This window comes from Pseudomonas sp. A39 (genome assembly GCF_058145955.1).
This window is the reverse complement of record NZ_JBYVMD010000016.1, coordinates 56590-111872: the sequence shown is the minus strand read 5'-3', so window position 1 is coordinate 111872 and position 55283 is coordinate 56590. Positions and strand designations below refer to the sequence as shown.

The 55283-nt window shown below is 61.4% G+C and carries 58 protein-coding genes (2 of these 58 only partly in view); 35 read left to right on the top strand and 23 right to left on the bottom strand.

Features of this window, described 5'->3' with window-relative positions:
- The 4 genes from AC3ZU9_RS15015 to glyQ form a co-directional block, all read right to left on the bottom strand.
- On the bottom strand, positions 1-602 hold the 5' portion of the coding sequence (locus AC3ZU9_RS15015) for a lysophospholipid acyltransferase family protein (protein WP_093544813.1). 169 nt of this gene lie to the left of the window's left edge; the window shows 602 of its 771 coding nt (coding positions 1-602); its start codon is at positions 600-602; its stop codon lies off the left edge, out of view.
- An 82-nt stretch (positions 603-684) separates the two neighbouring features.
- Complete coding sequence (gmhB, locus tag AC3ZU9_RS15010) at positions 685-1221, bottom strand: D-glycero-beta-D-manno-heptose 1,7-bisphosphate 7-phosphatase (protein WP_012721458.1); 537 nt, start codon at positions 1219-1221, stop codon at positions 685-687.
- Positions 1222-1223: 2 nt separating this feature from the next.
- Positions 1224-3278: a glycine--tRNA ligase subunit beta gene (glyS, locus tag AC3ZU9_RS15005; RefSeq protein ID WP_046035860.1), complete on the bottom strand. Its 2055-nt coding sequence runs from the start codon at positions 3276-3278 to the stop codon at positions 1224-1226.
- Positions 3275-4228: a glycine--tRNA ligase subunit alpha gene (gene glyQ / locus AC3ZU9_RS15000; protein ID WP_003187265.1), complete on the bottom strand. Its 954-nt coding sequence runs from the start codon at positions 4226-4228 to the stop codon at positions 3275-3277. Before glyQ ends, glyS begins: the two co-directional genes overlap by 4 nt.
- An 81-nt stretch (positions 4229-4309) precedes the next feature.
- On the opposite strand from glyQ, the gene AC3ZU9_RS14995 reads away from it, so the two are divergent.
- Entirely contained in the window at positions 4310-4867 is a 558-nt protein-coding gene (locus tag AC3ZU9_RS14995; protein ID WP_012721460.1) for a DNA-3-methyladenine glycosylase I, read from the top strand.
- Between the two features lie 42 nt (positions 4868-4909).
- Positions 4910-5797, top strand: coding sequence for a lysophospholipid acyltransferase (locus AC3ZU9_RS14990; protein WP_012721461.1), 888 nt, complete (start codon positions 4910-4912; stop codon positions 5795-5797).
- 123 nt (positions 5798-5920) lie between these two features.
- Here the strand turns inward: AC3ZU9_RS14990 and AC3ZU9_RS14985 are convergent, their stop codons facing one another.
- The 5 genes from AC3ZU9_RS14985 to def form a co-directional block, all read right to left on the bottom strand.
- Entirely contained in the window at positions 5921-6232 is a 312-nt protein-coding gene (locus AC3ZU9_RS14985) for a tetratricopeptide repeat protein (RefSeq protein WP_102061243.1), read from the bottom strand.
- Between the two features lie 140 nt (positions 6233-6372).
- Positions 6373-7746 (bottom strand): Trk system potassium transporter TrkA, encoded by a 1374-nt coding sequence (trkA, locus tag AC3ZU9_RS14980; RefSeq protein ID WP_012721463.1) that lies wholly within the window; start codon positions 7744-7746, stop codon positions 6373-6375.
- A gap of 22 nt (positions 7747-7768) precedes the next feature.
- A complete protein-coding gene (gene rsmB / locus AC3ZU9_RS14975; RefSeq protein ID WP_102061244.1) occupies positions 7769-9079 on the bottom strand; it encodes a 16S rRNA (cytosine(967)-C(5))-methyltransferase RsmB in 1311 nt (436 codons plus the stop codon).
- Positions 9076-10029: a methionyl-tRNA formyltransferase gene (gene fmt, locus AC3ZU9_RS14970; RefSeq protein ID WP_102061245.1), complete on the bottom strand. Its 954-nt coding sequence runs from the start codon at positions 10027-10029 to the stop codon at positions 9076-9078. Before fmt ends, rsmB begins: the two co-directional genes overlap by 4 nt.
- Before the next feature lie 68 nt (positions 10030-10097).
- A complete protein-coding gene (gene def / locus AC3ZU9_RS14965; RefSeq protein ID WP_005783383.1) occupies positions 10098-10604 on the bottom strand; it encodes a peptide deformylase in 507 nt (168 codons plus the stop codon).
- Between the two features lie 135 nt (positions 10605-10739).
- Between def and AC3ZU9_RS14960 the strand changes: the two genes are divergently transcribed.
- The 3 genes from AC3ZU9_RS14960 to tsaC all read left to right on the top strand — a co-directional run bounded on the left by AC3ZU9_RS14960 (position 10740) and on the right by tsaC (position 13301).
- Entirely contained in the window at positions 10740-11531 is a 792-nt protein-coding gene (locus AC3ZU9_RS14960) for a peptidoglycan-binding protein (protein WP_490090897.1), read from the top strand.
- A 63-nt stretch (positions 11532-11594) separates the two neighbouring features.
- Positions 11595-12689 (top strand): DNA-processing protein DprA, encoded by a 1095-nt coding sequence (gene dprA / locus AC3ZU9_RS14955; protein ID WP_102061247.1) that lies wholly within the window; start codon positions 11595-11597, stop codon positions 12687-12689.
- A 54-nt stretch (positions 12690-12743) separates the two neighbouring features.
- Complete coding sequence (gene tsaC, locus AC3ZU9_RS14950; protein ID WP_012721468.1) at positions 12744-13301, top strand: L-threonylcarbamoyladenylate synthase type 1 TsaC; 558 nt, start codon at positions 12744-12746, stop codon at positions 13299-13301.
- A 147-nt stretch (positions 13302-13448) separates the two neighbouring features.
- Here the strand turns inward: tsaC and AC3ZU9_RS14945 are convergent, their stop codons facing one another.
- Positions 13449-14426: an NADPH:quinone reductase gene (locus AC3ZU9_RS14945; RefSeq protein ID WP_046035865.1), complete on the bottom strand. Its 978-nt coding sequence runs from the start codon at positions 14424-14426 to the stop codon at positions 13449-13451.
- Positions 14427-14585: 159 nt separating this feature from the next.
- Between AC3ZU9_RS14945 and hemF the strand changes: the two genes are divergently transcribed.
- Together hemF and aroE are read left to right on the top strand one after the other, a co-directional pair.
- Entirely contained in the window at positions 14586-15518 is a 933-nt protein-coding gene (hemF, locus tag AC3ZU9_RS14940; protein WP_122811693.1) for an oxygen-dependent coproporphyrinogen oxidase, read from the top strand.
- Complete coding sequence (aroE, locus tag AC3ZU9_RS14935) at positions 15518-16336, top strand: shikimate dehydrogenase (RefSeq protein WP_122811692.1); 819 nt, start codon at positions 15518-15520, stop codon at positions 16334-16336. Before hemF ends, aroE begins: the two co-directional genes overlap by 1 nt.
- A gap of 52 nt (positions 16337-16388) precedes the next feature.
- Here aroE and AC3ZU9_RS14930 read toward each other — a convergent pair whose 3' ends face one another.
- The 3 genes from AC3ZU9_RS14930 to betC form a co-directional block, all read right to left on the bottom strand.
- Complete coding sequence (locus AC3ZU9_RS14930; protein WP_046035866.1) at positions 16389-17957, bottom strand: SulP family inorganic anion transporter; 1569 nt, start codon at positions 17955-17957, stop codon at positions 16389-16391.
- 97 nt (positions 17958-18054) lie between these two features.
- The gene (gene choX / locus AC3ZU9_RS14925) at positions 18055-18969 is read right to left on the bottom strand and encodes a choline ABC transporter substrate-binding protein (RefSeq protein ID WP_102061249.1); all 915 of its coding nucleotides are present in this window, start codon (positions 18967-18969) and stop codon (positions 18055-18057) included.
- An 18-nt stretch (positions 18970-18987) separates the two neighbouring features.
- Positions 18988-20502, bottom strand: coding sequence for a choline-sulfatase (gene betC / locus AC3ZU9_RS14920; protein WP_012721474.1), 1515 nt, complete (start codon positions 20500-20502; stop codon positions 18988-18990).
- Between the two features lie 103 nt (positions 20503-20605).
- Here betC and AC3ZU9_RS14915 point away from each other — a divergent pair, with 103 nt between their 5' ends.
- The 6 genes from AC3ZU9_RS14915 (at position 20606) to AC3ZU9_RS14890 (ending at position 26232) form a co-directional block, all read left to right on the top strand.
- On the top strand, positions 20606-21556 hold the full coding sequence (locus tag AC3ZU9_RS14915; protein WP_490090896.1) for a choline sulfate utilization transcriptional regulator: 951 nt from the start codon (positions 20606-20608) through the stop codon (positions 21554-21556).
- 31 nt (positions 21557-21587) lie between these two features.
- Positions 21588-21917 carry a DOPA 4,5-dioxygenase family protein gene (locus AC3ZU9_RS14910; RefSeq protein ID WP_043204594.1) on the top strand — a complete coding sequence of 110 codons (330 nt, stop codon included), beginning with the start codon at positions 21588-21590 and terminating at the stop codon, positions 21915-21917.
- 110 nt (positions 21918-22027) lie between these two features.
- Entirely contained in the window at positions 22028-22987 is a 960-nt protein-coding gene (locus AC3ZU9_RS14905; RefSeq protein ID WP_012721477.1) for a 2-dehydro-3-deoxygalactonokinase, read from the top strand.
- 1 nt (position 22988) lies between these two features.
- Positions 22989-23609, top strand: coding sequence for a 2-dehydro-3-deoxy-6-phosphogalactonate aldolase (locus tag AC3ZU9_RS14900; RefSeq protein ID WP_046035868.1), 621 nt, complete (start codon positions 22989-22991; stop codon positions 23607-23609).
- Positions 23610-23657: 48 nt separating this feature from the next.
- Complete coding sequence (gene dgoD / locus AC3ZU9_RS14895) at positions 23658-24806, top strand: galactonate dehydratase (protein ID WP_012721479.1); 1149 nt, start codon at positions 23658-23660, stop codon at positions 24804-24806.
- A 115-nt stretch (positions 24807-24921) separates the two neighbouring features.
- The gene (locus AC3ZU9_RS14890) at positions 24922-26232 is read left to right on the top strand and encodes an MFS transporter (protein WP_012721480.1); all 1311 of its coding nucleotides are present in this window, start codon (positions 24922-24924) and stop codon (positions 26230-26232) included.
- A 182-nt stretch (positions 26233-26414) separates the two neighbouring features.
- On the opposite strand, the gene AC3ZU9_RS14885 is transcribed toward AC3ZU9_RS14890, so the two are convergent.
- The 3 genes from AC3ZU9_RS14885 to trpB form a co-directional block, all read right to left on the bottom strand.
- Entirely contained in the window at positions 26415-26855 is a 441-nt protein-coding gene (locus AC3ZU9_RS14885; protein WP_012721481.1) for an anti-virulence regulator CigR family protein, read from the bottom strand.
- A gap of 136 nt (positions 26856-26991) precedes the next feature.
- On the bottom strand, positions 26992-27801 hold the full coding sequence (gene trpA / locus AC3ZU9_RS14880; protein ID WP_012721482.1) for a tryptophan synthase subunit alpha: 810 nt from the start codon (positions 27799-27801) through the stop codon (positions 26992-26994).
- A complete protein-coding gene (gene trpB, locus AC3ZU9_RS14875; RefSeq protein WP_012721483.1) occupies positions 27801-29027 on the bottom strand; it encodes a tryptophan synthase subunit beta in 1227 nt (408 codons plus the stop codon). Before trpB ends, trpA begins: the two co-directional genes overlap by 1 nt.
- A gap of 110 nt (positions 29028-29137) precedes the next feature.
- Here trpB and AC3ZU9_RS14870 point away from each other — a divergent pair, with 110 nt between their 5' ends.
- Complete coding sequence (locus tag AC3ZU9_RS14870; RefSeq protein ID WP_012721484.1) at positions 29138-30034, top strand: LysR family transcriptional regulator; 897 nt, start codon at positions 29138-29140, stop codon at positions 30032-30034.
- A gap of 11 nt (positions 30035-30045) precedes the next feature.
- Here the strand turns inward: AC3ZU9_RS14870 and AC3ZU9_RS14865 are convergent, their stop codons facing one another.
- On the bottom strand, positions 30046-30372 hold the full coding sequence (locus tag AC3ZU9_RS14865; RefSeq protein ID WP_003170746.1) for an ElaB/YgaM/YqjD family protein: 327 nt from the start codon (positions 30370-30372) through the stop codon (positions 30046-30048).
- A gap of 154 nt (positions 30373-30526) precedes the next feature.
- Between AC3ZU9_RS14865 and AC3ZU9_RS14860 the strand changes: the two genes are divergently transcribed.
- Both AC3ZU9_RS14860 and AC3ZU9_RS14855 read left to right on the top strand, forming a co-directional pair.
- Positions 30527-30742, top strand: a complete 216-nt coding sequence (locus AC3ZU9_RS14860; protein ID WP_012721485.1) for a dodecin — start codon at positions 30527-30529, stop codon at positions 30740-30742.
- A gap of 115 nt (positions 30743-30857) precedes the next feature.
- Positions 30858-31085, top strand: coding sequence for a DUF1161 domain-containing protein (locus AC3ZU9_RS14855; protein WP_012721486.1), 228 nt, complete (start codon positions 30858-30860; stop codon positions 31083-31085).
- A gap of 150 nt (positions 31086-31235) precedes the next feature.
- On the opposite strand, the gene AC3ZU9_RS14850 is transcribed toward AC3ZU9_RS14855, so the two are convergent.
- Positions 31236-32237, bottom strand: a complete 1002-nt coding sequence (locus tag AC3ZU9_RS14850; RefSeq protein ID WP_490090895.1) for an LLM class flavin-dependent oxidoreductase — start codon at positions 32235-32237, stop codon at positions 31236-31238.
- 218 nt (positions 32238-32455) lie between these two features.
- Here AC3ZU9_RS14850 and AC3ZU9_RS14845 point away from each other — a divergent pair, with 218 nt between their 5' ends.
- On the top strand, positions 32456-32887 hold the full coding sequence (locus AC3ZU9_RS14845; RefSeq protein ID WP_012721488.1) for an OsmC family protein: 432 nt from the start codon (positions 32456-32458) through the stop codon (positions 32885-32887).
- Between the two features lie 207 nt (positions 32888-33094).
- On the top strand, positions 33095-33334 hold the full coding sequence (locus tag AC3ZU9_RS14840; RefSeq protein WP_010207769.1) for a DUF1161 domain-containing protein: 240 nt from the start codon (positions 33095-33097) through the stop codon (positions 33332-33334).
- On the opposite strand, the gene AC3ZU9_RS14835 is transcribed toward AC3ZU9_RS14840, so the two are convergent.
- On the bottom strand, positions 33335-33757 hold the full coding sequence (locus AC3ZU9_RS14835; protein WP_046035872.1) for a PA0061/PA0062 family lipoprotein: 423 nt from the start codon (positions 33755-33757) through the stop codon (positions 33335-33337). It abuts the gene before it with no gap.
- A gap of 142 nt (positions 33758-33899) precedes the next feature.
- On the opposite strand from AC3ZU9_RS14835, the gene AC3ZU9_RS14830 reads away from it, so the two are divergent.
- Positions 33900-34943: an aminopeptidase gene (locus AC3ZU9_RS14830; RefSeq protein WP_046035873.1), complete on the top strand. Its 1044-nt coding sequence runs from the start codon at positions 33900-33902 to the stop codon at positions 34941-34943.
- An 85-nt stretch (positions 34944-35028) separates the two neighbouring features.
- Here the strand turns inward: AC3ZU9_RS14830 and AC3ZU9_RS14825 are convergent, their stop codons facing one another.
- Both AC3ZU9_RS14825 and AC3ZU9_RS14820 read right to left on the bottom strand, forming a co-directional pair.
- Positions 35029-35688 carry an HAD family hydrolase gene (locus AC3ZU9_RS14825; RefSeq protein ID WP_046035874.1) on the bottom strand — a complete coding sequence of 220 codons (660 nt, stop codon included), beginning with the start codon at positions 35686-35688 and terminating at the stop codon, positions 35029-35031.
- Complete coding sequence (locus AC3ZU9_RS14820; protein WP_064053154.1) at positions 35685-36227, bottom strand: gamma carbonic anhydrase family protein; 543 nt, start codon at positions 36225-36227, stop codon at positions 35685-35687. The genes AC3ZU9_RS14825 and AC3ZU9_RS14820 overlap by 4 nt, the downstream gene beginning before the upstream one ends.
- A gap of 102 nt (positions 36228-36329) precedes the next feature.
- On the opposite strand from AC3ZU9_RS14820, the gene prlC reads away from it, so the two are divergent.
- The 8 genes from prlC to AC3ZU9_RS14780 all read left to right on the top strand — a co-directional run bounded on the left by prlC (position 36330) and on the right by AC3ZU9_RS14780 (position 46539).
- Positions 36330-38381 carry an oligopeptidase A gene (gene prlC, locus AC3ZU9_RS14815; protein ID WP_043204597.1) on the top strand — a complete coding sequence of 684 codons (2052 nt, stop codon included), beginning with the start codon at positions 36330-36332 and terminating at the stop codon, positions 38379-38381.
- On the top strand, positions 38378-38653 hold the full coding sequence (locus AC3ZU9_RS14810) for a YheV family putative zinc ribbon protein (RefSeq protein WP_010207776.1): 276 nt from the start codon (positions 38378-38380) through the stop codon (positions 38651-38653). Before prlC ends, AC3ZU9_RS14810 begins: the two co-directional genes overlap by 4 nt.
- A gap of 303 nt (positions 38654-38956) precedes the next feature.
- Complete coding sequence (locus AC3ZU9_RS14805; RefSeq protein ID WP_012721496.1) at positions 38957-39709, top strand: gluconate 2-dehydrogenase subunit 3 family protein; 753 nt, start codon at positions 38957-38959, stop codon at positions 39707-39709.
- 2 nt (positions 39710-39711) lie between these two features.
- Entirely contained in the window at positions 39712-41496 is a 1785-nt protein-coding gene (locus AC3ZU9_RS14800; RefSeq protein ID WP_012721497.1) for a GMC family oxidoreductase, read from the top strand.
- Between the two features lie 12 nt (positions 41497-41508).
- Positions 41509-42807, top strand: a complete 1299-nt coding sequence (locus tag AC3ZU9_RS14795) for a c-type cytochrome (RefSeq protein ID WP_490090894.1) — start codon at positions 41509-41511, stop codon at positions 42805-42807.
- Positions 42808-42888: 81 nt separating this feature from the next.
- On the top strand, positions 42889-43947 hold the full coding sequence (locus tag AC3ZU9_RS14790) for a PA0069 family radical SAM protein (protein WP_093544855.1): 1059 nt from the start codon (positions 42889-42891) through the stop codon (positions 43945-43947).
- Between the two features lie 227 nt (positions 43948-44174).
- Positions 44175-44906, top strand: coding sequence for a carbonic anhydrase (locus AC3ZU9_RS14785; protein WP_043204601.1), 732 nt, complete (start codon positions 44175-44177; stop codon positions 44904-44906).
- Positions 44907-44991: 85 nt separating this feature from the next.
- The gene (locus AC3ZU9_RS14780) at positions 44992-46539 is read left to right on the top strand and encodes a SulP family inorganic anion transporter (RefSeq protein WP_122811684.1); all 1548 of its coding nucleotides are present in this window, start codon (positions 44992-44994) and stop codon (positions 46537-46539) included.
- A 68-nt stretch (positions 46540-46607) separates the two neighbouring features.
- Here AC3ZU9_RS14780 and AC3ZU9_RS14775 read toward each other — a convergent pair whose 3' ends face one another.
- Positions 46608-47255 (bottom strand): hypothetical protein, encoded by a 648-nt coding sequence (locus AC3ZU9_RS14775; RefSeq protein ID WP_012721502.1) that lies wholly within the window; start codon positions 47253-47255, stop codon positions 46608-46610.
- A gap of 368 nt (positions 47256-47623) precedes the next feature.
- Here AC3ZU9_RS14775 and coxB point away from each other — a divergent pair, with 368 nt between their 5' ends.
- The 4 genes from coxB (at position 47624) to AC3ZU9_RS14755 (ending at position 52018) form a co-directional block, all read left to right on the top strand.
- A complete protein-coding gene (gene coxB, locus AC3ZU9_RS14770; protein ID WP_012721503.1) occupies positions 47624-48751 on the top strand; it encodes a cytochrome c oxidase subunit II in 1128 nt (375 codons plus the stop codon).
- 58 nt (positions 48752-48809) lie between these two features.
- Complete coding sequence (gene ctaD, locus AC3ZU9_RS14765) at positions 48810-50396, top strand: cytochrome c oxidase subunit I (protein ID WP_012721504.1); 1587 nt, start codon at positions 48810-48812, stop codon at positions 50394-50396.
- Between the two features lie 147 nt (positions 50397-50543).
- Positions 50544-51095 carry a cytochrome c oxidase assembly protein gene (locus AC3ZU9_RS14760; RefSeq protein WP_043204603.1) on the top strand — a complete coding sequence of 184 codons (552 nt, stop codon included), beginning with the start codon at positions 50544-50546 and terminating at the stop codon, positions 51093-51095.
- Between the two features lie 35 nt (positions 51096-51130).
- Entirely contained in the window at positions 51131-52018 is an 888-nt protein-coding gene (locus AC3ZU9_RS14755; protein ID WP_012721506.1) for a cytochrome c oxidase subunit 3, read from the top strand.
- 6 nt (positions 52019-52024) lie between these two features.
- On the opposite strand, the gene AC3ZU9_RS14750 is transcribed toward AC3ZU9_RS14755, so the two are convergent.
- Positions 52025-52228, bottom strand: coding sequence for a twin transmembrane helix small protein (locus AC3ZU9_RS14750; protein ID WP_012721507.1), 204 nt, complete (start codon positions 52226-52228; stop codon positions 52025-52027).
- Positions 52229-52256: 28 nt separating this feature from the next.
- Here AC3ZU9_RS14750 and AC3ZU9_RS14745 point away from each other — a divergent pair, with 28 nt between their 5' ends.
- The 4 genes in view from AC3ZU9_RS14745 to cyoE are tightly spaced (at most 10 nt apart) and all read left to right on the top strand, a layout consistent with a single transcriptional unit that may run on beyond the window.
- A complete protein-coding gene (locus tag AC3ZU9_RS14745; RefSeq protein ID WP_490090893.1) occupies positions 52257-53021 on the top strand; it encodes an SURF1 family protein in 765 nt (254 codons plus the stop codon).
- Positions 52987-53571, top strand: a complete 585-nt coding sequence (locus AC3ZU9_RS14740; RefSeq protein ID WP_012721509.1) for a PA_0111/PP_0108 family protein — start codon at positions 52987-52989, stop codon at positions 53569-53571. The genes AC3ZU9_RS14745 and AC3ZU9_RS14740 overlap by 35 nt, the downstream gene beginning before the upstream one ends.
- Positions 53572-53581: 10 nt before the next feature.
- Positions 53582-54661: a COX15/CtaA family protein gene (locus AC3ZU9_RS14735; RefSeq protein ID WP_490090892.1), complete on the top strand. Its 1080-nt coding sequence runs from the start codon at positions 53582-53584 to the stop codon at positions 54659-54661.
- On the top strand, positions 54649-55283 hold the 5' portion of the coding sequence (gene cyoE / locus AC3ZU9_RS14730) for a heme o synthase (RefSeq protein WP_012721511.1). The gene runs 265 nt beyond the window's last position; only the first 635 of its 900 coding nucleotides appear in the window; its start codon is at positions 54649-54651; the stop codon falls past the right edge of the window. The genes AC3ZU9_RS14735 and cyoE overlap by 13 nt, the downstream gene beginning before the upstream one ends.

The following is a 55283-nucleotide window of genomic DNA, read 5'->3' as shown; positions in this document are numbered from 1 at the left end:
CGTTTGGCCCAGCCAGTCTTTGGCCAAAACTTGCCGGCGTTATGAGCAATCGGCAACACGGGCAGGTTAGCGTTGACCGCCAACGCGGTACCGCCGCGTGAGAACTTGCCTACGGTGCCGTAGGGCACTCGAGTACCTTCGGGGAAGATCAGCACCCATACGCCATCCTTGAGCAGCTCGTCGCCCTTCTTGGCCACGTGTTTCAGGGCCGCCTTGGGGTTGTCACGGTCGATGGCGATCGGACGCAGCATGGCCATGGCCCAGCCGAAGAACGGCACGTACAGCAATTCACGCTTGAGCACTTGGCTCAGCGGAGAAAAGTACGCCGAGAGAAAGAACGTCTCCCAGGTGCTCTGGTGGTTCGACAGAATCACGCAGGGTTGGTCCGGGACGTTTTCCGCGCCTTTGATCTCGAAGCGAATGTTCAGGAACACCTTGGTCAGCCACAACGCACAGCGGCACCAATAGACGTTGATAAAACGATAGCGCGCCTTGAACGGCAGGAACGGCGCGATAAAAAAGCTCAGGGTGCACCAGAGAAACGAACTGGTGCCCAACAGCAGGTAAAAGAAAAAGGTTCTGATGGCCTGCAAAATCGACATGGCGGCATTTACCGTTGCGGGACGCGGCCCGCCTGTTAAAAGCGCACTCCCGAACAGTCCTTGGTCAGGAAGTCGAGGGCGGCTAGTTGTTGATAAGTTCTGCGGCAACGGCCGCCAGATCGTCAAAAATCAAGGTGCCTACCGGCAGGTTTTTCGCCTGGGTCTTTTCGCCTTTCCCGGTCTTAACCAAAACTGGCTGAGAGTCGACGGCTTTGGCCGCCTCCAGGTCACCGAGGCTATCCCCGACGAACCATATCCCAGCCAAAGGCACCTTGTAATGTTCTGCAATGGTTTTCAACATGCCAGGCTTGGGTTTGCGGCAATCGCAGCCCTCATCCGGTCCGTGGGGGCAGTACACCACCAGCCCCACCTCACCGCCCTGCTCGGCCACCAACGTGCGCAAGCGCGCGTGCATGGCGTCCAGGGTGGCGATGTCGTAATAACCGCGGGCGATACCGGACTGGTTGGTGGCAATGGCCACCGTCCAGCCGGCTTTGCTCAACTGCGCGATGGCCTCGATCGAACCGGGAAGTGGAATCCACTCCGCCACCGACTTGATGTAAGCGTCGGAGTCGTAGTTGATCACCCCGTCCCGATCGAGAATCAGCAGTTTCAGCATGGTCAGCTCAGCGTCGAAATGTCAGCGATATTGACGAACAAGCCACGCAGGCGCGCCAGCATCGCGTAACGGTTTTTTCGCACGCCGGCATCTTCGGCATTGATCATTACCGCTTCAAAGAACGCATCCACCGGCTCACGCAAGGTCGCCAGGCGCGCCAACGCTTCGGCATAGTTGCGTTCGGCGATCAGCGGCTTCACAGCGTTTTCAGCTTTGGCGATGGCCGAGTTGAGCGAGAACTCCTTGGCATCGGCGAACAGGCCAGGGTCGACGTCGGCGTTGCCCAGGCCTTCGGCCTTGCTCAGCAGGTTCGACACACGCTTGTTCACGGCGGCCAGGGCATCGGCTTCCGGCAGTTTGCGGAAGGCCTGCACGGCTTGTACGCGTTGGTCGAAGTCCAACGCCGAACCCGGCTGCAGGGCACGTACCGACAGGTATACCGACACATCCACGCCTTCGTCTTCGTAACGCGCACGCAGGCGGTCGAACACGAACTCCAGCACTTGCTCGGCCAGGCCGGCCTGCTTGACCTTGGCACCGAACTGGCCGACGGCGAACACCACGGCCTGGGTCAGGTCGAGGTCGAGCTTCTTGTCGATCAGGATGCGCAGTACACCCAGCGCCGCACGACGTAAGGCATACGGGTCTTTGCTGCCGGTTGGCAGCATGCCGATACCGAAGATACCCACGAGGGTGTCCAGCTTATCGGCGATTGCCACGGCTGCACCGGTCAGGGTGGTCGGCAGTTCAGCACCGGCACCGCGCGGCATGTACTGCTCGTTCAACGCCAGGGCGACATCGTCCGGCTCGCCGTCGTTGAGGGCGTAGTAGTAGCCGGCAACGCCTTGCATTTCCGGGAACTCGCCGACCATCTCGGTGGCCAGGTCGCACTTGGACAGCAGGCCTGCACGCGCAGCCCAGGCCGCGTCGCCACCAATACGTTGTGCAATATAGGCGGCCAGCTTGGAAACCCGCACAGCCTTGTCGTAGACGCTGCCCAGTTTTTCCTGGAACACCACGTTCTGCAGGCGCAGGTTGAAGTCTTCCAGCTTCTGCTTCTTGTCTTGCTTGAAGAAGAACTCGGCGTCGGTCAGGCGCGGGCGAACGACTTTCTCGTTACCGGCGATGATCTGCTGCGGGTCCTTGCTCTCGATGTTGGCCACGGTGATAAAGCGCGGCAGCAATTTGCCGTCCACGTCCAGCAGGCAGAAGTACTTCTGGTTGTCCTGCATGGTGGTGATCAGGGCTTCCTGCGGCACGTCGAGGAAACGTTCCTCGAACGAGCACACCAGCGGCACCGGCCATTCAACCAGCGCGGTCACTTCGTCGAGCAGGCTTGGCGGCACGATGGCGGTGCCTTCCTGCAGGCGGGCCAGCTCTTCGGTGCGCTTGCTGATCAGCTCGCGACGCTCGTTGGCATCGGCCAGCACGTAAGCGGCGCGCAGGTCGGCGGCGTAGTTGGCTGGCGAGGTGATGCGCACGGCTTGCGGGTGATGGAAGCGGTGACCACGGGAGTCACGGCCGGCCTTCTGGGCAAGGAGGGTGCAGTCGATGACTTGGTCACCGAGCAGCATCACCAGCCATTGGGTTGGACGCACGAACTCTTCCTTGCGTGCACCCCAGCGCATGCGCTTGGGGATCGGCAGGTCGTTCAGGGAGTCTTCAACGATGGTCGGCAGCAGGCTGGCGGTCGGCTTGCCGGTGATGACCTGGCTGAAACGCAGTTTCGGGCCGCTCTGGTCGATCTCGCTCAGTTCCACGCCACACTTCTTGGCAAAACCAAGGGCGGCCTGGGTCGGGTTGCCTTCGGCGTCGAACGCCGCCTGGCGCGGCGGGCCGTCGAGGTTGATGCTGCGGTCCGGTTGCTGGGTTTCCAGCGCGGTCAGCAACACGGCCAGGCGACGTGGCGCGGCATAGACTTTCTTCGCTTCGAACTTCAGGCCAGCGCTGTGCAGGCCTTTTTCGATACCGGCCAAGAACGCGTCGGCCAGGGTATTGAGTGCCTTGGGTGGCAGCTCTTCGGTGCCCAGTTCAACCAGGAAATCTTGAGCACTCATTGCGCAGCCTCCAGCTTAGCCAACACTTCATCACGCAGGTCCGGGGTTGCCATCGGGAAGCCCAGCTTGGCGCGAGCCAGCAGGTAGGCTTGGGCGACGGAACGCGCCAGGGTGCGCACACGCAGGATGTATTGTTGGCGTGCGGTTACCGAGATGGCACGGCGCGCGTCCAGCAGGTTGAAGGTATGCGATGCCTTCAACACCATTTCGTAGCTCGGCAACGGCAGCGGCTGATCGAGTTCGATCAGGCGCTTGGCTTCGCTTTCATAGAAGTCGAACAGTTCGAACAGCTTGTCGACGTTGGCGTGTTCGAAGTTGTAGGTGGACTGCTCCACTTCGTTCTGGTGGAACACGTCGCCGTAGGTGACTTTGCCGAACGGGCCGTCAGCCCACACCAAGTCGTAGACCGAATCCACGCCTTGCAGGTACATGGCCAGGCGCTCGAGACCGTAGGTGATCTCGCCGGTCACCGGGTAGCACTCGATGCCGCCCGCTTGCTGGAAGTAAGTGAACTGCGTCACTTCCATGCCATTGAGCCAGACTTCCCAGCCCAGGCCCCAGGCGCCCAGGGTCGGCGATTCCCAGTTGTCTTCGACAAAACGGATGTCGTGGACCAGTGGGTCCAGGCCCACATGCTTGAGCGAGCCCAAGTACAGTTCCTGGAAGTTGTCCGGGTTCGGCTTCAGTACCACCTGGAACTGGTAGTAATGCTGCAGACGGTTCGGGTTTTCGCCGTAGCGGCCGTCAGTCGGGCGACGACTGGGCTGCACATAAGCGGCGTTCCAGGTTTCCGGGCCGATGGCCCGCAGGAATGTAGCGGTGTGGAAAGTGCCGGCGCCTACTTCCATATCGTAGGGCTGAAGTACCACACAACCTTGCTCGGCCCAGTATTGCTGGAGGGCGAGGATCAAGTCTTGGAAGGTACGCACGGCTGGCGTAGGCTGGCTCACGAAATTCACCTGTTACTTGGGCTGCGATTTAAAGAGCGGGAGTATACCCGATTCGGCCGCGCCACCATCCCCTGGAGCCTTATGCCACGCTGCTTTTGGTGTTCTGAAGATCCGCTGTACATGGCTTATCACGATCAGGAGTGGGGAACGCCGCTGCGCGATGCGCAGGGTCTGTTCGAGTTGCTTTTACTCGAAGGGTTCCAGGCGGGCCTGTCCTGGATCACCGTTTTACGCAAACGCGAGCATTATCGAAAGGTCTTGTTCGGTTTTGATGCGCAGCGGTTGGCAAAGCTGACCGATGCCGAAATTGAAGCGTTGATGCTGGATCCGGGCATCGTCCGCAATCGCCTCAAGCTGAACGCCACCCGCCGCAACGCCGCCGCCTGGCTGGCGCTGGAGGACCCGGTCGGGTTGCTCTGGTCCTTCGTCGGCGGCGTGCCCAAGGTCAATCATTTCAAGGACCGCAGCGAGGTCCCGGCGATTACGCCGGAGGCTGAAGCCATGAGCAAAGCCTTGAAAAAAGCCGGCTTTACCTTTGTCGGCCCAACCATCTGTTACGCGTTCATGCAGGCCTCGGGCATGGTCATGGACCACACCCAGGACTGCGACCGTTACGCGGACCTGGCCAACGCCGGTTAGAATGCCGGCTTTGCGCACCACACACACGATCAGGAGTGACCTGTGGAAAAGTTTAAAGGCGCCTTGCTGGTAGGCGCTCTTCGATTGTTTGCCTTGCTGCCCTGGCGCGCTGTCCAAGCGGTCGGTACGGCGATTGGCTGGATCATGTGGAAAACCCCCAACCGCTCCCGCGACACGGTGCGGATCAACCTGTCCAAATGCTTCCCCGATATGGACCCGGCTGCACGCGAGCGCCTGGTTGGCCAGAGCCTGAAGGACATCGGCAAGTCCCTCACCGAAAGCGCCTGCGCCTGGATTTGGCCGGCCCAGCGCTCCATCGACCTGGTACGCGAAGTCGAAGGCCTGGAAGTGCTGCACGAAGCCCTCGCCTCGGGCAAAGGCGTGGTCGGCATCACCAGCCACTTGGGCAATTGGGAAGTGCTGAACCACTTCTATTGCAGCCAGTGCAAACCGATCATTTTCTACCGGCCGCCGAAGCTCAAGGCAGTGGATGAGTTACTGCGCAAGCAGCGCGTGCAGTTGGGCAACCGCGTAGCGGCGTCGACCAAGGAAGGCATCCTCAGTGTGATCAAGGAAGTGCGCAAGGGCGGCCAGGTGGGAATCCCGGCCGATCCTGAGCCTGCTGAATCCGCCGGGATCTTCGTGCCGTTCTTCGCCACCCAGGCACTTACCAGCAAGTTCGTGCCGAACATGCTCGCCGGCCACAAGGCGGTGGGCGTATTCCTGCATGCGCTGCGGCTGCCGGATGGCTCGGGCTACAAAGTGATCCTGGAAGCGGCGCCGGAAGACATGTACAGCACCGACACCGCCACGTCCTGCGCAGCGATGAGCAAGGTGGTGGAGCGATATGTCGGCGCTTATCCGAGCCAGTACATGTGGAGCATGAAGCGCTTCAAGAAACGCCCACCGGGTGAAGAGCGGTGGTACTGACTCACCGGCAGTACAACACCCATGTGGGAGGGGGCTTGCTCCCGATGGCGGTGGTTCGGTCATATAGGCATCGACTGACACTGCGCTATCGGGAGCAAGCCCCCTCCCACATTTGCATCCCACTCAGGCTTGGCGGTCGAGTTTTCTCAGGAACACCGTCATCTCTTTCTCAGCCTGCTTGTCGCCATGGGCCTGGGCCGCTTCGATACCCTTCTCCCACGCCTGTCGCGCGGCGTCACCGTCACTCTGCGCTTGGTGAGCCTTGCCCAACAACTTCCACGCCGCCGAATACTTCGGATCGAACTCGACGCACTTCTGCAAATGCTCCGCCGCCTTGGCGTTGTCCTTCAGGTCTAGATAACCCTTGCCCAAACCAAACCGCAGCAGCGCGTTATCCACACCCTTGGCGAGCATTTTTTCCAGGGAATCGAGCATTTATTGTCACCTTGAGCGAAAGAAGGCTGTTGTGGCGAGGGAGCTTGCTCCCGCTCGAGTGCGAAGCGCTCGCAAAATCTATGGGACTGCTACGCAGTCCAACGGGAGCAAGCTCCCTCGCCACAGTGGAATACTCCGATTTAGAAGAAGCTCAACCCCACGTGGAACAGTTTCTCCACATCGCGGATATGTTTTTTATCCACCAGGAACAAGATCACATGGTCACCGGTGGCGATCACCGTGTCGTCGTGGGCAATGATCACTTCTTCATCACGAATGATCGCGCCAATGGTGGTGCCCGGTGGTAGGCCGATATCGCGGATTGCCTTGCCGATCACCTTGCTCGATTTCGAGTCACCGTGGGCAATCGCCTCGATGGCTTCCGCCGCGCCCCGACGCAGGGAGTGCACGCTGACGATATCGCCACGGCGTACGTGGGCCAGCAGGGTGCCGATGGTAGCCAACTGCGGGCTGATGGCGATGTCGATGTCACCGCCCTGGATCAAGTCCACATAGGCCGGGTTGTTGATGATGGTCATCACCTTCTTCGCCCCCAACCGCTTGGCCAGCAGCGACGACATGATGTTGGCTTCGTCATCGTTGGTCAGGGCCAGGAAGATATCGGCGTCGGCGATGTTTTCTTCCATCAGCAGGTCGCGGTCCGAGGCGCTGCCTTGCAGTACGACGCTGCTGTCCAGGGTGTCGGATAAATGCCGGCAGCGTGCCGGGCTCATCTCGATGATCTTCACCTGGTAGCGGCTTTCGATGGCTTCGGCCAAGCGCTCGCCGATCTGCCCGCCACCCGCGATGACGATGCGTTTGTAGGTCTCGTCGAGGCGGCGCATTTCGCTCATGACGGCGCGAATATTCGCCTTGGCGGCGATGAAAAACACCTCGTCGTCAGCCTCGATCACCGTATCGCCCTGGGGCAGGATCGGGCGGTCACGGCGGAAAATCGCCGCGACGCGGGTTTCCACATTCGGCATGTGTTCACGCAGCTGCCGTAGTTGCTGGCCCACCAGCGGGCCGCCGTAATAGGCCTTCACCGCGACCAGTTGCGCCTTGCCACCGGCAAAGTCGATCACCTGCAGGGCGCCGGGGATTTCGATCAGGCGCTTGATGTAGTGGGTGACCACTTGCTCCGGGCTGATCAACACGTCCACCGGAATCGCATCGTTGTCGAACAGGCCGGCGCGGGTCAGGTAGGCCGCTTCGCGCACACGGGCGATCTTGGTCGGCGTGTGGAACAGCGTGTGGGCAACCTGGCAGGCGACCATGTTGGTTTCATCGCTGTTGGTCACGGCGACAAGCATGTCGGCATCATCCGCACCCGCTTGGCGCAGCACCGTCGGGAAAGACGCGCGGCCCTGCACCGTACGGATGTCCAGGCGGTCGCCGAGGTTGCGCAGGCGCTCGGCATCGGTGTCGACCACGGTGATGTCGTTCGCTTCGCTGGCCAAATGTTCAGCCAGCGTACCGCCGACCTGCCCTGCCCCAAGGATGATGATTTTCATCCGGTCACTCCCTTAAAACCATTCAGCCGCGCGCGGCGGCGATCTTGATCAGTTTGGCGTAGTAGAAGCCATCGTGTCCGCCTTCTTGCGCGAGCAATTGGCGGCCGTGGGGCTGCTTGATGCCGGCTGTGGTGGCAAGGTCCAGTTCCCGTGCGCCGCTGGTACGGGCGAGAAAGGCTTCGATCACCTCGGTGTTTTCGGTCGGCAAGGTGGAGCAGGTGGCGTAAAGCAGGATGCCGCCGACGTCCAGGGTCGGCCACAGTGCGTCGAGCAACTCGCCTTGCAGTGCGGCCAGGGCGGCGATGTCGTCGGGTTGGCGGGTGAGCTTGATGTCCGGGTGGCGACGGATCACACCGGTGGCTGAGCACGGCGCATCAAGCAGGATGCGCTGGAACGGTTTGCCGTCCCACCAGGTGGCAGTGTCGCGGCCGTCGGCAGCGATCAGCTCGGCGCTGAGGCCCAGACGGGCGAGGTTTTCCCGCACGCGTACCAGGCGCTTGGCTTCCAGGTCGACAGCGACCACCCCGGCCAGGTTTTTTTCGACTTCCAGGATGTGGCAGGTCTTGCCGCCCGGTGCGCAGCAGGCGTCGAGCACGCGTTGGCCGGGCGCCAGGTCGAGCAGGTCGGCGGCCAGTTGCGCCGCTTCGTCCTGCACGCTGATCCAGCCTTCGGCAAAGCCCGGCAGGCTGCGGACGTCGGCGGCGGCTTCCAATACGATGCCGTCGACGCTGTACACGCACGGCGTGGCGTTGATACCGGCAGTGGTGAGCAGTTGCAGGTAGGCGTCACGGCTGTGGTGACGACGGTTGACCCGCAAAATCATCGGCGGGTGCGCATTGTTCGCCGCGCAGATGGCTTCCCATTGCTCAGGCCAGAACGCCTTCAGGGACTTTTGCAGCCAGCGCGGGTGGGCGGTGCGCACCACGGGGTCATGTTCCAGCTCGGCCAGCAGCGCTTCGCTTTCGCGCTGGGCGCGGCGCAGTACGGCGTTGAGCAAGGCTTTGGCCCAAGGCTTTTTCAGCTTGTCGGCGCAACCGACCGTCTCGCCGATCGCGGCGTGAGCGGGTACGCGGGTGTAGAGCAATTGGTAGAGGCCGACCAGCAGCAGCGCTTCGACATCCGCATCGGCCGCCTTGAAGGGTTTCTGCAACAACTTGGCCGACAGCGCCGACAAGCGTGGCTGCCAGCGCGCCGTGCCAAAGGCCAGGTCCTGGGTGAAGCCGCGATCGCGGTCTTCGACCTTGTCCAACTGCGTGGGCAACGAACTGTTCAGCGACGCCTTGCCGTTGAGGACGGCGGCGAGAGCCTTGGCGGCGGCCAGACGTGGGTTCATTGGGCTACCACTCCAAGGACGGTGCCCAGGGCGAATTTCTCACGACGGCTGTTGAACAAATCGCTGAAATTAAGCGCCTTGCCGCCAGGCAATTGCAGACGGGTCAGGCACAGCGCTTGTTCACCGCAAGCGACCAACAGGCCGTCCTTGCTGGCGCCGATGATTTCACCGGGAGCGCCTGCGCCCTGGGCGAGGGTCGCGGCCAGCACTTTCAAGGCTTCGCCGTTGAGCGTGCTGTGGCAGATCGGCCACGGGTTGAAGGCGCGTACCAGGCGCTCCAGTTCCACGGCCGGGCGGCTCCAGTCGATGCGTGCTTCGTCTTTGTTCAGCTTGTGGGCGTAGGTGGCCAGGCTATCGTCCTGGACCTCGCCTTCCAAGGTGCCGGCAGCCAGGCCGGCGATGGCTTGGATCACGGCAGGCGGGCCCAGCTCGGCGAGGCGGTCGTGCAAGCTGCCACCGGTGTCTGCGGCGGTGATCGGGGTGGTGACTTTCAGCAGCATCGGGCCGGTGTCCAGGCCCGCCTCCATGCGCATTACGGTCACGCCGCTCTCGCTGTCACCGGCCTCGACGGCACGTTGGATCGGCGCCGCACCGCGCCAACGTGGCAGCAATGACGCATGGCTGTTGATGCAACCCAGGCGCGGGATATCCAGTACCGCTTGCGGCAGGATCAAACCGTACGCCACGACCACCAGCAAGTCCGGGTTCAGCGCTGCCAGCTCGGCCTGGGCCTCGGCGTTGCGCAAGGTCGGTGGTTGCAGCACGGGAATGTTGTGCTCCAGCGCCAACTGCTTCACCGGGCTCGGCATCAGTTTTTGCCCGCGCCCGGCCGGGCGATCCGGCTGGGTGTACACCGCGACAACGTCATGAGGGCTGGTGAGCAGCGCCTTGAGGTGTTCGGCGGCAAATTCGGGGGTACCGGCAAAAACAATGCGCAGTGGCTCGGTCATGGGAGGTCTCGGTTAAAAGCAGTCACAAAAGAAAAAGGCTTGCCGCAGCAAGCCTTTGGAAGGGGGCATCAAGCTTGCTGGCGATGCTTTTTTTCCAGCTTCTTCTTGATCCGGTCGCGCTTGAGCGTGGACAGGTAGTCGACAAACAGCTTGCCATTGAGGTGGTCGCATTCGTGCTGGATGCACACTGCCAGCAGGCCTTCGGCGATCAGTTCGAACGGCTTGCCGTCGCGGTCCAGGGCCTTGATTTTCACGCGCAGCGGGCGTTCGACGTTCTCGTAGAACTCCGGCACCGACAGGCAGCCTTCCTGGTATTCGCCCATCTCGTCGGTCAGCGGTTCGAACTCTGGGTTGATGTACACCCTTGGTTCGCTGCGATCTTCCGACAGGTCCATGACCACGACGCGAAGATGCACGTTGACCTGGGTCGCGGCGAGGCCGATGCCCGGCGCTTCATACATTGTTTCAAACATGTCATCGACCAACTGACGAACCTTGTCGTCCACTACGGCCACCGGTTTGGCGATCGTGCGCAGGCGCGAGTCGGGGAATTCGAGGATGTTCAAAATAGCCATAAGCGTAATTGCTGCACATGTGAGGTAGAGGCAAATCGGCGTTGGGATGGACCCAAACAGCCGGTGTGAAACGTCCCGAGGCCGCGAAGGCTCTGGCATTTCACGCGAACGCACATAATAAAGGAGATTCACCCCATGAGGAAATCGCTACTCGTCTTGCTGCTGTGGGCCCCGCTTGCTATGGCCCCGCTTGCCATGGCCTTCGTGCCGCAGCCCGCCCAGCGCCTGGATCAACCGACGCAACAGGCCATCCAGCGCTTTTTACTGCATAACCGCATTCTTGATTCGCCCCACGACCTGGACAGCGCACCCTACATCGTCGCCGCGGATGCTGGCCGAGTGCTGGGCGCGAATGGCGAGCAAGTGTATGCCCGGGGCGTCCTGGACGCTTCCCAGCCAAGTTATGAAATATTCCGGCGAGGCAAGACCTACACCGACCCGCAAACCCGAGAGCTGTTGGGCATCAATGCCGACGACATCGGCACTGCCCGGTTCGTAACGGCGGGCGACCTCACCACCCTGGCCGTGCAGCGGATCACCCAGGAAGTGCGCCCCGGTGATCGCCTGCTGCGCGCGCAATCTTTCGTCGACCCGGCAACCCTTGCGGTCACGCCTACAGCGCCGTTCATCGAAGGGCAAATCATCGATATCCCCAAGGGTGTCACCCAGATTGGCGTACTCGACGCGATAACCCTGAATAAAGGCCGCCGCGACGGCTTGGTTGAGGGCCAACTGCTCAACGTGATCAAGACCGGCGCCAGCGTACGCGACAGCCTGACGGGCGCGCCAACCCAACTTCCTGATGAACGCGCCGGCACCCTGCTGGTGTTTCGCACCTACGAAAAGCTCAGCTACGCCCTGGTGCTCAGTGCCTCACGGCCGCTGGCCGTGACGGACCGTTTCGAGACTGCCCATCAAACACAATAAATAGCCTGCTAAATAAGTTACCAACAGAGTTATCCACAGCTTGTTCCGGTCAAGGATGATCAAATGAATCCGATAAACTGTCATGAAATATCCCCGTCAGAACTGGAAGCCCGACTACGCTTGCACAGGCTGCCTGAGCTGGGTCCGAAGCGTTTTCGCTTACTGATCGAAGCCTTCGGGTCTGCGTCAAAGGCCATCAGCGCGCCTGCCAGTGCCTGGCGTTCGTTGGGGGTACCAGCCATCAGTGCCGATGCCCGGCGCAGCCATGAAGTCCGCGACGGTGCCAGTGCGGCATTAGCCTGGCTGGCGTGTCAGGGCCAGCATTTGCTGATGTGGGACCAGCCGGACTACCCCGCGCTGCTCGCCCAGATTGATGACGCGCCACCGCTGTTATTTGTCGCTGGCGACCCTCTGATTCTGGAAAAACCGCAACTGGCGATGGTCGGCAGTCGCCGTGCTTCTCGCCCCGGCATGGACACGGCGGCTGCGTTTTCCCGCAGTTTGGCGAGCGCCGGTTTTGTCATCACCAGCGGTCTTGCATTAGGCATCGACGGCGCAGCCCATCAAGCGGCATTGGATGTGGGCGGCCAGACAATCGGCGTGCTCGGCACCGGGCTCGAAAATTTTTATCCACAGCGCCACAAACGGCTGGCGGCGGCGATGATTGATCAGGGCAGCGCCGTGGTTTCCGAGTTTCCCTTGGACGCCCCGCCCCAGGCCGGCAACTTTCCCAGGCGGAATCGGATCATCAGTGGCCTGTCCCTGGGCGTGCTGGTGGTGGAAGCCAGCATGGCCAGTGGTTCGCTGATCACTGCGAAACTGGCGGCCGAACAGGGGCGCGAGGTGTATGCGATCCCCGGCTCCATTCATCATCCCGGCGCCAAGGGCTGTCACCAGTTGATCCGCGATGGCGCCGTGTTGGTGGAAACCATCGAGCACATCCTGGAGGGCTTGCGCGGTTGGCAGGCGCTGTCGCGCCCTACGCCGATGCCGGTTGTGCATCCTCTGGTGGCGCTGCTGCACGCGGCGCCCCATACCAGTGAAGGCCTGGCGATTGCCAGCGGTAGGTCGTTGTCCCACGTGTTGGCGACCCTTACCGAGCTGGAGCTGGAAGGCCAAGTCATCTGCGAAAGCGGGCGCTGGCTTGCGCGCTGCTAGGTTTTGTAACGAAGATCGGTAAACTGCGCAGAGCTTTAGTCTGGAGAGTCAACAATGGTCAACCGGTGGCGTGTGCTGGAAACCGCACGAGAAATTCGCGCAGGCGCGGTGATTGCCTATCCAACCGAAGCGGTTTGGGGCCTGGGCTGCGATCCGTGGAACGAAGAAGCAGTGGACCGTTTGCTCGCCATCAAGAACCGTTCGGTGGACAAGGGCCTGATCCTGGTGGCGGACAACATCCGTCAGTTCGACTTCCTGTTCGAAGACTTCCCGCAGGATTGGATCGACCGCATGGCCAGCACTTGGCCTGGGCCGAACACCTGGCTGGTGCCTCATCAGGGCCTGCTGCCGGAATGGGTGACAGGTGTGCACGACACCGTGGCGGTGCGGGTCACTGACCATCCGCTGGTGCGGGATCTGTGCTCGCTGGTGGGGCCGTTGATTTCCACCTCGGCCAACCCTCAAGGCCGCCCGGCTGCCCGCACACGGATTCGCGTGGAGCAGTATTTCCGTGGGCAGGTGGATCTGGTGTTGGGTGGCGCCCTGGGTGGGCGCAAGAACCCGAGCTTGATTCGCGATCTGGTGACGGGTGAGGTGGTGCGGCCTTCGTAGCGCTTTTGTGGCGAGGGCGCTTGCTCCCATTGGCCTGCGAAGCAGGCCCAAAGCCAGCGAATGCGGTTTATCTGAAAAAACATCATCGCCTGTTTTGGGGCCGCTTCGCGGCCCAACGGGAGCAAGCTCCCTCGCCACAAGGGGCAGTCAAGGCAGCAAAATTGTTGAGCCTGTGGTCCGGCGCCCCGACAACTCCGTCTGCGCCTTCGCCGCATCCGCCAGCGCATACCGCTGGTTGATATCAATGCGCACCTTGCCGCTCTTGATCATCGAGAACAGGTCATCCGCCATCGCTTGCAGGTTCTGCGGGTTGTTGGCATAGGTCGCCAGGGTCGGTCGGGTGACGTACAGCGAGCCTTTGGCCGACAGAATCCCCAAGTTCACCCCATCCACTGCGCCTGACGCATTACCGAAGCTCACCACGAGCCCACGTGGCGCCACGCAGTCCAGCGATGTCAGCCAGGTGTCCTTGCCGACGCCGTCGTACACCACCGGCACCTTTTTGCCGTCAGTCAACTCCAGCACGCGCTGTGCGACATCTTCCTTGCTGTAGTTGATCGTTTCCCAGGCACCGAGGGCTTTGGCCACTGCGGCTTTTTCCGGCGAACTCACGGTACCGATCAACTTCACGCCCAGGGCCTTGGCCCATTGGCAGGCCAGCGATCCCACGCCACCGGCAGCGGCGTGGAACAGGATGGTTTCACCGGCCTTCACTTCGTAGGTCTGGCGCAGCAGATACTGCACGGTCAGGCCCTTGAGCATGGCGCCGGCGGCTTGTTCGAAGCTGATGTCGTCCGGCAGGTGCACCAGATTGGCGGCGGGCAACACGTGCAGTTGGCTGTAGGCACCCAGCGGGCCGCTGCCATAGGCCACGCGGTCGCCGACCTTGAATTGGGTGACTTCGCTGCCAACCGCGTCGACCACACCGGCGCCCTCTGCGCCCAACCCCGATGGCAATGCGGGCGGGGCGTACAGACCGCTGCGGAAATAGGTGTCGATGAAGTTCAGGCCGATCGCCTCATTACGCACGCGCACCTGCTGCGGGCCCGGCTCCGCCGGGGTGTAGTCCACATACTCAAGCACTTCGGGGCCGCCATGGGCGCTGAACTGGATACGTTTTGCCATCTGCCTTCTCCTTGGGTCGAATTCGCGTAGCCCACTATCCCACTCCTAAGCTTGATCTTCGTCAACTGCGGCGCAATGGGGTGCAGTGGTATCCTGTGCGCCCATTTGCCGCCGATGCCCAATGGCCTCGCGTAGCTTTGCCCGATTCAAGGTGATGCCATGACTACCCGCACCGAGGCTGTAAAGGCCTACCTGCTTGACCTGCAAGACCGCATTTGCAGCGCCCTGGAAACCTTCGAGACGGACACTCGCTTTATCGAAGACGCCTGGACCCGGCCAGCTGGCGGCGGTGGTCGCACCCGTGTGATCGAAAGCGGTTCGGTGATCGAAAAAGGCGGCGTTAACTTTTCCCACGTGTTTGGCAGCGGTCTCCCACCCTCGGCCAGCGCGCACCGGCCTGAGCTGGCCGGCCGTGGCTTTGAGGCCCTGGGCGTGTCGCTGGTGATCCACCCGCACAACCCTCACGTCCCCACGTCCCACGCCAACGTACGGTTCTTCATCGCCGAAAAAGAAGGCGAAGAGCCGGTGTGGTGGTTTGGGGGCGGCTTCGACCTCACGCCTTACTACGGCAACGAAGAAGACTGCATCCACTGGCACCGCGTGGCCGAGCAGGCCTGTGCGCCGTTCGGTCCGGACGTGTACTCACGCTACAAGGCATGGTGCGACACCTACTTCCATATCAAGCACCGCAACGAACCGCGCGGCATCGGCGGCCTGTTCTTCGATGACTTGAACGAGTGGGACTTCGACACCTGCTTCGCCTTCATCCGCGCCATCGGCGACGCGTACATCGATGCTTACCTGCCGATCGTGCAACGCCGTAAGGCTATGGCCTATACCGAGCAACAGCGTCAGTTCCAAGAGTTTCGCCGCGGCCGCTACGTTGAATTCAACCTGGTCTACGACCGTGGCACCCTGTTCGGCCTGCAGTCGGGCGGGCGCACCGAGTCGATCCTGATGTCGCTGCCGCCGCAAGTGCGCTGGAGCTACGACTGGAAGGCCGAGGTCGGCAGCGAAGAAGCGCGCCTTACCGACTACTTCCTGCAAGACCGCGACTGGCTGGGCCTTACTGCGCCTAAGGCGGCGGTCTGATGGACCGTTATGTGGTGTTCGGCAACCCCATCGGCCACAGCAAGTCGCCGCTGATCCACCGTATGTTCGCCGAGCAGACCGGCGAGCAACTGGACTACAGCACCTTGCTGGCGCCTTTGGAGGATTTCACCGGCTGTGCCCGTAAGTTTTTTCAACAGGGTCGTGGCGCCAACGTCACCGTGCCGTTCAAGGAAGACGCCTACCACCTGGCCGACATCCTCACCGAACGAGCTCAACGCGCTGGCGCGGTGAATACCCTGAGCAAGCGGCCCGACGGTAGCCTGCTGGGCGACAACACCGACGGCGCCGGCCTGGTGCGCGACCTCAAGGTCAACGCCGGGCTGAGCCTGCGAGGCAAGCGCATCCTGCTGCTGGGCGCCGGTGGCGCGGTACGTGGCGCGCTGGAGCCGTTACTGGCCGAGCAGCCTGCCTCGCTGATCATCGCCAACCGCACCGTGGAAAAGGCCGAGTTGCTCGCCGAGTTGTTCGACGATCTGGGCCCGGTGTCTGCCAGCGGTTTCGATTGGCTGCGTGAGCCGGTGGACGTGATCATCAACGCCACGTCCGCCAGCCTGTCAGGCGATGTACCGCCGATTGCCGGCAGCTTGATCGAACCGAGTAAGACGTTTTGCTACGACATGATGTATGCCAAGGAACCGACAGCGTTCTGCCGCTGGGCGACTGAACAAGGCGCGACGGTGGCGATGGATGGTTTAGGGATGTTGGTGGAACAGGCAGCGGAAGCGTTCTTCCTGTGGCGCGGTGTGCGTCCGAAGTCGGCGCCGGTGTTGGCCGAACTGCGCCGCCAATTGGCCTAACCTCAGTTCAACTGTGGGAGGGAGCAAGCCCCCTCCCACAGTTGAACTGCATTCAGTCTTGAAAGTGAATGGGGCATTGGTCGGCCCCTTCCAGTTTCCTCAACTCTTCCACCACTTGCGGCCTGGCCCGGCGCAACGTCAGGCTACGCCCCAAACCCTTCAAGCGCCGCGCCTCCTGGTGCAGCATCTCCACCCCGGAATAGTCGATAAAGTTGATCTGCTGCGCCTCGATCACCACCCGCTCGCCCTGTAAACGTTGGAGGCGCACTTGCAGGTAGTGGCTGGCGCCGAAAAAGATCGAGCCGCCCACCCGCAACACATCCTCATCGCCATCGCGCCATTGCTGAACCCGTGGTTGCGAGGTGCGCTTGAGGTAGAAGAACAGCGACGCCAGCACCCCGGCATAAATCGCGGTTTGCAGCTCCAAGAGCAAGGTGGCGACGCACGTCAGGCCCATCACCACAAACTCGGCGCGACTGACGCGGAACAACGCACGAATGCCGCGATGGTCCACCAACCCCCAGCAAATCAGCAGGATGCTCGCGGCCATGCTCGGGATCGGAATGTGTGCGATCAGCGCCGCACCAAACAATGCGAACAACGCCACCCACAGTGCGGAAAACACCCCGGCCAACGGCGAGCACGCGCCCGCCTCATAACTGAGGCCCGAGCGCGTAAACGAACCGGCTGACAAGTAGCCGGAGAAAAAGCCGCCAACGATATTGGATAAACCCTGCGCGCGAACCTCTTGGTTGGCATCGAGCAATTGTTGCGAACGCGCCGACAGCGAGCGGGCAATCGACAGGCTGGTCACCAGCCCGAGCATGCCCACCGCCACGGCGCTGGGCAGCAGGCGCAGGATCATGTCCAGGTCCATCGGCAACGGGCTGAACGGCGGCAGCTTGCCAATAAACGAACTGACCAGCGCCACATGCCCGAACATCGCCGGCCACAACCACGCCACCAGGCTGCCCAACGCCAGCGCGATCAACAGCGTCGGCCAGCGGGGCACCAGGTACTTGAGCAGTGCGCCCACCAGTAGAGTCCCCAGCCCGAGGGCAAGGGATGCATGGTCCCATTCGCCGCTGTGGTGGATCAGCGCCAGCAGGCTATTGATCGCCGTGGCCTGGCTCGGCAGATCCAGCCCCAACAGGTTGGGCAACTGCCCCAGGGCAATCACCACGGCGGCGCCCAGGGTGAAACCGAGCACCACCGAATGGGAGACGAAATTCACCAGCGCGCCGAAGCGCAGCATGCCCAGCAGCCACTGGAAAACCCCGGCGAGGAAGGTGAGCAGCAAAATCAGGGTGATGTAGTCCTGGGAGCCCGGCACGGCCAAGGGACTGACGCTGGCATACAGCACAATGGAAATCGCCGCCGTAGGCCCGCAGATCAGGTGCCAGGATGAACCCCAGAGGCACGCGATCAGCACCGGGATGATCGCAGCGTACAGGCCGTATTCGGGAGGCAGGCCGGCGATCAGTGCGTAGGCAATCGACTGTGGCAACGCGAGAACCGCGCCACTGAGGCCGACGATTGCATCCCGGCCGACGCTGGCGCGGGTTTGGCGCGGGAGCCAGCTGAGGAAGGGGAACAGTGTATGGCGGTTGGGCCGGGGCATCGCAGACTCGGTTTAAAGGTTTGGCGCAGAATATCAGTCCAGATCAGTTCCCGTGGGAGGGGGCTTGCCCCCTCCCACATCTGGATTGCATCACGCCTTAGAGTTTGGCTTTAACTGCAGAAAGTGCGTCTTTGCCGTCCAGTGTTTTTACACCCTCCAGCCACTTGTCCAATACCGCCGGGTTGGCTTTGATCCACGCCTTCGCCGCCTCGGCGTTGCTGACCTTGTTATTGGCCACCTGCGCCATGATTGCGTTCTCCATCTCCTGGGTAAAGCTCAGGTTGGTCAGCAATTTCCCTACATTCGGGCAGGCCTGTGCATAGCCCTTGCGGGTCAAGGTATACACACTGCCGGTGTCACCAAAATATTTCTCGCCACCCTTGAGGTAGTGCATTTTCAATTGCACGTTCATCGGGTGCGGAGTCCAGCCGAGGAAGGTCACGAATTTCTGCTTCTTAACAGCCCGTGATACTTCGGCGAGCATCGCCTGTTCGCTGGATTCCACCAGCTTCCACTGGCCGAGATCAAAGTCGTTTTTCTTAATGATTTCCTGCAACGAGATATTTGCAGGTGCACCGGAGCCGATGCCGTAGATCTTCTTGTCGAATTTGTCGGCAAATTTGTTTAAGTCGGCGAAGTCATGCACCCCGGCGTCCCACACATAGTCCGGCACGGCGAGGGTGAACTCGGTGCCGTCGAGGTTTTTCGCCAGTTGCACCACATCGCCATTAGCCACGAACTTGTCGTAGAAGCCTTGCTGCGCCGGCATCCAGTTACCCAGGAACACATCCACCTGGCCGTCCTTGAGCCCCCCGAAGGTGATCGGGACCGCGAGGGTGTCGACCTTGGCCTTGTAGCCCATGCCGGTCAGCAAAAAACCGGTGATGGCATTGGTGGCCGCGATATCGCTCCAGCCTGGATCGGCCATCTTTACCGTTTCGCAGCTGGCGTCCGCGTACACGTTGGCGCTACTCAGTACCAACATACCCAACACCACAGTTAACTTTTGCATGGCCTTCCCTCTGACTATTTATTGGTTTTGGCAGGGTTGTGGATAACGTGCCTTGCGCTCCAGGTCGTCGAGGTCGATGTGGTTGCGCATGTATTGCTGACTGGCGTCCACCAGTGGCTGGTGATCCCAGCTCTTCAGCTTGCCTTGGGTCAGTGCTTCAAACACCAGACGGCGGCGGCGTTGGCTGGCGAGCACCTGTTGGTGGATCGCCGGGATGTCCCATTTGGCCCGCGCCTCGTCCAGGAAGGCTGCAAACAGCGCCTGATGCGGCGGCGACTGGCTGAGTTCTTCCTGTTCCCGAGGGTCGTTGTGTACATCGAACAGTAGACAAGGGTCGTCTTCGCTGTAGATGAATTTGTACGCGCCACGGCGAATCATCATCAGCGGGCTGATGGTGCCTTCGGCCATGTATTCGCCGAACACCTCGTCGTGCCCGCCCTGCCCTTGCAGGTGCGGGACCAGCGAACGGCCGTCCAGCGGCAGGCGCGGGTCCAGCTCGCCGCCGGCCAGTTCCACCAGGGTCGGCAACAAGTCGGCGGTGGACACGGCTTTGGACACGCGGCCTGCCGCGAATTGCCCCGGCGCACTCACCAGCAGTGGCACGCGGGCGGCCATTTCAAACCAGTGCATTTTGTACCAGAGGCCGCGCTCGCCGAGCATGTCGCCGTGATCGCCGGAGAAGATGATGATCGTGTCGTCAGCCAGGCCGGTGTCTTCCAGGGTTTGCAGGAGCTTGCCGACATTGCTGTCGATGTAGCTGCACGCGCCGAAGTAGGCACGGCGGGCATCACGGATCTTATCCACAGGCAGCGGCTTGTCCCATAGGTCGTAGACCTTGAGCAGGCGCTGGGAGTGTGGATCGAGATCGCCTTGCGCGGGCGTTGTAGGCAAAGGGATGTCGGCGTCGTCGTACAGGTTCCAGAACGGCTTGGGAATCGTGTAGGGGTCGTGGGGGTGGGTCATCGACACGGTGAGGCAGAACGGCTGGTCGCCGTCCTCGCGGATATGGTCGAACAGGTACTGCTGGGCCTTGAACACCACCTCTTCGTCGAAATCCAGCTGGTTGGTGCGCACGCACGGCCCGGCTTGCAGCACCGACGACATGTTGTGGTACCAGGTGGGGCGCACGTCCGGCTCGTCCCAGTTGACGGCCCAGCCATAGTCGGCGGGATAGATGTCGCTGGTCAGGCGCTCTTCATAACCATGCAGTTGGTCTGGCCCGCAGAAATGCATCTTGCCCGATAATGCCGTGCGGTAACCGAGGCGGCGCAGGTAGTGGGCGTAGGTCGGCACATCGGCGGGGAAATCGGCGGCGTTGTCGTAGGCGCCGATCTTGCTCGGCAATTGCCCGCTCACCAGCGTAAAGCGCGAGGGTGCGCACAACGGGCTGTTGCAGTAGGCAGCCTCGAACACCACGCCCTGGGCGGCGAGGCGGCTCAGGTTCGGCAACTGGATCGGGGAAGGTCCGTAGAACGGCAGCATCGGCGCGGCCATTTGATCGGCCATGATGAAAAGAATGTTCTTGCGCTTCATGATCTATCGGCATTCCATAGGCGGTGTTTATGCGAATGAGCATGCAGCCCATGGAAAATGGGGTAAAGCCCACCCAAAGCAATGTCTAGGATAAGCACAGCTTATGTATAAAGCCCTCGGTGACCTGTCCCTCGATTTGCTGCGCGCGTTCGAAGCGGCAGCGCGTCACCGCAGTTTCACCGCCGCCGCGATGGAGCTGGGCACTACCCAGCCCGCGATCAGCCAGCAGATCAAGCGCCTGGAAGAACAGCTGGCGATCCGCCTGTTTGATCGCATCTACCGGGGCATCGAGCTGACCGATGCCGGCGCCCTGTTGTTCGAGCATGTGCAGGGCGGTTTGCAGGCCATCAACGCGGGCCTCAGCGCGATCACCCAGCAGGATCAGCACGAAGTGCTGCAAGTGGCCACCGACTTCGCGTTCGCCGCCTATTGGCTGATGCCGCGTTTGCATCGCTTTCACGCGGCCAACCCTCAGGTGGATGTGAGCCTGGTGACCAGCGAACGCAACCACGCCACGTTGCGCAGCGACATTGACGTGGCAGTGCTGTTTGGCGACGGGCGTTTCAAGCAGGGCGACAGCCTGTGGTTGTTCAACGAGGAAGTGTTCCCGGTGTGCAGCCCGCAGTGGCTGAAGGATCAGGCCACACCGCTGACTGTACAAAATTTGCACGATTTCCCCTTGCTGCACCTGCGCCAGGAAAATAACAGCCAGTGGTTCGACTGGAGCGGCGTGTTTCGCGAACTAGGCATCGCCACGGCGCCCACGCCCGGCCAACTGCGCTTCGACAACTACACTCTGCTGATCCAGGCCGCGATTGCCGGCCAGGGTGTGGCCATCGGCTGGCGCCATCTGGTGGATAACCTGTTGGAGCAGAACTGGCTGTGCCGACCGCTCAGCGACACCGTCATCTCGCGTTTCGGCTATTACGTGGTGCAGCCCCAGCGCAAACGCCGGGGGCAGCTGGTGGAGCGCTTTGTCGACTGGCTGGTGGCCGAGCAGGCCAGCAGCGCGCAGTCGCTGACCGGGCTGGCCCTGCCGTCGATTGCGGTCTAGCATCTGGCGCCTATTGGATTCGGAGTCCGTCATGCAACGTATCAAGGGTTACCACGCCCATATCTACTTCGACGCGAACACTATCGAACAGGCGCGCACCTTGTGCGAAGACGCCGCCAAGCTTTTCCCGCTGCGCATGGGGCGCGTGCACCAACGGCCGGTAGGCCCGCACCCGGACTGGAGCTGCCAGTTGGCGTTCGATGCCGAATACATCGGCGTGGTGCTGCCGTGGCTGGTCATCCATCGCAACGGGCTGGTGGTGTTCCTGCACCCGGATACCGGCGATGACCTGAAGGATCACACCGACTATGCCATCTGGATGGGCGCCATGCGGGAACTGAACTTGTCAGCCTTTTCCTGACTCTCATTTCCAAATCATCATCCCTAAATATGGGATTGATATTTATATATTGAGACTTCCTCGCGCGTAGGTTTATATTCGCTGCATCCGCTCAGAACTCAGGTGAAGCGATGCAGGCGCAATTGATCGCGCTCGATTGGGGGACCAGCTCCCTTCGTGCTTATAAACTCGGCCCCGCAGGCGTGGTGCTGGAACAGCGCTCGCTGGCGTGGGGCATCATGCATTTGCCCAGCGAGCCGCGGGTTATCGCTGGCGTTCACTGCAGCGATGGCTTCGAGTTGGCGTTCGATGCTGCCTGCGGCGATTGGCTCGACGCCGCGCCCACCCTGCCGGTGATCGCCTGTGGCATGGTCGGCAGCGCCCAGGGCTGGAGCGAAGCGGCCTACCGCAACACCCCGGTCGACGTGGCGAGCCTGGGCCAGGCCCTGCACCGGGTACGCAGCTTGCGTGGGGTCGACGTGCATATCGTGCCGGGTGTGATCGAGCAGGTTGGCTTGCCCAACGTGATGCGCGGCGAAGAAACCCAGGTATTAGGCGTGCTGCAAGGGCTGGGCGTCGATGGGTTGATCGGCCTGCCCGGCAGCCATTCCAAATGGGTCGAAGTGGTCGAAGGCTGCATCACCCACTTCGACACCTTCATGACCGGCGAGCTGTTCGCGGTGCTGAGCAAGCACAGCATCCTCGGGCGCACCCAGCAACCGTGCGAGCATTTCCAGGCCGAAGCCTTTGACCGAGGCGTGCATGTGGCGCTGTCGACGGACGGCGAGCGCGGTGTGCTGTCGACCCTGTTCAGTGCACGCACCCTCGGGCTCACTGGCGCACTCGCCCCCGACCAGCAGCCCGACTACCTCTCCGGGCTGCTGATTGGCCATGAACTCGCCGGCTTGCCCGGCAGCGCAAAACACACGCCGATCGTCCTGGTCGGCGCCGCTCCTCTCTGCGCCCGTTATCAACGCGCCCTTGCCCTTTGCGGCTTTGCCCACGTCAGCCTGGCGCAGGAAGCCACCGAGCGTGGCCTGTGGCAACTGGCCGTGGCGGCCGGGCTCACTCAACCTGTATCGGAGGCCTGACATGCTCAAGCAAGCACTCGCGCAAAACGGTTTGATCGCCATCCTGCGCGGCATCCGCCCGGACGAAGCCGAGGCCGTTGGCCAGGTGCTGTACCAGGCCGGGTTTCGCGTGATCGAAGTTCCGCTGAATTCGCCTGACCCTTACACCAGCATCCGCACCCTGCGCGACAGCCTGCCCGCCGATTGCCTGATCGGTGCCGGTACGGTGTTGCTGCCTGAGCAGGTCGAGCAGGTGAAGGCGGCCGGTGGCCAGGTGATCGTAATGCCTCACAGCGATGCCAAGGTGTTGCGTGCCGCGAAAGCGGCGGGGCTGTTCCTGTCGCCGGGCGTGGCGACGCCGACCGAAGCCTTCGCCGCATTGGCCGAAGGCGCCGACGTATTGAAGCTGTTTCCGGCTGAGCAAATGGGCCCGGCGGTGATCAAGGCGTGGCTGGCGGTATTGCCGGCCGGCACCTTGCTGCTGCCGGTGGGTGGCATCACCCCGGACAACATGCAGGTGTTCATCGACGCCGGCGCCAAAGGTTTCGGGCTGGGTTCCGGGTTGTTTAAACCGGGTATGACAGTGGATCAGGTAGCGAGCCGCGCCCAGGCTTATGTCGCCGCCTGGAAAGCCCTGAGCTGACTTCAAGTTCCGCGCCCACAGGCGCCGCATCTATAAGAGAGATAACAGATGAAAATCACCAAACTGACGACCTTCATCGTCCCGCCGCGCTGGTGCTTCCTCAAGGTCGAGACCGACCAGGGCGTGACCGGCTGGGGTGAGCCCGTGGTCGAGGGCCGCGCCCACACCGTGGCAGCTGCCGTCGAAGAGCTGTCCGACTACCTGATCGGCAAAGACCCCCGCAATATCGAAGACATCTGGACCGTACTCTATCGTGGCGGCTTCTACCGGGGCGGTGCCGTGCACATGAGCGCCCTCGCCGGTATCGACCAGGCGCTGTGGGACATCAAGGGCAAGGCCCTCGGCGTTTCCGTCAGCGACCTGCTCGGTGGCCAGGTGCGCGACAAGATTCGCGTGTACTCGTGGATCGGCGGCGACCGCCCGGCCGACACCGCCCGCGCCGCTCAAGAGGCCGTGGCCCGTGGCTTCACGGCGGTAAAAATGAACGGCACCGAAGAACTGCAATTCGTCGACAGCTTCGAAAAAGTCGACCTGGCCCTGGCCAACGTGGCCGCCGTGCGTGATGCCGTGGGCCCCAACGTCGGTATCGGCGTCGACTTCCATGGCCGGGTGCACAAACCCATGGCCAAGGTGCTGATGAAGGAGCTGGACCCGTACAAGCTGATGTTTATCGAAGAGCCGGTGCTCAGCGAAAACTACGAAGCGTTGAAAGAACTGGCACCGCTGACCAGCACGCCGATTGCCCTGGGCGAACGCCTGTTTTCGCGCTGGGACTTCAAGCGCGTGCTCAGCGAAGGTTACGTCGACATCATTCAGCCGGATGCGTCCCACGCCGGTGGCATCACCGAAACCCGCAAGATCGCCAACATGGCCGAAGCCTACGACGTGGCCCTGGCCCTCCACTGCCCGCTGGGCCCGATTGCCTTGGCAGCCTGCCTGCAACTGGACGCGGTCTGCTACAACGCGTTTATCCAGGAGCAAAGCCTGGGCATTCACTACAACGAGAGCAATGACCTGCTCGACTATGTGAAAGATCCGCGAGTCTTCGACTACGACAAAGGCTTCGTGAAGATCCCTAACGGGCCAGGCCTGGGCATTGAGATCAACGAGGAATACGTGATCGAACGCGCGGCCATCGGCCACCGCTGGCGCAACCCGATCTGGCGCCACGCCGACGGCAGCTTCGCCGAGTGGTGATTTTCCTCTGAACAAACGCGGTTAGAGAATGTGGGAGGGGGCAAGCCCCCTCCCACATTTACCTCGTTTCTTCAGTCAGATCTGTCCTCAATAAACATAAGAAGAGGCATCCCCCATGCACCCTGAGTCCTTCACCGGGCAGGCTTCTCTCGTCACGCCTACCAGAAAGCGTTTTTTCATCATGGTGCTGCTGTTTATCACCGTGGTGATCAACTACCTCGACCGCAGCAACCTGTCGATCGCAGCGCCCGCGCTGACCAGTGAACTGGGCATCGACCCGGTGCACGTCGGGCTGATTTTCTCCGCGTTCGGCTGGACCTACGCCGCCATGCAAATCCCCGGCGGCTGGCTGGTGGACCGCGTGCCGCCGCGCATTCTCTACACCGCTGCACTGTTGTTGTGGTCCATTGCCACCGTGATGCTCGGCTTCGCTGCCAGCTTTATCGCGCTGTTCGTGCTGCGTATGGCGGTGGGGGCGTTGGAAGCCCCGGCTTACCCGATCAACAGCCGTGTGGTCACCACGTGGTTTCCCGAGCGCGAGCGCGCCACGGCGATTGGCGTGTACACCTCCGGGCAGTTTGTCGGGCTGGCGTTTCTCACGCCGGTATTGGCTTGGCTGCAGCACGCATTTGGCTGGCACATGGTGTTTGTCGCCACGGGCGGCGTGGGCATCTTGTGGGCGGTGATCTGGTACGCGGTGTATCGCGAGCCCAAGGATTTCAAAGGCGCCAACGCCGCGGAGATCGAGCTGATCCGTGAAGGGGGCGGGCTGGTGGATATGCAGGCGAAAACGGTCAAGGCGCCGTTCAGCTGGGTCGACCTGGGCATCGTGTTGAGCAAGCGCAAACTCTGGGGCATCTACCTGGGTCAGTTCTGCCTGAACTCCACGCTCTGGTTCTTCCTGACCTGGTTCCCGACCTACCTGGTGAAATATCGCGGCATGGACTTCATCAAGTCCGGCCTGCTGGCGTCGTTGCCGTTTCTCGCGGCGTTTGTCGGCGTGCTGTGTTCCGGGGTGTTTTCCGACTGGCTGATTCGTCGCGGCGCGTCGGTGGGGTTTGCGCGCAAGTTGCCGATCATTGGTGGGTTGCTGATTTCCACGGCGATCATCGGCGCCAACTACGTGGACTCGACGGCGTGGGTGATTGCGTTCCTGGCGGTGGCGTTCTTCGGCAATGGCCTGGCCTCGATTACCTGGTCGCTGGTGTCGACACTGGCCCCCGCACGCTTGCTGGGATTGACCGGTGGCGTGTTCAACTTTATCGGCAACTTGGCGGCGATTACCACGCCGATTGTGATTGGCTTCCTGGCCAGTGGCGATTCGTTTGCGCCGGCGATCACTTATATCGCGGTGCTGGCGTTGCTGGGCGCGCTTTCCTATGTGTTGCTGGTCGGTAAGGTGGAGCGAATCGAGCTCAATGAATAACCCACGGTCAGGCGCTTGTCGTGGTGAGCGGGCTTGCCCCGCGTTGGGCTGCGCAGCAGCCCCATTGAGGCCGCTGCGTTTGGTCAGGTGTTACGCGCTGACCGTTCTGGGGGCGCTTTGCACCCCAGCGCGGGGCAAGCCCGCTCACCACAGAAGCTAAGTCGCCACCCTATCGTCCGGGCTTAGTTGAGGACGCCGTCGAGAATCTCGTAGACGATGCCGGTGCCCACCGCGATCAACACCACGTCCGGCCCGGAACGGCGCCATTCATAACCTGGATACACCGGGAGGCGCGCCAGTGCACGGTTGTCCAGGCGTTCGCCGTAATAACCACGAGGCAACGGCTGGCCACGTACCAGGCGTACATTCGGCGGCGGCGGCGCGCCACGGGAGAACTGGCCGTGGTTGTCGTGGATGATCTGCCGAACCGGGCCAAAGTCCTGGGGTGGGCCGCCGCGACGGTTATCCGGCGGGCCGCGATGGTCGTCGCCACGTTGTTCGTGCTGGCCTTGCGGGCCGCCACGGTCTGGGCCGCCTTGGTCATAAGGCGCGGCCTGCACCAGGGCGCTGGCGCCAAGCACCAGCACGCCAAGGCCCGCAATCACGGATTTGGGCATTTTCATCGGGTATTCCTCAGGGCACACCTACAAAAAAGGGATCTCGAACACGGTTCGAAATCCCTTGGTCTTGCTGTTTAGGCCGTGCCCGAGCGGGTTGATTCCTCTGTATCAGGAACTTTACCTACTGGTTACGGAGCCTTTACTTACGAGCGTTACGAACGCCTTCCGACAGCGCCGCACACAGGCTCAACACGCCGTCGATGGCTTGCTGGTCGTTGCTGGCGTTGGCGATGTGATCGATCAGCGCTGAACCCACCACCACTCCGTCGGCCAGGCGGGCGATGGCCGCCGCTTGTTCCGGCGTACGGATACCGAAGCCGATGCTGATCGGCAGGTCGGTATGACGACGCAGACGGGTCACGGCTTCCTCGACGTGTTCCAGGGTCGCGGCGCCGGCACCGGTCACGCCGGCCACCGACACGTAGTACACAAAGCCGGAGCTGCCGTTCAGGACTGTCGGCAAGCGCACATCGTCAGTGGTCGGCGTGGTCAGGCGGATAAAGTCGATGCCGGCGGCCTGGGCCGGGTCGCACAGCTCGCCGTTATGCTCTGGTGGCATGTCGACCACGATCAGGCCGTCGACCCCGGCTTCCTTGGCGTCAGCGATGAACTTAGGCACACCGTATTTATGGATCGGGTTGAAGTAGCCCATCAACACCAGTGGCGTGTCGTTGTTGTCCTTGCGGAACTCGCGAACCATCTGCAGGGTTTTCACCAGGTTCTGCTTGGCTTCCAGCGCGCGGATGTTGGCCAGCTGGATTGCCGGGCCGTCGGCCATTGGGTCGGTGAACGGCATGCCCAGTTCGATCACATCGGCGCCGGCGGCCGGCAAACCTTTGAGGATCGCCAGGGAGGTGTCATAGCCAGGATCGCCAGCAGTGACGAAGGTCACCAGGGCGGCGCGATTCTGTTCTTTCAGCTGCGCAAAGCGGGTTTGCAGGCGGCTCATCAGTGTTTCTCCTGCTTAGCGGTTTCCATATGGTGCATCACCGTCTGCATGTCTTTGTCGCCACGGCCCGAGAGGTTGACCACCATCAGGTGATCCTTCGGCAAGGTCGGTGCACGCTTGAACACTTCGGCCAGGGCGTGGGCGCTTTCCAGTGCAGGAATGATCCCTTCCAGGCGGCAGCATTTGTGGAACGCGTCCAGGGCTTCGTCGTCGGTCACCGAGGTGTACTGGACGCGGCCGATGTCATGCAACCAGGCGTGTTCAGGGCCGATGCCGGGGTAGTCCAGGCCTGCGGAAATAGAGTGGGCGTCGATGATCTGGCCGTCGTCGTCCTGCAACAGGAAGGTGCGGTTGCCGTGCAGCACGCCCGGTACGCCGCCGTTGAGGCTGGCGGCGTGCTTGCCGGTCTCGATGCCGTAGCCGGCCGCTTCAACGCCGATGATCTCGACGCTGGTGTCATCCAGGAACGGGTGGAACAGGCCCATGGCGTTGGAACCGCCGCCGATGCACGCCACCAGGCTGTCCGGCAGGCGACCTTCCTGGGCTTGCAACTGGTCGCGGGTTTCCTTGCCGATTACGGCCTGGAAGTCACGCACCATGGCAGGGTACGGGTGCGGGCCGGCCACGGTGCCGATCAGGTAGAACGTGTCGTCGACGTTGGTCACCCAGTCACGCAGGGCTTCGTTCATCGCATCTTTGAGGGTGCCGGTGCCGGCCACCACCGGGATCACTTCGGCGCCCAACAGCTTCATGCGGAACACGTTGGCTTGCTGGCGCTCGATGTCGGTGGTGCCCATGTAGATCACGCATTGCAGGCCAAAGCGCGCAGCCACGGTGGCAGTGGCCACGCCGTGCATGCCGGCGCCGGTCTCGGCGATGATGCGTTTTTTGCCCATGCGCCGTGCCAAAAGGATCTGGCCGATGCAGTTGTTGATCTTGTGCGCGCCGGTGTGGTTCAGCTCTTCGCGCTTGAGGTAGATCTTGGCGCCGCCGCAGAACTCGGTCAGTCGCTCGGCGAAATACAGCGGGCTTGGACGGCCGACGTAGTCGCGCTGAAAGTAGGCCAATTCTTCTTTGAATGCCGGATCGTCCTTGGCCGCTTCGTATTCGCGGGCCAGGTCGAGGATCAACGGCATCAGGGTTTCAGCGACGTAACGGCCGCCGAACGCGCCAAACAGGCCGTTGGCGTCTGGGCCGTTGCGTAGATCGGTCTGGGACTGAGTCATGGGAGGCTCCAGGTAAGCATTCGTGTGAAAAGCAATGACGGCCACTCTACCCCTGACGTTACACACTGAAAACCGATAAGATCGCCGCAACCTGTCAGGAAAACTCACAAATGAGCCGAGACCTTCCGCCCCTTAACGCCTTGCGTGCCTTTGAAGCGACAGCGCGGCTCAATAGCGTCAGCCAGGCCGCCGAGCAATTGCACGTGACCCATGGCGCCGTCAGCCGTCAGTTGAAGGTGTTGGAAGAGCACTTGGGTATCAGCCTGTTCGTCAAGGATGGGCGTGGCCTTAAACTCACAGATTCCGGCGTGCGTTTGCGTGATGCCAGCGCCGAGGCGTTCGACCGGCTGCGGGATGTGTGCGCCGAGCTCACCCAAAGCAGCGCCGATGCACCGTTCGTGCTGGGTTGCTCGGGTAGCTTGCTGGCACGCTGGTTGATCCCGCGCCTGGGGCGCTTGAACGCCGACCTGCCGGATTTGCGCCTGCACCTCTCGGCGGGTGACGGTGATCTCGACCCCAGGCGGCCGGGTCTGGATGCCTTGCTGGTATTCGCCGAGCCGCCGTGGCCCGCGGATATGCAGGTGTACGAACTGGCCAGCGAGCGCATCGGGCCTGTGATGAGCCCACGGTATGCCGGCTACGAGCACTTGCGCCAGGCTCCCGCCCAGGCCTTGTGTGATGAAGCGTTATTGCACACCACCTCCCGCCCGCAAGCCTGGCCCAGTTGGGCGCAGCAACACGGCATCGCGCCCGGCGCGCTGAAGCATGGCCAGGGGTTCGAGCATTTGTATTATTTGCTGGAGGCGGCGGTGGCGGGATTGGGGGTGGCGATTGCACCCGAGCCATTGGTGGCAGAGGACCTGCGAGCAGGTCGCCTGGTGGCGCCGTGGGGGTTCAGTGAAACCCCGGCGCACTTGGCGTTGTGGCTACCCAAGCGCGCCGCAGACGGGCGCGCTGGGCAACTGGCGCAGTGGCTCAAGGCTGAGCTGTTGCGCGAGCCGGTTTAGCCGGGAAACAATCAGTCACCACGTTTGCACAGCAGATAAGCAGCCAGCAGACCCAGTGCACCGACAGCGACGCCGGCTGTGGTCCATGGATGCTCTTGTGCGTAATCTCGGGTGGCAACACCGGTTTCGCGGATTTTGACTTTGCTTTCTTCGTAGGCATCGCTGATCAGGTGACGGGAGTGCTTGAGGGCATTCTCGGCGTTGCTTTTCAGGGCCTTCAACGTTTTGCGCGACTCATCGGACGCATCGTCCTTGAGGCTCTCCAGAGACTTGAGCAGGCTCGAAATCTCGGCTTCCATGCTTTCCAGCGATGCTTTGCGTAAAGAAGTGTTAGCCATTTGGACTCTCCTGAAGTGATTGAGTGGCGTGTGTAGATACCGACTGCGGCCGTTTCAGAAAGTGCAGTAAATCTGAACTTTCAGGTAGGAACCGTCGCCTGAAGCAGTACGAACATTGACTGCTACGCTCACTAGAGACCTCAGGAGAAACGCCATGTCTGATCATCACACGTACAAGAAAGTCGAACTGGTGGGTTCATCGACGACCAGCATCGAGGACGCCATCAACAACGCAATCGCCGAAGCCAACAAGAGCATCAAGCACTTGGAGTGGTTTGAGGTGGCTGAAACCCGTGGCCACATCAAAGACGGCAAGGTCGCGCACTATCAGGTCACCCTCAAGGTGGGATTCCGAATTGCCAGTAGTTGATCGCATCGGTTGAACTTGCCGACTGGCCGATTGCCATAACCTGCGCTACAACCAATGGGTGCCGATGCCACGAGCGTCGGCACGCTCTTTTTGATCAGCGCAAGGAAAGTAACGGATGAAGAAGTTCCTGTTAGCGGTAGGTTTGTTGAGCATTGCCGGCACAGCCCTGGCGGCGGGCAAGCCTTGTGAAGAGCTGAAAAGCGAGATTGCAGCGAAAATCGACGCCAAGGGCGCTTCGGGTTATTCGCTGGAAGTGGTGGACAAAGGCGCTGCAGCCGATGGCTACACCGTAGTCGGCAGCTGCGAAGCCGGCACCAAGGAAATCGCCTACAAGCGCGGTTAACCTCGTGCTCCGGACATAAAACCGACGTACTTGTGGCGAGGGAGCTTGCTCCCGCTGGAGTGCGCAGCGCTCCGGTTTTTGGGGCCGCTACGCAGCCCAACGGGAGCAAGCTCCCTCGCCACAGGTGCGTCGGTTTTTTTCGCGTGGGATTTAGCCCTTCATTACTTGCGCGAGCAGCTCGTAGGAATGAATCCGGTCAGCATGTTCGTACAGGTCGCTGGTAAAAATCAGCTCGTCGGCGCCGGTTTGCTCGATCAACACTTCCAGTTTGGCGCGGATCTTCGCTGGGCCACCGACCATCGCCAGGCCGAGGAAGCTGCCGACCGCCTCTTTTTCATGGGGTAACCACAGGCCATCCATGCTGTCGACTGGAGGGCGCTGCACCAGGCTCTGCCCGCGCATCAGCGCGAGAATGCGTTGGTACACGGAGGTCGCCAAGTAGTCCGCCTGTTCATCGGTGTCCGCCGCAACCAACGGAATGCCGAGCATCACGTAGGGCTTGTCCAGCACGGCCGAAGGCTTGAAGTGGTTGCGGTACACGCGGATCGCTTCATGCATCAGGCGCGGTGCGAAATGCGAGGCGAAGGCGTAAGGCAAACCGCGCTCACCGGCGAGCTGCGCACTGAATAGGCTGGAGCCCAGCAGCCACACCGGTACATTGGTACCGGTGCCAGGCACGGCGATCACCCGTTGGTCAGGCGTACGTGGGCCGAGGTAGGCCATCAATTCGGCTACATCGTCCGGAAAGTCATCGGCGCTGCCGGAGCGTTCACGGCGCAGGGCGCGGGCGGTCATCTGGTCTGAGCCGGGCGCGCGGCCCAGGCCCAGGTCGATACGGCCGGGGTAGAGACTTTCCAGGGTACCGAACTGTTCGGCAATCACCAGAGGCGCGTGGTTGGGCAGCATCACACCACCGGAACCGACGCGAATGGTCGAAGTGCCACCGGCCAGGTAACCCAGCAACACCGAGGTGGCCGAGCTGGCGATGCCGTCCATGTTGTGGTGTTCAGCCACCCAGAAACGGTGGTAGCCGAACTTTTCCACGTGCTGGGCCAGGTCCAGTGAATTGCGCAGCGACTGCGCCGGACTGCCGTTGGCCCGCACGGGCACCAGGTCGAGGGTCGAGAACTTTACGTCGGACAACGATTTCATAAGCCTGCTTCTCCAATGGGGGCGCAGGCTTCTTAGACGAACCAAAACCTGCCGCTTCATGTGCATGTTCTATGCAATGAGGGCATATACCCGAGATTCAATAGCGAGCGTAGAAATTTCCTACTAAATCGCTAGGTTTCTCCGACAAGATGAACTTTGCCGGGCCGTCTATCCTCAGAACCCTTACTGACGCAAAACCACCGTTCGAGGAGACCGCTATGAGTATTGTTAAAAAAGCATCCGCGCATTGGGAAGGTGACCTGAAGACTGGCCTGGGTTCCATTTCCACGGAAACCGGCGTGCTGCGTGAAGCGCCCTACGGCTTCAAGGCCCGTTTCGAGGGCGGCAAGGGCACCAACCCGGAAGAATTGATCGGCGCAGCCCATGCCGGCTGTTTCTCCATGGCGTTTTCCATGATTCTTGGCGATGCCGGGCTCAAGGCTGACAGCATCGACACCCAGGCTGAAGTGACCCTGGACCAGGTTGAAGGTGGTTTTGCGATCACCGCCGTGCATTTGATCCTTAAGGCCAAGATTCCCGGCGCGAGCCAGGCGCAGTTCGATGAACTGAGCAAGAAGGCCAAGGAAGGGTGCCCGGTGTCGAAAGTGCTGAACGCGAAAATCAGCCTGGATGCCACCTTGGTTGGCTAACGCAGCAGGTCCAATGTGGGAGGGGGCTTGCCCCCGATAGCGGTGAAGCAGTCAACATCTCTGTTGCTGATCGACCGCCATCGGGGGCAAGCCCCCTCCCACATTTAGTTCTGCGTTGGATCAGAACTCGTGTTTTGTAAGTGTGGTCCTATTACCATGCAGCCTTAGCCGCACACTCGTGCGCAATGCATTCAGGGAGCTTCAAACATGAAACGTTTTGCCTTGGCAATCATCTGCGGTGTATTGGCCACCTCGGCTGTGGCCGCACCCAAAGACTGCGAAGAGCTCAGGAAAGAGATCGAGGTCAAGATCCAGGCTAACGCGGTTCCGTCCTACACCCTGGAGATCGTCAGCAAGGAAGAAGCCGACAAGCACGACAGCGCCATGGTTGTCGGCAGCTGTGAGAACGGCACTAAGGCCATCGTCTACCAGAAGAACAACGACTGATCAGAGGCAGTTGACGCTGCGTTCTTCCGCGAGCAACTGACGCGCCGAGTCATACAACCGGATATTGGGTGTGAAGGCTAGCGAGCGCCCTTCCAGCACATAGCGCTGGCCGGCCTGGAAGTGATCGTATTCCAGGGTCATGAAGCAGGTGCGGTACATCATCTGGCTCAGCCCACCCAAACCGCCGCCCGCGGGGACTTCAAAGTCGAAACGCACCATCAGTTCATGATGGCCGGGCGGGAACTGGAAGAAACGCCCGTCATCCAGGTTCTTGCCGTCCAGGCGCTGCGCCATCACCAGCTTGGACCCCGGCGTAGGCGTGGTGAAATCGACCCAGGCTTGCTGCGGGTCCACCGGCGGTACGGGCGTGGTGGTGCAGGCACTGAGGAACAGGGCGGCGACGGGAAACAAGAGCTGACGCATGGCAGGCACTCGACGGAAAGAGAGAATTGAGCCCGGCGCCGACGGCAGCAGACTCCCTATGAGTATAAACACGTCATGCGATGGAAAAATTCCGTGCGGGCGCGATAGTCTGGCGGGCAAATTACCCAGGAGCGGTCGGGGCATGGTCAGGCGTTTTCTTCCAGGGTTGATGGTTGTGCTGCTCAGCGGCTGCTCCAGTGTCAGTTATTACGGCCAGTTGGCCAGTGGTCAGTGGCAATTGCTACGCGCCCGGGAGCCGGTGGCGCAGGTGATTGCCGACCCTTCTCGCCCAGCGTTATTGCGCGAGCATCTGGCGCAATCGCAAAAGGCGCGCACGTTCGCCAGTGAACACCTGCACCTGCCCGACAACCAGAGTTACAGGTTGTATGCCGACATCGGCCGGCCCTATGTGGTCTGGAACGTCTTTGCCACGCAGGAGTTTTCCCTGTCACCCGAAACCCATTGCTTCCCCATCGCCGGCTGTGTGGCCTATCGCGGTTACTACAACCAGGGCGCGGCGCGTGGCGAAGCCGCGTTGTTGAAGCAGCAGGGCATGGATGTGTCGATCGGTGGCGTCGAGGCCTATTCCACCTTGGGCTGGTTCAACGACCCGATCATGAATTCAATGATGAACTGGGGTGATGAGCGCCTGGCCACGCTGATCTTCCACGAGCTGGCGCACCAGCGTTTCTATGTGAAGGACGACACCGAGTTCAACGAGTCGTTTGCCAATTTTGTCGAGCAGGAGGGTACGCGCCAGTGGCGTGCTGCACGCGGTTTGGCAGCGGATAGCTTATCGACGTCGAAGCAGCGTGATCAATTTATCCAGTTAGTCCTCGATACCCGTCAACGTTTGGAAAAGCTCTACGCCCAACCGTTGGCAGCTGATGCGATGCGTCAGGCCAAGGCGGATCAGTTCGAGCGTTTGCGCGCCGAATATCGGCACATGCGCGATCACCAGTGGGGCGGGGATAAGCGTTATGACGCTTGGTTCAACCAGCCCATGAACAATGCGCGGCTGTTGCCGTTTGGGCTGTATGACCAGTGGGTGCCGGCGTTTGCGGCGTTGTTTGCGCGGGAAGGTGGTGATTGGGTGAGGTTTTATGCGGCGGTGGAGAGGCTGGGTGGGTTGCCGGTGGGGCAGCGCAAGGCGGCGTTGAGGCAGTTGGAAGGGGGTGGCCTCTAGGGCCTCATCGGGGGCAAGCCCCCTCCCACATTTGAACGGCGTATACAGATCAACTGTGGGAGGGGGCTTGCCCCCGATGGCAGTCTCAGGACCGCTGCAAAAACGCCTGATGCATCTGTGCCAGCGTCTCGAAATGCCAAGTCGGCGCCTCGGCATTCAACTCTTCAAAACTGCCAAACCCATACCCCACCGCCGCCGAATCCAGCCCATTGCTGCGCGCACCGATCAGGTCATGCTTGCGGTCACCAATCATCAGGGTGGTGCTCGGGTCCAGGCCTTCTTCGCTGATCAAATGCGCGATCAGCTCGACCTTATTGGTACGCGTGCCGTCCAATTCGCTGCCGTAGATCACCTTGAAGTGCTTGGCGAAATCGAAATGCCGGGCGATCTCGCGGGCAAATATCCACGGCTTGGACGTCGCCACATAGAGCTGTCGGCCCTGGCTGCCCAGGTCTTCCAACAGCGGCATCACGCCGTCGAATACCCGGTTTTCATACAGGCCGGTGACCTTGAAGCGCTCGCGATAGAAATTCACCGCTTCCCAGGCCTTGGCCTCGTCGAAGTCGTAGAACTGCATGAAGGCTTGCAGCAACGGCGGGCCGATGAAGTGTTCCAGTTTACTCAGGTCCGGCTCGTCGATACCCAGCTTGCCGAGGGCGTACTGGATCGAGCGGGTGATGCCCTCGCGCGGGTCGGTGAGGGTGCCGTCCAGGTCGAACAGCACGGTTTGGTAAGGCAGGCTCATCGGTCGAATCCTTCAGCCAGGTGCAAGTCTTTGAGCTTCACGTAGTTCGCGGCGCTGTAGGTGAAAAAGGCGCGTTCCTTGTCAGTCAGTGGGCGGACCTGTTTAACCGGGCTGCCGACATACAAAAAACCGCTTTCGAGTTGCTTACCCGGCGGCACCAGGCTGCCGGCGCCGATGATCACGTCGTCCTCAACCACGGCGCCGTCCATCACGATGCTACCCATGCCGATCAGGATGCGGCTGCCCACGGTGCAGCCATGCAGCATGACTTTGTGGGCAATGGTCACGTCGTCGCCGATCAACAGCGGGAAACCGTCCGGGTTGAAGGGGCCTGCATGGGTGATGTGCAGCACGCAGCCGTCCTGCACGCTGGTGCGCGCACCGATGCGGATGCGGTGCATGTCGCCACGGATCACGGTCAGTGGCCAGACCGAGCTGTCGGCGCCGATTTCGACATCGCCGATCACCACCGCCGAAATATCGACAAAAGCCCCGGCGCCCAGGGCCGGCGTGTGGTTCTGATAGGTGCGAAGGGTCACGATAGCCTCTCTCTCTTCTGCTGATAGCTGCGGTGGACGTTGATTGTAATTAAGATGGCCCCATCTTTGTTCTTACCTGTTTCTTCAGCCAAGGTGCCAACCGTGAGCGCGAACAACCCTCTTCTGCAGTCCTACGACCTGCCGCCGTTCTCGGCGATCCGTGCCGAGCACGTCCAGCCGGCCATCGAACAGATCCTCGCCGACAACCGCGTTGCCATCGAAGGCATCCTGCAAAGCCAGGGTAAAAACCCGACGTGGGCCGGCCTGGTCCTGGCCATGGATGAACTGAACGACCGCCTGGGCGCCGCCTGGAGCCCGGTCAGCCACCTTAATGCCGTGTGCAACAGTGCCGAACTGCGCGAAGCCTATGAAGGCTGCCTGCCGGCGTTGAGCGCCTACTCCACCGAGATGGGCCAGAACCGTGCGCTGTTCCAGGCCTTTGAAGCCCTGGCCAACAGCCCGGAAGCCGCCGGTTTCGACGTGGCGCAAAAAACCATCCTGGAACATTCTCTGCGCGACTTCCGCTTGTCGGGTATCGATTTGCCGCCCGAGCAGCAAAAACGCTACGCCGAAGTGCAAAGCAAACTGTCCGAGCTGGGCAGTAAGTTTTCCAACCAGTTGCTGGACGCCACCCAGGCCTGGACCAAACACGTGACCGATGAGGCCACCCTCGCCGGCCTGACCGATTCGGCCAAGGCGCAGATGGCTGCCGCTGCCCAGGCCAAAGGCCTCGACGGCTGGCTGATCACCCTGGAGTTCCCGAGCTACTACGCGGTGATGACCTACGCCCAGGACCGCGCCCTGCGTGAAGAAGTCTACGCGGCCTACTGCACCCGTGCGTCGGACCAAGGCCCGAATGCCGGTCAGCATGATAACGGCCCGGTGATGGAACAGATCCTCGACCTGCGTCAGGAGCTGGCTCAGTTGCTGGGTTACGCGTCGTTCTCGGAACTGAGCCTGGCCACCAAGATGGCCGAGTCCAGCGACCAGGTGCTGAGTTTCCTGCGTGACCTGGCCAAGCGCAGCAAGCCGTTTGCCGCCCAGGACTTGCAACAGCTCAAGGCTTACGCCGCCGAACAAGGCTGCGCCGACCTGCAAAGCTGGGACAGTGGTTTCTACGGCGAAAAACTCCGTGAACAACGTTACAGCGTGTCCCAGGAAGCCCTGCGCGCTTACTTCCCGATCGACAAAGTGCTCGGCGGCCTGTTTGCCATCGTGCAGCGCCTGTACGGCATTGAGATCGCCGAGCAGAAAGGCTTCGACACCTGGCACCCGGATGTCCGCCTGTTTGAAATCAAGGAAAACGGCCAGCACGTCGGCCGCTTTTTCTTCGACCTGTACGCCCGCGCCAACAAGCGCGGCGGTGCCTGGATGGACGGCGCCCGCGACCGTCGCCGCACGATTGACGGCGTGCTGCAAAGCCCGGTGGCCAACCTGGTGTGCAACTTCACCCCGGCCGACAGCGGCAAGCCTGCCCTGCTGACTCACGATGAAGTCACCACGCTGTTCCACGAGTTCGGCCACGGCCTGCATCACCTGTTGACCCGTGTTGAACACGCTGGCGTGTCCGGCATCAACGGTGTGGCCTGGGATGCGGTGGAGTTGCCGAGCCAGTTCATGGAGAACTGGTGCTGGGAGCCGGAGGGCCTGGCGCTGATCTCCGGTCACTATGAAACCGGTGAGCCACTGCCCCAGGACCTGCTGGAAAAAATGCTCGCAGCCAAGAACTTCCAGTCCGGCCTGATGATGGTGCGCCAGCTGGAATTCTCGCTGTTCGACTTCGAACTGCATGCCACCCACGGTGATGGCCGCAGCGTGGCGCAAGTGCTCGAAGGCGTGCGCGATGAGGTGTCGGTGATGCGTCCGCCGGCGTACAACCGCTTCCCCAACAGCTTTGCGCACATCTTCGCCGGGGGTTACGCCGCGGGTTACTACAGCTACAAGTGGGCCGAAGTGCTGTCGGCGGATGCCTTCTCCAAGTTCGAGGAAGACGGCGTGCTCAATGCCGAGACCGGCCGTGCGTTCCGCGAAGCCATCCTGGCACGTGGCGGTTCCCAGGCACCGATGGTGCTGTTCGTCGACTTCCGCGGACGGGCGCCGTCGATTGACGCACTCTTGCGCCACAGCGGCCTGAGTGAGGACGCGGCAGCATGAGCGAAGGGCCTGTGATTACCAAAAAGCAATTTATCGCCGGGGCGGTCTGCCCGGCGTGCAGTGAGCCGGACAAGCTGAAGATGTGGACTGAGGACAACGTACCGCATCGCGAGTGTGTGGCCTGCGGCTATACCGACACCCTCAATGACCAGGGGCTGTCGGTGCCCAAGGAGTTGGGGACGCGGGTGAATACCTCGGCGTTGAAAGCGCCTGCGGACCCTAAGGTGCAGGCGGTGCAGTTCTTTCCTAATCCGAAGTTGAAAAAAGACTAGTCGCCTTACGCAGACCCAATGTGGGAGGGGGCTTGCCCCCGATAGCGGTGTATCAGCCAGCCTATTTGGCATTGATAGACCACCATCGGGAGCAAGCCCCCTCCCACTTTTTTGCCCGCGCTTATTCGACTTAGGTCGCTGAATCGATTCTCTTCATGCTTAGCCTGCTATCATTTGTAACTATTGATTGCCGCTACGCTCTATCTCTTTGGATCAGTTGGATCCAATTCGCCGCATACACCCGTTCAAGCCGCTCACTAGAAGCTGGCTGTTCAACCCGTGACCACATGATGAGGTGCCACCATGTCTGATCAAGATCAAGACAACCCCCGGCGTGACTTTTTGCGCAAATCCTTGACCTTGATCCCGGTGGTCACGGTTGCCAGCACCGGCCTTGGCGGTTCGATGCTGATGGCGACGCCTGAACCCGTCCAGGCTGCGCCTGCCAAGCCTGTGGCTGACGAAAAAGCCTACGAGCCGACTTACTTCACGGCCGAGGAATGGGCGTTTATCAACGCCGCCGTCGAGCGTTTGATCCCCGCTGACGCCCAAGGCCCGGGTGCCCTGGAAGCCGGTGCGCCGGAATACATCGACCGCCAGATGAATACGCCGTATGCCAGCGGAGCCCTGTGGTTCATGCAAGGCCCTTTCAACGCCGATGCGCCGCCGGAAATGGGTTGGCAGAGCAAATTGGTCCCCAAGGAGATCTACCGCTTGGGTATTGCCGCGACGGATGCCTGGTCGAAGGCGTTCAACGGTAAGGTTTTTGCTGCGCAAGACAGCGCTACCCGAGACGATATGTTGCGCCGCCTGGAGGCTGGCGGAGGCGAAGTTGCTGCGCATTTCGAGGCGGTGCCGCCGAAGATATTCTTCAATCTGTTGCTGCAAAACACCAAGGAAGGGTTCTTCTGCGACCCGATTCACGGCGGCAACAAAGGCATGGTCGGCTGGACCATGATCGGCTTCCCCGGCGCCCGCGCCGATTTCATGGACTGGGTGGAACGCAACGAGCAGTACCCCTTCCCGGCCGTTTCAATCCGTGGCGAGAGGGCATAAGCGTGGCGACCATCATGAAGAAAGTGGATGCAGTGATCGTAGGCTTCGGCTGGACCGGCGCGATCATGGCCAAGGAACTGACGGAAGCAGGTCTCAACGTGGTCGCGCTGGAGCGCGGCCCGATGCAGGACACTTACCCGGACGGCAACTATCCCCAGGTCATCGACGAATTGACCTACAGCGTGCGTAAGAAACTCTTCCAGGATATCTCCAAAGAGACGGTGACCATTCGCCACAGCGTGAATGACGTTGCCCTGCCTAACCGTCAGTTAGGTGCGTTTTTGCCGGGCAATGGCGTGGGGGGCGCGGGCCTGCACTGGTCGGGCGTGCATTTCCGGGTCGACCCGATCGAGCTGCGTATGCGCAGCCATTACGAAGAGCGCTACGGCAAGCAGTTCATTCCCAAGGACATGACCATCCAGGACTTCGGCGTCAGCTATGAAGAGCTGGAGCCGTTTTTCGACTACGCGGAAAAAGTCTTCGGCACCTCCGGCCAAGCCTGGACCGTGAAAGGTCAGCGAGTAGGCGAAGGCCGTGGCGGCAACCCGTATGCACCGGATCGCTCCAACCCGTTCCCACTGGAAGCGCAGAAGAACACCGTCTCCGCACAGCTGTTTCAGAAAGCGGCTGCCAGCGTGGGTTACAAACCCTACAACCTGCCGTCAGCCAATACATCGGGGCCTTACACCAACCCCTACGGCGCGCAGATGGGCCCGTGCAACTTCTGTGGCTTCTGCAGTGGCTACGTGTGCTACATGTATTCCAAGGCTTCGCCGAACGTGAACATCCTGCCGGCGCTGCGCCAGGTGCCGAACTTTGAGCTGCGGCCCAATTCCCACGTGCTCAAGGTCAACCTCGACAGCACCAAGAGCAAGGCCACCGGCGTGACGTATATCGACGCCCAGGGCCGCGAATGCGAGCAGCCGGCCGATCTGGTGATTCTCGGTGCCTTCCAGTTTCACAACGTGCGCTTGATGCTGTTGTCGGGCATCGGCAAGCCCTACGACCCGATTACCAATGAGGGCGTGGTGGGCAGGAACTTTGCCTACCAGAACATGGCGACCATCAAGGCGTTCTTCGACAAGGACACCCACACCAACAACTTCATCGGTGCGGGCGGTAATGGCGTGGCCATCGATGACTTCAACGCCGATAACTTCGACCACGGGCCTCACGGCTTCGTGGGCGGTTCGCCGATGTGGGTCAACCAGGCCGGCAGCCGGCCGATTGCCGGCACCTCCAACCCGCCGGGTACCCCGGCCTGGGGCAGCGCGTGGAAGCGCGCCACCGCCGATTACTACACCCACCAAGTGTCGATGGATGCCCATGGCGCCCATCAATCCTACCGGGGCAACTACTTGGATCTGGACCCGGTTTACCGCGATGCCTACGGCCTGCCGCTGCTGCGGATGACGTTCGACTGGCAGGAAAACGACATCAAGATGAACCGCTTCATGGTCGAGAAAATGGGCAAGGTCGCTGAGGCGATGAACCCCAAGGCGATTGCCGTGCTTGGCAAAAAGGTCGGTGAACACTTCAACACGGCGTCCTACCAGACCACCCACCTCAATGGCGGCGCGATCATGGGCACCGACCCGAAAACCAGTGCGTTGAACCGTTACCTGCAGTGCTGGGATGTACACAACGTGTTTGTCCCAGGCGCCTCCGCGTTCCCACAAGGCTTGGGCTACAACCCTACCGGCTTGGTGGCGGCGCTGACCTATTGGTCGGCCCGTGCGATCCGCGAGCAGTACCTGAAAAACCCCGGCCCACTGGTTCAGGCATAAGGAGCGATGACCATGAAAGCACTTGTTATCGCGACCTTCGCCCTGTTCAGCAGCTGCTCGGTGAGCGCCGCTGAAACCGACTTGATCAAGCAAGGGGAATACCTGGCCCGCGCCGGTGACTGCGTGGCCTGCCACACCGCCAAGGGCGGCAAACCCTTTGCCGGCGGGCTGCCGATGGAAACCCCCATCGGTGTGATCTATTCCACCAATATCACCCCGCACAAGACCGGCCTGGGCGACTACAGCTTCGAAGACTTCGACAAGGCCGTGCGCCATGGCGTCGCCAAGAGCGGTAGTACGCTTTACCCGGCGATGCCCTACCCGTCTTACGCACGCGTCAGTGACAGCGATATGCAGGCGTTGTACGCCTATTTCATGAAGGGTGTTGAGCCGGTCGCCCAGGAGAACAAGGACAGCGATATTCCCTGGCCCTTGAGCATGCGTTGGCCGCTGGCGGCGTGGCGATGGATGTTTGCCCCGTCTGTCGAAGAGCATCCGGTGCAGGCCGCTGCCGATCCGGTGATCAGCCGTGGCGCTTACCTGGTGGAAGGCCTCGGCCACTGCGGCGCGTGCCATACGCCACGGGCGTTGACCATGCAGGAAAAAGCCCTGAGCGCCACTGACGGCAACGCCTTCCTGTCCGGCAGCGCGCCACTGGAAGGCTGGATTGCCAAGAGCCTGCGCGGTGACCACAAGGACGGCCTCGGCAGTTGGAGCGAGGAGCAATTGGTGCAATTTCTCAAGACCGGTCGCAGTGATCGCAGTGCGGTGTTTGGTGGCATGAGCGATGTTGTCGTCCACAGCATGCAGTACATGTCGGAAAATGACCTGACGGCTATCGCCCGTTACCTCAAGAGCCTGCCGGCGGTGGACCCCAAGGATCAGCCGCACCCGTACGACAAGCAGGTAGCGGATGCCCTGTGGAAAGGCGATGACAGCCAGCGCGGCGCCTCGGTGTATATCGACAACTGCGCCGCCTGCCACCGTACCGATGGCCATGGTTATACACGCGTGTTCCCGGCGTTGGCGGGCAACCCGGTGTTGCAGACGGCGGATGCCACATCGTTGATCAACCTCGTGTTGAACGGCGGTACTCTGCCGGCTACCCACGCGGCGCCGTCGACGTTCACCATGCCGGCGTTCGCCTGGCGCCTGTCTGACCAGGAGGTGGCCGACGTGGTCAGTTTCATCCGGGGTAGCTGGGGCAATAAAGGCGCGCCTGTGACCGCCAGCGACGTGAAGAACCTGCGCCAGAACGACATGCGTACCACCTCTGGCGATGACCTGGGACAAGTGACGCAAAAGCACTGATCCCTCCCTGGCCGCCAAACGGCACTGGTCAGAAACCTCGCGCCTCGATACTGTATATAAAAACAGTATCGAGGCGCTTTCATGTCTACTCCGCTGCCACCCCGAGGCCGGGGCACGGCCACCAACCTGCACAACCGCTTTGCGCCCACTGTCAGCGTGGCCGAAGACGACGGCTGGTTCCAGGAAGTGCCGCCGACCCAGGGCACCGAAGTGCGCATCGAAACGGCCAAGACCATCATCACCCGCAACAACTCGCCGGACTTGCCGTTTGATCGGTCGATCAACCCCTACCGTGGCTGCGAGCACGGCTGCATCTACTGCTATGCCCGGCCCAGCCATGCCTATTGGGACATGTCGCCGGGGTTGGATTTCGAAACCAAACTGATCGCCAAGACCAACGCTGCCGAGGTGCTGGAGCAGCAACTGTCAAAGCCGGGCTACGTGTGTGCGCCGATCAACCTCGGTTCCAATACCGACCCGTACCAGCCGATCGAGCGCGAGTACACCATCACCCGGCAAACCCTGGAAGTGCTGCTGCGTTATCGCCACCCGGTGACCATCATCACTAAGGGTTCACTGATTTTGCGCGACCTGGACCTGCTCACCGAGCTGGCCCGCCAGCGACTGGTGGCCGTGATGATCAGCCTCACCAGCCTGGATGATGAACTCAAGCGCATCCTCGAGCCACGCACGGCGGCGCCCAAGGCGCGGTTGCGGGCGATTCGGGTGATGCGTGACGCCGGGATCCCGGTGGGCGTGCTGTGCTCGCCGATGATCCCGATGATCAACGACAGTGAATTGGAAAGCCTGTTAACCGAAGCCCATGCCGCTGGCGCGCAAAGTGCCGCATACATGATGCTGCGCCTGCCGCTGGAGGTGGCGCCGTTGTTCGAGGAGTGGCTGGCGGCGCATTACCCGCAACGCGCGGCCCACGTGATGAGCCTGGTGCGTCAGGTGCGGGGCGGTGAGGTTTACGACAGCCGCTTCGGCGTGCGCATGCGTGGCGAAGGGCCGTTTGCCGATTTGCTGGCGCAGCGCTTCAGCAAGGCGATCAAGCGCCTGGGGCTCAACCGGCGGGAAGGCTTCAACCTCGATTGCAGCGCCTTTTGTCCACCGGGCAGGCAGATGGCTTTGTTGTAGACTGAAGAGGTAAAAGGCGACATCCCTGTGGGAATGGTCGCGTTTTGACATCACTGAAAGCCGCGAGATAGAGCGGTTCATTCAGTTTGAGTTAAGTTTCGACGGTTACCTTGTTCAGCGAGTGACTGATGAGTCGGCGGCCCGGTTTGTAGCGTTTACAACTATTGCCTTGGCCTGACGTCGAACTGAGCTGAAAACTCCCCCTGCATTAATCAAGAGGATGAATCATGAGTGACAAGGATAAACAGCCGTTGGCTGCGTCGGCTTCTGCCTCTCCGGTGGCTGAAACCGCCGATGCAGCGCTGCAGCATATCGTTGACGGCTTTTTGCATTTCCATCACGACGTCTTCCCACAGCAGGAAGAACTCTTCAAGAAACTCGCCACGGCGCAGAGCCCACGGGCGATGTTTATCACCTGCGCGGACTCGCGCATCGTGCCTGAGCTGATTACCCAAAGCTCACCGGGCGACCTGTTCGTAACGCGTAACGTCGGCAACGTTGTGCCGCCATACGGCCAGATGAACGGCGGTGTTTCCACGGCCATCGAGTACGCGGTTCTCGCCTTGGGCGTGCAGCACATCATCGTCTGCGGGCACTCCGATTGCGGCGCTATGCGGGCGGTCCTCAATCCCGCCAGCCTGGAGAAGATGCCGACGGTAAGGGCCTGGCTGCGGCACGCCGAGGTCGCCAAGTCCATGGTCGAGGACAACTGCGACTGCGCCAATGAAGGCGAAAGCATGAAGGTGCTGACCGAAGAAAACGTCATCGCCCAACTGCAGCATTTGCGTACCCACCCTTCCGTGGCCTCGCGCATGGCCAATGGTCAACTGTTTATCCACGGTTGGATCTACAACATCGAGACCAGCGAAATCCGCGCCTACGATGCCGACCAGTCGGCGTTCCGACCGTTGGGCGGCGAAGGGCCAATTCCTTCCGCGACGCCTAAAGCGCGCTTCTAAAACACTTCCCTGCCGGGTAAAGCGGTGGCTGCCATGGACGCAGCCAGGCTTTACCGCGCCCGGTAAATGCCTCGGGAGAGTCATCATGCGTGCTGCTCAATTGAAAGCTGTAATACCTCGAGAGCTACTCGCCTCGGTGGTCGTGTTTCTGGTCGCCCTGCCCCTGTGCATGGGCATCGCAATCGCTTCCGGCATGCCGCCGGCCAAGGGCCTGATCACTGGGATCATCGGTGGCCTGGTGGTGGGTTGGCTGGCCGGCTCGCCGTTGCAGGTCAGCGGCCCGGCGGCGGGTCTGGCGGTGTTGGTGTTCGAGCTGGTGCGCCAGCATGGGATGATGATGCTTGGGCCGATCCTGCTGCTCGCAGGCTTCCTGCAACTGGTGGCCGGGCGTCTGCGCCTGGGTTGCTGGTTCCGCGTCACGGCCCCGGCAGTGGTGTATGGCATGCTGGCGGGCATTGGCGTGCTGATCGTGTTATCGCAGATGCACGTGATGCTCGATGGCGCGCCCAAGCCTTCGGGTCTGGATAACCTGGCGGGTTTCCCGGCGGCGTTGGCCGAGTCGATCCCGACCTTGGGTGGCGGCTTGGGCTGGCAGGCAGGATTGCTCGGTTTGTCGACGATGCTGGTGATGTACGTCTGGGATAAATTCCGCCCGCAGAAGCTGCGCTTTGTGCCCGGCGCCTTGCTGGGTGTGGGGCTGACCACCGTCGTCAGCCTGGTGCTGGCATTGCAGGTCAAGCGTGTGGAAGTCCCGGAGAACCTTGCCGATGCCATCGATTGGCTGCGCCCCAGTGATCTGCTGAACCTTGCCGATCCGCAGTTGCTGATTGCGGCCTTCGCCGTGGCGTTTATCGCGAGTGCCGAGACGTTGCTTTCCGCCGCCGCGGTAGACCGCATGCACAGCGGGCAGCGTTCCGATTTCGATAAGGAATTGTCTGCTCAAGGTGTAGGCAACATGCTGTGCGGCCTGGTAGGTGCACTGCCGATGACCGGTGTGATCGTGCGCAGCTCGGCCAACGTACAGGCCGGTGCTACCACCCGCCTGTCGGCGATGTTCCACGGTGTGTGGCTGTTGGGCTTTGTATTGCTGCTGTCGAGTGTGTTGCAAAGCATTCCGGTGGCGAGCCTGGCCGGCGTGCTGGTGTACACCGGGATCAAGCTGGTCGACATCAAGGCGTTCAAAGCCCTCGGGCGCTATGGGCGGATGCCGATGTTTACGTATGCGGCGACGGCTTTGGCGATCATCTTTACCGACCTGCTGACCGGCGTTCTGGTGGGCTTCGGGTTGACGCTGGTCAAGCTGGCGCTCAAGGCGTCACGGCTTAAGGTCAGCTTGATCGACTTGCCCCAGGACGGTGAGATGGAGCTGCGTCTGATCGGTGCGGCGACCTTTCTGAAAGTGCCGGCGTTGACCCAGGTATTGTCGACGGTGCCTGCGGGAAGCACCGTGCATGTGCCGCTCAATAACTTGAGCTATATCGACCATTCCTGCCTGGAGTTGCTGGAGGAGTGGGGACGGGCGAATGCGGCGAAGGGTTCAAGGCTGGTGATCGAGGCGCGTGGGTTGAAGCGCCGGTTGGAAGGTCGGGTGAGGACGACGACCGGGATAGGTTCGGCGGCTTCTACTGGCTGACGAAACCGGATAAAAATGTGGGAGGGGGCTTGCCACCTCCCACATTTGGTTCGCGTCAGACTGAAAGTTTAAGCCGGCTGATCCAACGCCAACTCAACCCCCAACTGCCGCGACAGGCACGGCCAGCGCTTCCACGCCGCTTCCGTGTCCGGGCTCTTCAGTTGCTCGCGATAGGCCTCGACCGACTCCAGCGCAAAGCTCTCTTCGTTGAGCATTTCATCCACCGCGTGGTGCACCGCTTCATCCAGCTGGTTGGCAAACGCTTCGCCGATCAGTTGATGGGCGATGACATTGGCCACGGTGGTATCCGCCGGAATCAACGGCTGACCGAAATGCTTGATATACAGATCGTTTACTTCTTCCACCAGGCGATGAGCCAGGTAAGCCTCGTCCAGCAGGCCATCGAGCCCTTCATGGCCGGCCAGGATAGCGGGTGGTTGCAGGAAAAAATGCTCGGCGATCTTCAGCACCGGCTTGATCTGGCTTTCGATACCGGCCTCGCGGGCCACATCGTTGGCGGCGTCCAGCAACTCCGGGACGAGGTCGATGTAGGCGGTCACAAAGCGGGCCATGACAATGTTGCGATCACCGTCAGCCAGGGCGATGGCCGAATGCAGGTGCGGCAATTGTTTTTCCAGTTGCTGGGCCAGCTGGCCCGTGCTGGCTTCGTGTTGATGGGCACGGGAAATCTGCTCGCGCAATGCGGCGGTGTTCATGAAGGCTCCAGTCATGCAGGCGTAGGAATAGGGAGAGGATAAGGTAGCTCGTTTATACGAGCGCCTCAGACGCATTTGTCATAATTATTTCATGGTTATGCGCGGGCGTTATATCGAATCGCGATAGATAACGGGATAAACGATTCCGCCGCCTATTTCATTAGCCTGAAACACCTCATTTTTGCTCATTTACCCCTACACATTGCGGGGTTGCAGAGCGTGTCTATACTCGGATTTGTACGCGATTAGCTGATGACGCCAGACTGCATAAGCAGGCAAGGCTAAGCGGTTGTAAGCAGTATGGAAGCCGCTCCCTTCGACGCAGGTGCATACCGGCGGGATAACAAGAACGATAAGGGGAACCCGCAATGATGCGACATCCACACGTTTGGATGGGCCTCCTGTTGTGGTCGGTATTCGGCCAGGCGCACGCCGCCTGGACAACGAATATGGCGCCAGGGGCGACAGAAGTCAGTCACGCTGTGTTCGACCTGCACATGACCATTTTCTGGATCTGTGTGGTGATCGGCATCATCGTGTTTGGCGCGATGTTCTGGTCGATGATTGTTCATCGCCGGTCCACGGGGCAGGTTGCGGCCAAGTTCCACGAGAGCACCACCGTGGAGATCCTCTGGACCGTCGTGCCGTTGTTGATCCTGATCGCGATGGCCATTCCGGCAACCAAGACCCTGATCAATATCTACGACAGCAGTGAGTCGGATATCGATATCCAGGTCACCGGCTATCAATGGAAGTGGCATTACAAATACCTGGGCCAGGATGTGGAGTTCTTCAGCAACCTGGCCACGCCCGCCGAGCAGATCCACAACCAAGCCACCAAGGGCGAACACTACCTGCTGGAAGTCGACCAGCCGCTGGTGTTGCCGGTGGGGGCCAAGGTGCGCTTTCTGGTGACCGCCGCCGACGTGATCCACTCCTGGTGGGTACCGGCGTTTGCGGTCAAGCGCGACGCCATCCCAGGCTTTGTCAACGAGGCTTGGACCCGCGTAGAGAAGCCTGGCATCTACCGTGGCCAGTGCGCCGAATTGTGCGGCAAAGACCACGGTTTCATGCCCATCGTGGTCGAGGTCAAGTCCAAGGCCGATTACGAAACCTGGCTGGGCGAGCGCAAGGAAGAGGCCGCCAAGCTCAAGGAGCTGACCTCCAAAGAGTGGACGCTGGAAGAGCTGGTAGCCCGTGGCGACAAGGTCTACCACACCACGTGCGTGGCCTGTCACCAGGCCGAAGGCCAGGGCCTGCCACCGATGTTCCCGGCACTCAAGGGCTCGAAAATTGCCACCGGACCGAAGGAAGGCCACCTGAGCCTCGTCTACCACGGCAAGCCCGGCACCGCGATGGCGGCCTTCGGCAAGCAGCTTTCGGAAGTGGATATCGCCGCCGTAGTGACCTACGAGCGCAATGCCTGGGGCAACAACAAAGGCGACATGGTCACGCCTAAAGACGTGCTGGCCATCAAGCAGGCGGAAAGCAAATGACCTACTCCAAGGCGTTTACCTCGACCCGCCCCGCCCACTTGCTTGCAGGAGAACGGCCATGAGCGCTGTGATCGATGACCATGGTCACGCCGACCATGCCCACGGCCCCGCGAAGGGCTTGATGCGCTGGGTGCTGACCACCAACCACAAAGACATCGGCACCCTGTACCTCTGGTTTGCCTTCTCCATGTTCCTGCTCGGCGGCTCGTTCGCCATGGTGATCCGGGCCGAGCTGTTCCAGCCCGGCCTGCAGATTGTCGAGCCGGCGTTTTTCAACCAGATGACCACGATGCACGGCCTGATCATGGTGTTCGGCGCGGTGATGCCGGCGTTCGTCGGCCTGGCCAACTGGATGATCCCATTGATGATCGGCGCGCCCGACATGGCCCTGCCGCGCATGAACAACTTCAGCTTCTGGCTGCTGCCGGCGGCGTTCCTGCTGCTGGTCTCGACGCTTTTCACGCCGGGCGGCGGGCCGAACTTCGGCTGGACGTTCTACGCCCCGCTCTCCACTACCTACGCGCCGGAAAGCGTGACGTTCTTCATCTTTGCCATCCACCTGATGGGCATCAGTTCGATCATGGGCGCGATCAACGTGGTCGCGACCATCCTCAACCTGCGCGCACCCGGCATGACATTGATGAAAATGCCGCTGTTCGTCTGGACCTGGCTGATCACTGCGTTCCTGCTGATCGCGGTGATGCCGGTGCTGGCCGGTTGCGTGACCATGATGCTGATGGACATCCACTTCGGCACCAGCTTCTTCAGTGCGGCCGGCGGCGGTGATCCGGTGCTGTTCCAGCATGTGTTCTGGTTCTTCGGCCACCCCGAGGTGTACATCATGATTCTGCCGGCCTTCGGCGCCGTCAGCTCGATCATCCCGACCTTTTCGCGCAAGCCGCTGTTTGGCTACACCTCGATGGTCTACGCCACGGCGAGCATCGCGTTCCTCTCGTTCATCGTGTGGGCGCACCATATGTTCGTGGTCGGCATTCCGTTGGTGGGCGAGTTGTTCTTCATGTACGCCACCCTGCTGATCGCCGTCCCGACAGGGGTGAAGGTCTTCAACTGGGTCAGTACCATGTGGCAGGGCTCGCTGACCTTCGAGACGCCGATGCTGTTCGCCGTGGCCTTCGTGATTCTGTTCACCATCGGCGGGTTTTCCGGGCTGATGCTGGCGATTGCGCCAGCGGACTTCCAGTATCACGACACCTACTTCGTGGTGGCGCACTTCCATTACGTACTGGTGCCCGGCGCGATCTTCGGCATCTTCGCCTCGGCCTACTACTGGCTGCCGAAATGGACCGGCCACATGTACGACGAAACCCTGGGCAAGCTGCACTTCTGGCTGTCTTTCGTGGGCATGAACATGGCGTTTTTCCCGATGCACTTCGTCGGGCTGGCGGGCATGCCGCGGCGGGTGCCGGACTACAACCTGCAATTCGCCGACTTCAACATGGTTTCGTCGATTGGCGCCTTCATGTTTGGTGCTACGCAGATCTTCTTCCTGTTCATCGTGATCAAGTGCATCCGTGGCGGCGCGCCTGCGCCGGCCAAACCGTGGGATGGCGCCGAAGGCCTGGAGTGGAGCATCCCCTCGCCTGCGCCGTACCACACCTTCACGACGCCGCCGGAGGTCAAATGAACACGCCTTGGCACTGCGTACACGGCCAATGTGGGAGGGGGCTTGCCCCCGATGGCGGTGTGTCAGCCGACATCATTATTGGCTGTAAAACAGCTATCGGGGGCAAGCCCCCTCCCACAATGGCCTCATTCACATTGAGTGGGCGTCATGGCTGAATCCTTGCCGATCAAGCGCCTGGTCACCCGCCTGCTGATCCTGGTGGTGGCAATGTTCGCCTTCGGCTTTGCGCTGGTGCCGATCTACGACGTGATGTGCAAGGCGTTCGGCATCAACGGCAAGACGGCCGGGCAGTACGAGGGGTCGCAGGTGGTGGACCCAACGCGCCAGGTGCGTGTGCAATTTTTGTCCACCAACGCCATCGACATGGTCTGGGATTTCTACGCCAAGGCTGACGAAGTGGTGGTCAACCCAGGCGCGGTGACCGAGATGTTGTTCGTGGCCTACAACCCCACCGACAAACCCATGACCGCACAGGCCGTACCGAGTATTTCCCCGGCCGAAGCGGCGATGTATTTCCACAAGACCGAGTGCTTTTGCTTCACCCAGCAAGTGCTGCAGCCAGGCCAGCGTATCGAGATGCCAGTGCGCTTCATTGTCGACCGTGACATGCCCAAGGATGTGAAGCATTTGACCCTGGCGTACACGCTGTTTGATATCACTGCGCGCCAACCGCCGGTGGCTGTGCACACCGGGGGCTAGCTACTGTTTGCCCGCTCAATCAGGAGAGCGAATACATGTCGACTCATGATACGTACTACGTACCAGCGCAAAGCAAATGGCCGATAATTGCCACGATTGGCATGCTGGTCACCGTGTACGGCCTGGCCGTGTGGTTCAACGACCTGAAGGCGGCGCGCCCGGAATCCCACGGCCCGTGGATCTTTTTCATCGGTGGCCTGCTGGTGGCCTACATGATGTTTGGCTGGTTCGGCGCGGTGATCAAGGAAAGCCGCGCCGGTTTGTACAGTTCGCAGATGGACCGCTCGTTCCGCTGGGGCATGACGTGGTTCATCTTTTCCGAAGTGATGTTCTTTATCGCATTCTTTGGTGCGCTGTTTTATGTACGGCACATGTCCGGCCCTTGGCTGGGCGGCGAAGGGCATAAGGGCATTGCGCACATGCTGTGGCCGAATTTCGAATTTGCGTGGCCGTTGCTGAACAACCCCGATCCGAAAATGTACCCCGCGCCGGAAGGCACCATCAGCCCTTGGGGCCTGCCGCTGGTCAATACCATCCTGCTGGTGAGTTCCAGCGTGACCATCACCATCGCCCACCATGCGCTGCGCAAAGGCCATCGCGGTGCGCTGAAGATCTGGCTGGCGATCACGGTGCTGCTGGGCCTGGCATTCCTGGGGTTCCAGGCTGAGGAATACATCCACGCTTATAAAGAGCTGGGCCTGACCTTGGGCTCGGGCGTATACGGCGCGACCTTCTTCATGCTCACCGGATTTCACGGCGCCCACGTCACCATCGGCACGATCATTCTGTTCGTGATGCTGATGCGCATCCTCAAGGGGCATTTCAATGCCGAGCACCAGTTCGGCTTCGAGGCGGCCAGTTGGTATTGGCACTTTGTGGATGTGGTGTGGATCGGGCTGTTTTTCTTCGTCTATGTGCTGTGAAGCGGTTTACCACGGCGCATGAGAAACCAGTTGGCCGCTGAAAAAGCCCCAGGTGATCAACGCCAGGGTAATCACGGCCAGTACGACACGCACGGTCAAGGCGGTGACGAGGCGATTGGAGTTGCCCTCGTCCTTGACCAGGAAGAACAAGCCACTGAACAGACTCACAACGGTCGCGATCAGCATCAGGGCAATGGCGGCTTTGAGCATGGTCGGGCTCCAATGGGATGGGCGGGCAATGAAAACAAGTATAGCCAGCGCCGCAAAACGCTTTCGTCCAGGGATCGCACCCACTTTAGTGGTGCTGTTGTTGCTGCCGTTGATGGTGGGGCTGGGGTTCTGGCAGCTGTCCCGCGGCCATGAAAAGCAGCTGCTGGTGGACAGTTACACCGAGCGCCGCGCGGCGGATCCGATCAGCAGTGCGCAACTCACCGATATGCCTGACCCGGCCTTTCGCCGTGTGCGGCTGCGCGGACAATTCGATGCCGAACACAGCGTTTTTCTCGATAACCGCATGCGCGACGGCAAGGCCGGCGTTGAGCTGCTGCAACCCTTCCATGACCAGGCCAGCGGCCTGTGGCTGTTGCTCAATCGTGGTTGGCTGCCCTGGCCGGATCGGCGCACGCCACCGGTCTTCAGCACCCCTGAGCAACCTGTGAACCTGGATGCCTGGGTCTACGTCGCCCCCGGCGAAACCTTCCAGCTGCACGCCGACCCGGCGGGCGCGCAATGGCCGCGCCTGCTGACGGCGCTGCACCCGGCCGCGTTGTGGACGGAGCTGGGACGCAGCGGTTTCGCCTACGAGCTGCGGGCCGAAGCCGGCCCCGGCACCTACGAAACCACTTGGCCGATCGTGGCCATGGGGCCGGAAAAACACCTGGCGTACGCCGTGCAGTGGTTCGCCATGTCGCTGGCCCTGTTGGCGCTTTACCTCTACCTCGGATGGCACAACAAAAAGGAGAAGCCCCATGGGAGCGGCCATGAATCCACTCAACATGTCTGAAGTGCCTGATCGGCGCAAAGGCCGTTGGCAGTTGATCCTCATCCTGATGATGGTGATCGGTCCGATGGCGCTGGCGACCTTCATGTACAAGCTGCAGTTTTGGGTGCCGGACAGCCGCAGTTACCATGGCGAAATGATCGGCAACGGCCAGACCCGCGCCGACATCGGCGTGCAGGCTGATGAACAGCGTTGGCAACTGCTGGTGACCGCGCCCGCCGCTTGCGCCGCGGATTGCCAGCAACTGGTGTACCTCGCGCGGCAATTGCAGATTGGCCTGGGGCGCGATGCCTCCCGCGCCAGCCATGCCTTGGCCAGTGCTCAGCCGCTGGGCAGCGACTATGACGCCAAGCTCAAGGCCGAGTACCCGCAACTGCAACGTTACCCGCTGGACCTCTCGACCTTCAGCAAAAATGCCGGTGCGCCGGGTGATGCGCAGCTATGGATCGTCGATCCCCACGGCAACCTGGTGTTGCGCTACGACGCCAAGGTCAAGGGCAAGGACTTGCTCAACGACCTGCGCCACCTGCTGAAACTGTCCAACATCGGATAAGGGCATCGTCATGGCCAAACCTGGATTTCGCCTCGCGCTGTTTGCCACCTTGCTGGCGCTGATTGTCGTGCTGCTCGGCGCCTATACCCGCCTGACTCACGCCGGACTTGGCTGCCCGGACTGGCCCGGCTGCTACGGCTTTATCAGCGTGCCCAAGACCGAAGCCCAATTGGCCCATGCCGAGCTGCACTTCCCTGATGCGCCGGTGGAAGCGGACAAGGGCTGGGCCGAGATGACGCATCGCTACTTTGCCGGCACCTTGGGCTTGCTGATCGTATTGCTGGCCGCGCGCTCGTGGGGCCATCGGCGCGATCCGGGGCAGCCGGTGAAATTGCCGCTGTTCGTGCTGGCGGTGGTGTTCGCGCAGGCGGCGTTTGGCATGTGGACGGTGACGCTGAAGCTGTGGCCGCAGGTGGTGACGGGGCATTTACTCGGCGGCTTTGCGACCTTGAGCCTGCTGTTCCTGCTGACCCTGCGCCTGTCCGGGGTGTTGCCCGCCTTGATCGTGCCCAAGCGCCTGCAGTATTGGGCAACCGCCGGCCTGGTGCTGGTGATCGGCCAGATTGCGTTGGGCGGCTGGGTCAGTTCGAACTACGCGGCGGTGGCCTGTATTGATTTGCCGACCTGTCATGGCGAGTGGTGGCCGGCAGCGGATTTTGCCAATGGCTTTCATCTCACCCAGCACATCGGCCCCAACTACCTGGGCGGGCAGCTGGACAGCGAGGCGCGCACCGCCATCCACCTCACCCATCGTATGGGCGCCGTCATCGTCAGCCTGGTGCTGTTCGGCCTGGCCTGGCAATTACGCGCGGTCGGCATGACGCGATTGGCCGGCTTGCTGCTGATCGCCTTGGCGGCGCAAATCTGCCTGGGCCTGAGCAACGTATACTTCCATCTGCCGCTGCCGGTTGCGGTAGGGCATAACGCCGGCGGTGCGGCCTTGCTGCTGACGCTGGTACTGGTTAACTACCACGCCCGCACCAGCCTGGTCCGGGTGCGCAACCAGCTGCCGTTCGGCTGGCGCTTTATCCCGCGCAAACACGTATCGGGCCTCATCACCCTTAAAGGAGAGATGCCATGGCGACCTTGATCGGCGCGCGCCACCGCCAGGCGATCTGGCGAGACTATTTGGAGCTGACCAAGCCGAAGGTGGTGGTGCTGATGCTCATCACTTCGCTGGTGGGGATGTTCCTGGCGACCCGCGCCGGCGTGCCGTGGACGGTGCTGGTGTTTGGCAACCTGGGGATTGCCCTGTGTGCGGGGGGGGCGGCGGCGGTCAACCATGTGGTGGATCGGCGCATCGACGCGGTGATGGCGCGCACTCACAAGCGGCCGTTGGCGGAGGGCCGTGTGTCGCCGCTGGCGGCATTGGCGTTTGCATTGTTTCTGGCGGTTGCAGGATTGGCGCTGCTGCTGGCGTTCACCAACCCGCTGGCGGCCTGGTTGACGCTGGCCTCGTTGCTGGGTTATGCGGTGATCTACACCGGCTTTCTCAAGCGTGCCACGCCGCAAAACATCGTGATCGGTGGGCTGGCCGGAGCCGCGCCGCCGCTGTTGGGCTGGGTTGCCGTCACCGGCCACATCAGCGCCGAACCCTTGCTGCTGGTGCTGATCATCTTCGCCTGGACCCCGCCGCACTTCTGGGCCCTGGCCATTCACCGCAAGGAGGAATACGCCAAGGCCGATATCCCGATGCTGCCGGTCACCCATGG

Bases quoted from the DNA above. Each gene is read 5' to 3' on its own strand.
- gmhB (WP_012721458.1), bottom strand. From the start codon at position 1,221: ATGCTGAAACTGCTGATTCTCGATCGGGACGGGGTGATCAACTACGAC.
- glyS (WP_046035860.1), bottom strand. From the start codon at position 3,278: ATGAGTGCTCAAGATTTCCTGGTTGAACTGGGCACCGAAGAGCTGCCA.
- AC3ZU9_RS14995 (WP_012721460.1), top strand. From the start codon at position 4,310: ATGCCACGCTGCTTTTGGTGTTCTGAAGATCCGCTGTACATGGCTTAT.
- AC3ZU9_RS14985 (WP_102061243.1), bottom strand. From the start codon at position 6,232: ATGCTCGATTCCCTGGAAAAAATGCTCGCCAAGGGTGTGGATAACGCG.
- trkA (WP_012721463.1), bottom strand. From the start codon at position 7,746: ATGAAAATCATCATCCTTGGGGCAGGGCAGGTCGGCGGTACGCTGGCT.
- rsmB (WP_102061244.1), bottom strand. From the start codon at position 9,079: ATGAACCCACGTCTGGCCGCCGCCAAGGCTCTCGCCGCCGTCCTCAAC.
- fmt (WP_102061245.1), bottom strand. From the start codon at position 10,029: ATGACCGAGCCACTGCGCATTGTTTTTGCCGGTACCCCCGAATTTGCC.
- def (WP_005783383.1), bottom strand. From the start codon at position 10,604: ATGGCTATTTTGAACATCCTCGAATTCCCCGACTCGCGCCTGCGCACG.
- AC3ZU9_RS14960 (WP_490090897.1), top strand. From the start codon at position 10,740: ATGAGGAAATCGCTACTCGTCTTGCTGCTGTGGGCCCCGCTTGCTATG.
- dprA (WP_102061247.1), top strand. From the start codon at position 11,595: ATGAATCCGATAAACTGTCATGAAATATCCCCGTCAGAACTGGAAGCC.
- tsaC (WP_012721468.1), top strand. From the start codon at position 12,744: ATGGTCAACCGGTGGCGTGTGCTGGAAACCGCACGAGAAATTCGCGCA.
- AC3ZU9_RS14945 (WP_046035865.1), bottom strand. From the start codon at position 14,426: ATGGCAAAACGTATCCAGTTCAGCGCCCATGGCGGCCCCGAAGTGCTT.
- hemF (WP_122811693.1), top strand. From the start codon at position 14,586: ATGACTACCCGCACCGAGGCTGTAAAGGCCTACCTGCTTGACCTGCAA.
- aroE (WP_122811692.1), top strand. From the start codon at position 15,518: ATGGACCGTTATGTGGTGTTCGGCAACCCCATCGGCCACAGCAAGTCG.
- AC3ZU9_RS14930 (WP_046035866.1), bottom strand. From the start codon at position 17,957: ATGCCCCGGCCCAACCGCCATACACTGTTCCCCTTCCTCAGCTGGCTC.
- choX (WP_102061249.1), bottom strand. From the start codon at position 18,969: ATGCAAAAGTTAACTGTGGTGTTGGGTATGTTGGTACTGAGTAGCGCC.
- betC (WP_012721474.1), bottom strand. From the start codon at position 20,502: ATGAAGCGCAAGAACATTCTTTTCATCATGGCCGATCAAATGGCCGCG.
- AC3ZU9_RS14915 (WP_490090896.1), top strand. From the start codon at position 20,606: ATGTATAAAGCCCTCGGTGACCTGTCCCTCGATTTGCTGCGCGCGTTC.
- AC3ZU9_RS14910 (WP_043204594.1), top strand. From the start codon at position 21,588: ATGCAACGTATCAAGGGTTACCACGCCCATATCTACTTCGACGCGAAC.
- AC3ZU9_RS14905 (WP_012721477.1), top strand. From the start codon at position 22,028: ATGCAGGCGCAATTGATCGCGCTCGATTGGGGGACCAGCTCCCTTCGT.
- AC3ZU9_RS14900 (WP_046035868.1), top strand. From the start codon at position 22,989: ATGCTCAAGCAAGCACTCGCGCAAAACGGTTTGATCGCCATCCTGCGC.
- dgoD (WP_012721479.1), top strand. From the start codon at position 23,658: ATGAAAATCACCAAACTGACGACCTTCATCGTCCCGCCGCGCTGGTGC.
- AC3ZU9_RS14890 (WP_012721480.1), top strand. From the start codon at position 24,922: ATGCACCCTGAGTCCTTCACCGGGCAGGCTTCTCTCGTCACGCCTACC.
- AC3ZU9_RS14885 (WP_012721481.1), bottom strand. From the start codon at position 26,855: ATGAAAATGCCCAAATCCGTGATTGCGGGCCTTGGCGTGCTGGTGCTT.
- trpA (WP_012721482.1), bottom strand. From the start codon at position 27,801: ATGAGCCGCCTGCAAACCCGCTTTGCGCAGCTGAAAGAACAGAATCGC.
- trpB (WP_012721483.1), bottom strand. From the start codon at position 29,027: ATGACTCAGTCCCAGACCGATCTACGCAACGGCCCAGACGCCAACGGC.
- AC3ZU9_RS14870 (WP_012721484.1), top strand. From the start codon at position 29,138: ATGAGCCGAGACCTTCCGCCCCTTAACGCCTTGCGTGCCTTTGAAGCG.
- AC3ZU9_RS14865 (WP_003170746.1), bottom strand. From the start codon at position 30,372: ATGGCTAACACTTCTTTACGCAAAGCATCGCTGGAAAGCATGGAAGCC.
- AC3ZU9_RS14860 (WP_012721485.1), top strand. From the start codon at position 30,527: ATGTCTGATCATCACACGTACAAGAAAGTCGAACTGGTGGGTTCATCG.
- AC3ZU9_RS14855 (WP_012721486.1), top strand. From the start codon at position 30,858: ATGAAGAAGTTCCTGTTAGCGGTAGGTTTGTTGAGCATTGCCGGCACA.
- AC3ZU9_RS14850 (WP_490090895.1), bottom strand. From the start codon at position 32,237: ATGAAATCGTTGTCCGACGTAAAGTTCTCGACCCTCGACCTGGTGCCC.
- AC3ZU9_RS14845 (WP_012721488.1), top strand. From the start codon at position 32,456: ATGAGTATTGTTAAAAAAGCATCCGCGCATTGGGAAGGTGACCTGAAG.
- AC3ZU9_RS14840 (WP_010207769.1), top strand. From the start codon at position 33,095: ATGAAACGTTTTGCCTTGGCAATCATCTGCGGTGTATTGGCCACCTCG.
- AC3ZU9_RS14835 (WP_046035872.1), bottom strand. From the start codon at position 33,757: ATGCGTCAGCTCTTGTTTCCCGTCGCCGCCCTGTTCCTCAGTGCCTGC.
- AC3ZU9_RS14830 (WP_046035873.1), top strand. From the start codon at position 33,900: ATGGTCAGGCGTTTTCTTCCAGGGTTGATGGTTGTGCTGCTCAGCGGC.
- AC3ZU9_RS14825 (WP_046035874.1), bottom strand. From the start codon at position 35,688: ATGAGCCTGCCTTACCAAACCGTGCTGTTCGACCTGGACGGCACCCTC.
- AC3ZU9_RS14810 (WP_010207776.1), top strand. From the start codon at position 38,378: ATGAGCGAAGGGCCTGTGATTACCAAAAAGCAATTTATCGCCGGGGCG.
- AC3ZU9_RS14805 (WP_012721496.1), top strand. From the start codon at position 38,957: ATGTCTGATCAAGATCAAGACAACCCCCGGCGTGACTTTTTGCGCAAA.
- AC3ZU9_RS14795 (WP_490090894.1), top strand. From the start codon at position 41,509: ATGAAAGCACTTGTTATCGCGACCTTCGCCCTGTTCAGCAGCTGCTCG.
- AC3ZU9_RS14790 (WP_093544855.1), top strand. From the start codon at position 42,889: ATGTCTACTCCGCTGCCACCCCGAGGCCGGGGCACGGCCACCAACCTG.
- AC3ZU9_RS14785 (WP_043204601.1), top strand. From the start codon at position 44,175: ATGAGTGACAAGGATAAACAGCCGTTGGCTGCGTCGGCTTCTGCCTCT.
- AC3ZU9_RS14780 (WP_122811684.1), top strand. From the start codon at position 44,992: ATGCGTGCTGCTCAATTGAAAGCTGTAATACCTCGAGAGCTACTCGCC.
- AC3ZU9_RS14775 (WP_012721502.1), bottom strand. From the start codon at position 47,255: ATGAACACCGCCGCATTGCGCGAGCAGATTTCCCGTGCCCATCAACAC.
- coxB (WP_012721503.1), top strand. From the start codon at position 47,624: ATGATGCGACATCCACACGTTTGGATGGGCCTCCTGTTGTGGTCGGTA.
- ctaD (WP_012721504.1), top strand. From the start codon at position 48,810: ATGAGCGCTGTGATCGATGACCATGGTCACGCCGACCATGCCCACGGC.
- AC3ZU9_RS14760 (WP_043204603.1), top strand. From the start codon at position 50,544: ATGGCTGAATCCTTGCCGATCAAGCGCCTGGTCACCCGCCTGCTGATC.
- AC3ZU9_RS14755 (WP_012721506.1), top strand. From the start codon at position 51,131: ATGTCGACTCATGATACGTACTACGTACCAGCGCAAAGCAAATGGCCG.
- AC3ZU9_RS14750 (WP_012721507.1), bottom strand. From the start codon at position 52,228: ATGCTCAAAGCCGCCATTGCCCTGATGCTGATCGCGACCGTTGTGAGT.
- AC3ZU9_RS14745 (WP_490090893.1), top strand. From the start codon at position 52,257: ATGAAAACAAGTATAGCCAGCGCCGCAAAACGCTTTCGTCCAGGGATC.
- AC3ZU9_RS14740 (WP_012721509.1), top strand. From the start codon at position 52,987: ATGGGAGCGGCCATGAATCCACTCAACATGTCTGAAGTGCCTGATCGG.
- AC3ZU9_RS14735 (WP_490090892.1), top strand. From the start codon at position 53,582: ATGGCCAAACCTGGATTTCGCCTCGCGCTGTTTGCCACCTTGCTGGCG.